Below are 44,385 nucleotides of genomic sequence, written 5' to 3'. Positions count from 1 at the left end.
CAGGGGGCCACCATCTCAGCCTCCGACGGAGCAAGTTGGTGCAAGAGCATTGCTCCCGACGGGAGCAATGCTCTTGCGTCTCCCGCCCCGAGAGCGGCGGGCCCGGAAGCGACCGAGGACGGATCGCAAACCGGCGGGGAAGAGCTACACGCGAACCACAGCATCGACTGCGCGCGCACCTCTCCGTCGCAGCCCCGCATACAGCAGCGCGAACGCCTGCGCGACGAGAACAAGCGCCTGCACCAGCCCAGCTGCCGCATGAACGACGCCGAGTACCAACTGCTCGCCCGAGCAGCCGCCACGTGCCACATGAGCATCGCCGGCTTCCTCGCCCGCTCCGCTCTCGACGCCGCCCACGACCTCGGCCGTACCGCCGCGGACATCGCAGGCGAGCGAGAGATGCTGCACGAGCTGTTCGCGCTGCGGCGCCACCTCGGGCAACTCGGCAACAACCTCAACCAGGTCGCCAAGGCGCTGAACTCCGGCGCCGACGCATCGCAGGCAGAGGCGGTCCTCGCCACCGTCCAGCGCGCCGCCAAGCGCGTCGACGCCTTCACCCAGCACCACTTGGACAACAGGACAGGCGGGTGATCCCCCGCGTCCACGCAAGCGGCAGGCGCACCATCGGCCTGCTCCACTACTTGTACGGGCCCGGCACGCACGAAGAGCACACAGACTCGCACCTGGTGGCCGCCTGGGACAGCCTCGCCCCTGATCCCGGGCGCGACTCCGATGCCACGTACGGCGATCTCCAGCGGCTGCTCGACCAGCCGGTCAACGCCCTGCCGAAGAACCGCCGGCCCGCCGAGCACGTATGGCATCTGTCGGTACGCGCTGCTCCTGAGGACCCGGTCCTGTCGGATGAGCAGTGGGGCGAGATTGCGCGCCGAATGGTCGCCGCCACCGGCATCGCTCCCGACGGTGACGACGCCGCCTGCCGCTGGGCAGCGATTCGGCACGCCGACGACCACATTCACATCATCGCCACCGTCGTACGAGAGGACGGCCGCCAAGCCCGTATCCGCCAGGACGGTAAGCGTTCCCAAGCGGAAGCCCGCGTGATCGAGATCGACTACGGGTTGCGCCGCCTCGCCACCGGCGATGGCACCGCAGCCCGTCGTCCGACCAGCGCCGAACGGCACAAGGCCCAGCGGGAAGGCCGGGAGCGCACAGCGCGGGAGGAACTTCGTGAGTCCGTGCGCCGGGCAGTGGCCGGTGCTGCCTCGACGGACGAGTTTTTCGACCGCCTGGCCGCCGCCGGTTTGCTGATCCGCAAGCGTCTCGCGCCCTCCGGCGATCTCCTCGGGTACAAGGTCGCCCTCCCTGATGACCGGAACAAGGACGGCGAGCCGGTCTTCTACTCAGGCTCCAAGCTGGCGCCCGACCTGTCCCTGCCCCGTGTCCGCGAACGCTGGAGCCGGCCCTCGGAGACGCCCACCGCCATCGACGGTTCATGGCCGGATCAGCCTGCACTGCCGCCCGTGACAGGCCCCGCGTTCGCGCGGCGGCGGGCCGCGGCTGCCACGTGGCAGGCCCTGCTGGTGATCGACCACGGCGACGACGGCACCGCAGCAGCCCAGATCGCCGCGACCGGAGAGGTCCTGGACGCGCTGGCCAAGACCTCCGCCGCCCACACCCGGGCCGAACTGCGCGAGGCAGCCTCCGCGTTCGAGCGCGCGAGCCGCTCCCACGTGAAGGCGGTACGCGGGCACGACCGGGGCCTGCGACAAGCCGCCCGTGATCTCGTCCACAGCGGGCCGGTCCTGGGCCGGGGCGAAGACGGCGCCTGCACGGCCATGCTCATCGACATGGCCGTCTTCGTCGTGACCGCCGCGGCAAAGTGGCACGCCAGGAAGCATCACACCCAGCAGGCCACAGCAGCCCAGCAAGCCGCCGAGCACCTCCGCGCCGCCTACCAGGCCGCCTCAGTCCAGCCCATGACCGCACTGAGCCAGCGAGGCCGGCGGCTGACTCAACGTGTTCGGCAACAGCAGGCGAACCTGCTCCACCAAGTGCTGCCGGAGCTGGCCGACCAGATCCAAGCCGAGTCCGGTTGGCCCGCCTTGGCCGCCACACTGGACGACGCCCGGAGGGCCGGCCATGACCCGGCCGCCCTGCTGACCGAAGCCACGGCACGGCGCGAACTACGCTCCGCCGGATCCATGAGCGACGTCCTCGTCTGGCGCCTGCGCCGCAGCGCTCACCTGCCCGCACTACCCGACGACCGCAACGCCACGGCCCTCCGAGCCAACCGGCACACCTCGCACTCGGCGCCCACCACGCAGTCGGTGCCCGGCCCGACAGGGAATGATCCCCGCCGTGGGCGCTGACGACCGCGTCCTGATCACCTGTACCGGGCCACGGTGTACGCGGTAGGCCCGTGCAAGGTGCCTGCTCCGATCCCGTCGGTGATCTGGAGGACGTCGAAGCCGGCGAGCGTCGCGTACAGCTCCAGCTCACGCGGCCCGAGAACACGCCGACGGATCACGTCCCGTGTTTCTTCACCAGAGTTGAACACCCACTGCCGACGCATGGTGTTCATCTGGGTCCGCAGGTCCCACTCATAGCTGATGGTCACGTGGGCCGTGCCCGATCCGGTCTCGACCTCTGCTTCCTGCGGCTCATCACGCTCGATCGGCGCTACGGAACAGCAGAGTACAAGGAGCGTCCCGGGACGGGCGTGCGCTGCGAAGGTCCGGAAGACCGCCTGGATGTCCTGGTTGTCGTGCACGTAGGAGAGGGAGTTTCCCAGGCAGGTCAGCACGTCAGCGGTATGGTCGAGTCGGATGGTGCGCATGTCGCCGAGGCGGATGTCGAGGCCGGGCCGTGTGCGGCGGGCGTAGTCGACCAGGCCGGGCTGGAACTCGACACCGATGCAGTCGAAGTGGCGGGCCAGCAGCTCCAGGTCTCTCCCGGTTCCGCAGCCCAGATCCAGCAGAGTGCGGGCGTCCGGGCGGTGCCGATGGACGAGCGCCCGACAGCTGCTCGCGCTGGTGCTGTCAGACTGCACTCTGTCGTACAGGGCGGGGTCTCGGTAGAAGAGGTTGGAGGCTGCCAGGTGTCTGGATTCGGCGATGTCCAGGCCGCTCATGCGAGGCTCCGCAGTCCGACTTCCAGGGCGAGTGTGTCGCACAGCAGGTCGGGCACCGCGGGAGTCCGCTCGGCGTGGTCGCGGGCCCGGCTGAGGGCGTCGGCATCAACGTAGCCGAGATCGATCAGCAGGGAATCGGTCAGCATCTCGTCCAGGAGAGGGAGCCCGTAGGTGCGCAGTCCCGACTCCATGACCGCGAGGAAGTTCTCCGGCTCGGTCGGAGCCGCGACGGACTCGGGCAGACCCGTCCGCCGAAGTCGGTCGCGGAACATCCTCTTGTCGCGTTTGTACTCGTACGGCAGCTGTTCCATGAAGCGGATCATCCGGGGGTGGACGAGCGGGGCCACCGGCCAGATACCGAGTCTCACGTACGCCGGATTGTGCAGGCCGAATGCCATGAGCGTCGGCACAGGCAGGACCGGGATGGGAGCGAGGTTCTCGTTCACCTGGGCCAGCGCCGCGGTGGCCTTGTCGCCGAGCCATGGCACCGGCTCCATCGGCGGGAGTCCGGCTTCCGTACGCGAGTGGTGGGCGTTGACCTCGTCCCCGCCGCCACCTGTGAAGATCAGCTCGCAGCCGTGTGCGGCCACGTGCCCGCGCACGACGTCGAACGCTTCCTGGTAGAAGGCGCCTGCCGGATCGTGCGGCCGTCTGCGTTCCCTCACGCCACCAGGCACGAAGGGCGGGTGCTGCATCGCCGGCACGGCGGTGTCCCGCAACCCCAGGTGATCCACCAGTGAGCGGCGCCGGTCTCGCTGGAGCTGGCCGATCCGGCCGCCCATGAGCAGCCCCATGGTGTGCACGGAGCCGAATCCGGCCGCGACGGCGGACAGTGCCACGTTGGCCGAGTCCGCTCCGCCTGACACCTCGACGCCGACGCGGCCGGCCGTCGATCGCCACTCGGCCACGGCCTCGGTGAGCAGTGCGTCGAACACGGTCACGGGGTCCACTCCGCTACGGAGGCTGCGGGGTTCCAGGACGTGTTGGGCGGGCTCGGGGTAGAGGATGGAGAGCCCTGCCGGCGTGAAGACCGCGGTAGCGCGTTCGGTGAGTCGGTACACGCCGTCGAAGAGGGTGTCGGTGCTGTAGCGGTGTTGGCGGCTCAAGGTGCGGGCGACCGCTCGTGGATTGAGCTGGTCAGGTCGCAGGTGCGGCCGGAGGTCGACGATGTCCCAGGACCCGAAGATCTCGTCGCCGACAGCTGTGAGGTACAGCGGGACGGTACCCAGCATTCCCGCCGAGACCTGGATCTCGTCGGGCCGGACGAGCAGCGACGTGTAGTCGGCTTCACCGTCTCTGTCTTCCCGCACCAGCACACAGACGCTCGATCCGTCGCCCGGTATGAGGTCCGCGACCAGGACGGTTGCGTGAGCGGGTCGGATCCAGCTCTCCCCCTTGACCCAGCGGTCTGTGTCCCATCGCCAGCCGGCGTCCCGGGTGTCTGCCAGTCGCACACGAAACGAGAGCACTCCGCTCCCCTCCTCTACGGAGCGGCGGAGCAGGACGCCAGGCCCTGCTCCGCCGCGTTCACCGGCCGGTCAGCTGCAGTGGTCGCCGTTGTTGTCGCCGCCGCCGGGCATCTTGTCGAGCAGCGCCGCGTCCATGCTGGGGACGCCGGTGACCAGGTCTCCCGTGAAGAGTTCGTCGATGATCATGGCTGTTCCTTCCTCCTGCGGAGTGGGTGGACGGGCCCCGCGAGCTGCGGAGCCCGGACCCGTCCCTGCCGCCGGCGTTCACGGCGAACTGGACGGGAGCTCGTTGGGTGGGGGCCCGCTCTGGCCGAGGGGAGAGAGCGGCTGAGCCCTTCCCCGGTGGGGACCGGGTCTTCCCGAGGGCTCGCTCGGCCAGAGCGGGAGTCGGTAGGTCCGGAGTGGACCGGTGGTCTCTCTCAGTCGGGGGCGAGGTGCCACAGAGCCCAGGCGACCGGGGTAGTAGAGACGATGATCAGGGCCGACGGCAGCCACTGCCGCCAGCCATAGGGGCGACCTCGCCTGCTGCGCCGCCGGCTCACCATCCCCGGGACACCGCCACCACGATCGATCCCCCGAGCACCATGACGCACGCGATGTACATGACCTGAGCCGTGACCTGGCCTTTCACCGCGCGCCCTGGTCCTTGCCACACTGTTGCCCCACGGTCGGCGCGAGGCCAGGTCGGCCGACGAAGACGCGTCGTGCTCGTTCCTGGTCGGGCAGGGTGGCGCCGATCCGGCACACCGGCGGCTCGGCCGGGGTTTGGTCAGCCATCGTTCTGGTCCTTCTTCCGGGTCGCGCGGTAGACGTCGGCGAAGCGTCTGGTCAGCGCGCCGACGTCGCGCATGTACTGGTAGGCGATGAAGTGGGGGGACTGCTCCGTCGGCCGACGCGTCAGGTCGAGGACCCGGTAGCCCTCCCGGAACAGCGCCTGGACGGCCGGGTCCTCGTCAAAGCCGAGTTCCTCGGCCATCAGCACTCTCAGGTGGCTGACCAGGTCTCGGGTCGTGGCGTCGATCACCGGGCGCTCGGGCATCGACAGCCGGATGGCCAGCGCTGTCTCCACGGCCTCGTCGACCGCCTCCAGGACAATCGACGCTCCAGCCACCTCGGACGACGTGACGCTTCCTGCTGCCATGTCCGCACCCCTTCTCCGGCCTCCACCGTTGTCGTTTCTGACAACGTCCAGAAAAGCGGCTCGCGTTGGCGCAGACCACGGCATCCACGGGCCAGTCCTGGGACAGCCCGGTGCCGTCGGGTTAGACGCGGGTTGATGCGTGGAAAGGGGGCGGCATGGGGCTTGCGGAGAGGCGCAGGGCGCTGGGCTACAGTCAGGAAGAGCTCGCGCACGCCCTCGGCGTGGACCGACGAACCGTCGGCCGCTGGGAAGGCCGCACCACCACGCCGCAGCCGCCGCTGAGACCACGGCTGGCCGAGCTGCTCCACCTCGACCTTGACGAACTCGACGCGTTGGTGGGACAGCCACAAGCAGTCCGACCGGAGTCGGCAGGGCCGCCGCCTCGCGACCACCATGGCTCAGGGGACCTCGACGACATGATCCGACGCCAGTTCCTGCGCGCCATCACCGTCACCAGTGCCCTGGTGGCCCTGCCCCCCGATGAGGGCGCAGCCCTCGCGGAGGGCGCGCTGCGCGGGATGTCCGATGACTTCCTGCGCATGAACGGACACCTGTGGCAGGTCTACCAACTCGCCCGCGCCAAGCGTTCCGTCTACCCGGTCGTCCGCGACCAGCTCACCGCCCTGAACGAGACCCTCGGCGGACGGCCCGAGGTCGAAGCACAGGCCCTGTGCGGCGCGGCCGGTGACCTCTTCCAGCTCGCCGGAGAACTGGCCTTCGACGGCAACCGCTACACCGACGCCGCCGCCTCCTACACGCTCGCCGCCTCTGCCAGCCAGGAGGCGAAGTCCTACGACCTGTGGGCGTGTGCCCTCGTCCGCCACGCCTACGTCGATCTGTACGAACGCCGGTACGCCGACGCGGTCGGCGCGCTGTCGGCCGCAGAGAAGGTGGCAAGGCGCGGGGACGGTTCCCTGTCCACCCGCTACTGGGTCGCTGCCGTCCAGGCCGAGGCGTACGCCGGCCTCGGCGACCTCTCCGCCTGCGAACGCGCCTTGGACGAGGCGGAGAAGGTGACCGGCCTGAGCGGGGCGGCCCACAACGGTGGCTGGCTGCGTTTCGACGGCTCCCGCCTCGCAGAAGAGCGTGGCGCGCGCTACCTCCAGCTCGGTCGCCTCGACCTCGCCGAGAAGGCACTCAGCAGCGCGCTCAGCCAGGACATCCTCGCTTCCGGCCAGTCCTTCCGCCGACGCGGTGCGGTCCTGACCGACCTCGCGGCCGTCGGCGCCCGGCGCCAGGACCCCGACCAAGTAATCGCCTACAGCGGGGAGGCGCTGCGACTCGCCCGCACGACCTCCTCGGGTTACGTCGCCCGTAAGCTTCTGGGGTTACGAACCGGCCTCGGCCCGCTCACCCGCGACGCTCGTGTGGCGGAGCTGGGCGCCGAGATCGACGCACTGTGCACGACGTGACGAGAGGGGAAGGCATGTCGCAGTCCGAGGGCGCCCGACTGTTCCGCGAGGCTTGGATCACCGGAGTGCGCAAGCACTTCCCCGGCGAGCCCAAGCCCGGTTACGTCACCCCCTGGGAAGAGACACCCGAGTGGGAGCGCCAGGCCGCCGGCGCCGTCCACGACCAGGTGCGCCAGTTCCTCGACCTCAGCGACCGCCACGCCTCCCGCCTCACCCGCGAGCAGAAGAGCCGCTTTGTCGCCACCTGCTGGACCGCGCAGATGTACAAGCACTTCGAGAACCCGAAGCCGGGCTATGTCGCCGACTGGGCTGCCCTGCCCGACTGGCAGAAGGAGACCGACGCGGACATCTTCGAGGCGATCGAGGACGCTCTGAAGTAGTCGCACGGGACTGCCATTCAAGTCGGCCTGCGCAACCGCCGGGCTTCCTACGGCGTCGATCGGCCCTCCCTTCGCGGCTCGTTTCCGACCGCCGCGTCACGGTTCAGCTCCTGTGGGACCGGCGCGGCGAGGGGGCCGGACAGCGGGCGGATCCTGCTGAGCATGCGCGCGGCTCCGAACTGTTCTGCGGGGTTTCTGGTTGTCCCTTTTCGGGACGGGCGTCATGTCCCGACTCGGGACAAACCTCTTGTCCCGACTCGGGACGGGCTTCCTCCCCCACGACCGCCGAGGCTTTGACTGTCACCATCGTGGCCAGCCCGTCAGCCGCTGCAACACCGTCGTAGCCGTAAACAGTGTGCTCGCCGTCCTGACGGTCGGCGACGACGCCTTCATCGAGCAGCATCCCGGGGATCCCGCCACCTGCTGGCCTCGCCGTCCTCGTCACGGTCCTGGCCGCGTCCGTGGTCCTGAGCATCCGACGCCCGTGCCCGGGCGGAGCTGCGCTCCTCGCGGACCGGGGCGAGGACGGCGCTGAGTACGGCTCGCCGGAGACGAGCCGACCAACCGCCCGGGAGACACTGCGTCTGGACAGACAGCGGGATGACGACTGCCCCTGGTCCGGACATACCTGGCTGGCCCGTGGGCCGTGCCCGCGCGGTGTGCGCCGACTGCCCCGGTGCCGTGCGAGCAGGGCCGCGTCGGAGCACCATCGACGGGAAGGCAGCCACTGGAGGGTCCGTGCGCGATGCGGTGGGTGATGACGTGGGGCCGTGGCCGGCGGACGAACCGGGTTTCTGGCGGCAGGTCGTCGAGCGGCTGGGCACGGCGGTGCTGGTGCTGGACACAGCCGGACGGGTGATCGCCGCGAACCCGGCGGCCGAGCGGCTGCTGGGCCGCACCGCCGCCGCGATGCGGGGCGCCGACGCACACGATCTGCTGCACCGGGACGCGGACGGCAACAAGGTGCCGCGAGACCGGTGCCCACTGCTCCACGCGCTGGCCGAGGGGCAGGGGGCGCGAGGGGAGGGCGGCACGTATCTGCGCGGTGACGGTCGTCTGCTGGCTGTCTCCTGGTCCGCGTCCCCCTTGACGGAGGACGGCTCCGTGCAAGGCATGGCATTGCTGTTCACGGACGCCACGGGGGACCGCCGCGTCCATCGGGAGCGAACGGCGCGCACGCGCGCCTTGGAGGACCTCAACGAGCGGCTGTCCCTGGTCGCGGAGATCACGGACGTCCTGGGGCAGACTCTGGAGACCGACGAGGCGCTGGCCCGCCTGGTGCGGCTGCTCGTGCCCCGTCTGGCCGACTGGGCCGCAGTGGACCTGCGGACCGGTTCCGGCGAGGTCCACCGGGTGACGGTGACCGGTCCGGAGGGACGGGACGCCGGATTCCAGGGCCGGAGCGTACCCGCCGCGGAAGGGGCCGGTGAGGGGGAGGACTCGCCACTGGGCCGTGCGCTGACCGGGGGCGAATCCGTGCTCCAGGAGCGGGTGGCTGCCGTCACCCCGGCCGCCGGACACCCTCCTCTGGCCGCTCTCCACCATGGCTTTCTGACGGCGGTGGGCGCCAGCTCCGCCGTTACGGTGCCGCTCGGCGCCCGGGACCGGATCACCGGGGCGCTGACGGTGGTGCGCACCGACCCGGCGCATCCCTTCGACGAGGACGACCTGGCGGCTGTGAGTGACGTCGGCCGCCGGGTCGGCGTGGTCGTCGACAACACCCGCCGCTACGGCCGTCAGCGCGCCGTCGCCGAGGCGATGCAGCGCAACCTGCTCGCCCCGCTGCCGCAGCACGGCCATCTCCGGCTGGCCGCCCGCTACCAGCCCGCACCTGCGGGCTCGCAGGTCGGTGGGGACTGGTACGACGCCTTCATTCTGAAGGACGGCGCGCTCGCCCTGGTCATCGGTGACGTCGTGGGCCACGACCTGACCGCGGCGGCCGGTATGGCCCAACTGCACGGCATTCTGCGTTCGCTGGCCTGGGACCACACGGGACCGCCCGGCGCCGTCGTCGACCGCCTCGACGCCGCCATGCCGGTCATCACCACCGTCCCGCTGGCCACCCTGATCCTCGCCCGCGTCGAGGGCGACCCGGACACGGGACCGTGGACGCTCCGCTGGGCCAGCGCGGGGCACCCGCCCCCGCTGCTCCTCTCCCCGGACGGCACCGCATGCTTTCTTGAAGCCGGCCAGGGGCTGCTCCTCGGCACCGGATCCGTCGGCGACGCGGACCGACCGGACGCCACGCATCCCCTGGAGCCCGGCTCCACCCTGCTGCTGTATACGGACGGGCTCGTCGAGACACCGGGCAGCGACCTCGACACGGGCCTGGACCGGCTGCGCCGGCACGCCCTCCCTCTCGTCGACGAACCGCTGGACAGGCTGTGCGGAAAGGTGCTCGCCCACCTGCCGCCCGGCAGCACCGACGACGTGGCTCTGCTCGCCCTGCGTGTACCGCCGCCATGAGACGTGGTGGCCGTCGGACCGGGCCGGTGCCGCGGAGGCGCCCACCATCTGCCACGCCACTGATGACCTGCTGTCACGCCGCCTTTACGCGCCGAGGAGTAGTCTGAGGAGACCGAGGGCATCAGGCACGCCGGTGGCGGACCGGCTCCACCCCGGTATCCACCGGCGTTCGTCACGCGGAAGGGTCTCCCCCTTCACCCCGCATACGCCCGCCGACTCCCTTCCCGCGAACTCGCGGCGGTCGTCGGCGTTTTCCTCCGGCAAGAGCGGCCAGGCACGACCTCCAGCACCCGGATCCACCGGCCACGTCCGGCGTTGCCCGACAGGGCCCGCGGGCCGTCGGCCGCCGTGCCCTGCCGAACCGGCCGGCAACCACCTCGTCAGAAAGAACCCACGTGATCACCACAGTCCCCACCGCACCGTCCACCCCGCCTCCGCCCCCGCCCCTGCCCCTCGTCCGCCTGCGTCTCGCGCCACACGGCGCGCTGCCGCGCCGGATCGACGGGGTGTGGTGGCCGTACTCCCGCGATCTTCTGACACAGCTCCCGAAGATGCTCGCCGCGCTGCCGAGAGCGTGGGGCGACATCACCGGCGTCACCGTGGACGCCGCGGCCTGGTCGGCGGCACCGGGGCGCATGTTCGTCGCCAACCAGGTCGTCCGCCTGCACAAGGCCCCCGCCTCTCCGCACGCTCCGGACCGGGTCGTCCTGCTCTCCCCCGGGCTCGGCCGTTGGGATCTGCAGGTGATCCCGCCGGACGCGACGGAGGAAGCAGCCGCTCTCCTCACGGCCGCCGCCCTGGACGACCGGCGGCCCGGCGCCGACGGAGAAGCCCGGCCCCCGGCCCCGACGGCGGCGGCAGGTCCCCACGGCCGTGTGGGGCCCACCGGGCGGGGCACCCGGGCCCCTCGGTGGTAGGAGCCGCCGCGGGCACGTCCATGTACGCACCCGCTCCCCGCGCCCAACTCGCCCTGGGGCCGCCCCGAGTCATCCGCCCGCTTCTGAGAGAGACGTCCTCATGACCATGGCCACCACCACCGCCACGCGCTCCGACACTCCCGGCAGCGACTTCGCCCGGCTGTCGAAGAAGATCGCGGACGCCGGACTGCTGGGGCGCCGCCCCGGCTACTACACGTTACGCATCACCGCCGTGACCGGGCTCTACGCCGCCGGATGGGCCGCGTTCGTCCTCGTCGGCGCCTCCTGGTGGACACTGGCGATCGCCGCGTTCCTGGCCGTGATGTACGGGCAAGTCGCCCTGGTCGCCCATGACATGGCCCACCGGCAGGTGTTCCGCCGCCGCCGGGCCAGCGAGTTGTCCGGACGGATCGCCGGCGCGTCGATCGGCATGAGCTACGGCTGGTGGCAGGACAAGCACACCCGTCACCACGCCAACCCCAACACCGAGAACCTCGACCCCGACATCGGACCCGACCTGCTCGTCTGGTCCCCGGACCAGGCCCGCGCCGCCACCGGACTGCCCCGCCTGCTCGGCCGCTGGCAGGCGTTCCTCTTCTTTCCCCTGCTCACGCTGGAGGGCTTCAACCTGCACGTGGCGAGCTGCAGGGCCATGGCCAACCGCCGGCTCAAACGCCGGGCGGTCGACGGCGCTCTGCTCCTGGGGCACTGCGCCGTCTACCTGGCCGCCCTGTTCTGGGTCCTGCCGCCCGGGATGGCGATCGCCTTCCTCGCCGTCCACCAGTGCCTGTTCGGCGTCTACCTCGGTTCGGCCTTCGCACCCAACCACAAGGGGATGCCGATCCTGACGGCCGACGACCGCCCCGACTTCCTCCGCCGCCAGGTGCTGACCTCACGCAACGTCAACGGCGGCCGGTTCACCGACCTGGCGCTCGGCGGCCTGAACCACCAGATCGAGCACCACCTGTTCCCGAGCATGCCCAGCCCCAACCTGCGCAAGGCCCGCGCCATCGTCCGGCGGTACTGCCGGGACCTGGGCGTCGACTACGCGGAAACGGGCCTGGTCGCCTCCTACCGGTTGGCACTCACCAGCCTCCACGACGCCGGCGCCCCGCTCCGACGGACCCGCGTCCCCACCTAGCGGGGCGAGACGCCGCCGTGGGTACGGCGGCGTCCAGGACGCAGCCGTCCGCGTCCGCCGTACCAGGAGCCCCGGCGCTCGCCGCCGTCGTTGGCAACCGGGGACCGTCGGCGTACCGCCGGCCCTTCGTCGGTCTTCCGGTCTGGTGCGACGACACCGCTGCGGCCGTAGTGGAAGGCGGCGCTTCTGTCCCCGTGCTGAGAGTTCAGCCGGTGGATGAGGAACGCGCCTGCCGCGATCACCGCCAGCAGCACGAACACCGTCACCAGGATGTCCATGGCCCTCACACCCTTTCCGGCCGGTCCTCCGGTGTGGCGACGGCGACTCGAAGCCATGGAGAAGTGACGGAAGCACCGGCTCCATGTCCTCCTTCGGACTCCCACACCGCTTCCCTGGTGCGGTCGGCCTCGGCGGTCACCGTCAGACGCGCGGCATCCGCCAGCAGGCTGCTCGCGGTCGCTATCCGGCGCGGGTCGCTCGCAGCGGCCATCAGCCAGGCGGCCGCGGCCGGAGGCGTCTGCGGGGGAACGACCAGCAGGTTCCAGCGGCCCACGTGGTAGGAGAGCAGCAGCAACTCGTGCTCGTCCTGCTCGAAGCGGAACCAGCCCACCTTCACCACGTGCCCGGCGACAGGCACCTTGCGCGGGACGACCGGCCACTGGGCGGGGTTCACCGTGACCCGGGTGACCCGCCCCCACAGCGGATCGAGAACGGACGCCAGGGCAGGCAGTTCGGCGGCGAGATCACGCGAGCGTGGCCACCAGGCGCCGTCCAGCAGAAGCGGTGCCGAACCGGCGGGAGCGAGCGAGAGGCGTACGGGGGACATGGGACGCCGGTCTTCGGACGTCGTCGGAGGGGAGACGGTCGCAGTCATGACGCGAACCCTGCCCCGGGCGGGCCTGAGCCGACCCGGCGTATTCGATCACCGAAAACGGCACAGACGCGAAATGTCCGTGCGCGGAGTGTTCCCGGTACCTCCAGCCTACTCTTCGCGGCGCCCGAGCAGGCCGTACGCCGGGAGCAGCCCACCCGATGAGGCCGAAGCCTCTCGTCGGGGCTCGTCGAGGAGTAGCCTGAGGACTTCGAGGGCTTTCGTGCACCGGCGCCGCCGGTCCCGTCCTCGGTCACCCAACCACCGGGCGCTCCGTCAGCCAGCGCAGGCCCGCAGTCAGGCTTCTTCCTCATGATCATGAACTCCACTCAGCTGCGTCCGCACGCGGCACCGTTCCGCTCACGTGCCGCGCGCCTCGTCCTCGGATCCGCCAGCCGTTTCGGCCGTCCGGACGGCGCTTGGTGGCCACGGACCCGCGACCTGGCACGAGAACTCGGCGAACTGGCCGACGTGATCGATCCGCTGTGGGGCCGGCTCACCCACGTGGCCGTCAATCCCCGCCACTGGCAGCCTCTCCCGCACGGCCTGGTCGTCGTCAACGGCTACGAGGTGGCGGTCGACCGATTCACCGAGGTGCTCAACCCGCACAGGATCCTGCTGCAGTCCTACACCGCGGGCTGCTGGGATCTCCTCGTGGTGCCGCCCCCGACGAGCGCGTCGTCAGCGGCCCGGCTCATGGCGGCCGTGGCGTAGCGCAGCGGTGGGTGCGTGCCCCGGACCCACACGCTCCGTGCCGGTGTCGATGAGGATCTGTTCCGCCGACGTCTGACTGCCGGCGCGCACGGCCGCGGCCATGGCCGCGCGGGCCGCGTCGGCCGCGGTGTGCGGCGGAACCACCAGCAGCGAAAAGAGATCATTGCTGCCCCGGGTGATGAGAACGGTGTCGTCTCCGACCGGGAAGGAGTCGATGCGGACGACACGACCGTCGATCGTCAGCCGCGTCGGCAGCTCGTCCCAGGCGTCGGTGTCCAGACCGACACGTGTGATCGGCCCGAGGTACTCGGACAGCGCGGAGACGAGGCCGGGCAGTTCACCGGCGATGTCGCGGGAGCGGGGCCACCACGCCCCGTCGAGCGCACCCTTCCGGTCATGCGTCGTCTCAAGCCGCACCACCGCGGTTCCAGGTCGCGAAACCGCCTGATGCACAGCGTCGGGCAGGAGCCTGCTCACCCGCGGGGGGTCGGGGTCGGACATCGCACTCGCCTGCCTACCGGGGACGGCAAACCGAAAGTCTCCTGGTTTCACGGTACTCCTCGGCCGACGACGGCCGGGATTCCACGATCACCGGGGCACTCACCGTCACCGCCGCATACGCGTAGAAGAACAAGGTCGAGCTGTGCTTCCTCCCCCACCCACCACCACCGCAGCCGCCCCGCGACAAACCCAGGCACTGCACCGCTACCTGCGTCGGCGCAATACCAACGCCCGCCACCACGACGTACTCCCCCCACCGCAAGGAACGCGCTGACCAACCGCGGACCGCAGCCCCGCGCCGAAGGCGGCAACCGCGCGTGCCGCGCAGACCCAGGGGTGGCAAGTGCGAGAGGGCAGGCCGGTAACCGGTGCACCAAATTACGGCGTCGGCGGGCGCGCGCGTGCCGTCGGCCCAGGCGACGCCGTCACGGTCGATGCGGGCGAACATGGGCGACGCTTTGAGCCGCCCGGCCTCCCGGGCCTCGCGCACCGGCGGTACGGCGACGATGTCCCCCAGCGAGGCGACGCCTCCCGTGTCGGTGCGGCCCTCGCCGAGGGCACGGCGTCGGGCGGTGGCCGCGTCGAACAGGGCGCGGCCGTCGATGTCGTCGGCAAGGTACCGGGGCGGACGCTGGGTCACCCAGGTCAGTTCGGTGTCGTGGGCGAGGTCGGAGCGCGATCTTCGTCGTCGACCGTCACACCGGTACCGTCCACCACGCGAAGACGGGGCCGCTCAGACCGACCATGGCATCACGCTGATCGTCTACCTGAGCCTACGCAAGCGCCTCGGAGCCTCTGCGACGCCGGAACACCGATAGCGGGCAGCGCAGCATCCACCCCCTCGGCCCGCCTTGCTGCCGATACTCGACAAAACCTCGGTCCACGCACACACCAAGTCACCGATGTCCAGCAACAGCCCCCGGACCTGCCGGAGCAGAACGCGCAGGACCACAACACCCGCGACGCTTCCGAGCCCCATCCCGATCCACCACATCGGCCGCCTCCTCGCCCAGAACCCCAGGCTGCCTGCGGCGAAGATCGAAGTCTGTACCCAAAGAGACGCTTTTTGTGATCTTGGCATCCTCGGTTAGGAGTGTGCACACGCAAGTCACCGTGGCAGCAGTGCTCCCCCGCCAGGCATTCCTCATCGCCAAGTGCCCAGCGGCCCTCCGCGAAGCAGCGCCGACCAGCCTCGTGCCCACAGCGTGCCCATACGACCGGACAACAACGGTAAACAGCGGCGCGGAACAGGTAGCCGAAAGCCCGCTCCAGAATACGTAGCCGCAGGTGAGAGGTGGTCTCACCCGTGAAGCGCCCTCGCTTCCCAAGCTGAGAGCGCGAGTTCGATTCTCGTCACCCGCTCTGCGAAGAAGGCCCGGGTCAGAGACCTGGGCTTTTCTGCTGTCGCCGTGATCATCACGGGAGGCCGGGCTCGAGTCGAGCCGGCCAGGTGTCGGCCACCACGAAGGAGGCGGCCGTTCCCGGCGAAGGGGCTCGGCCCGGAGTGCCAGGAGGCGGCCACGGCATCGACCATGAACGGTTCCCGACCGTGCGAGCTGTGATACCCCTGGGCATCTGGAGACCCACCGTCCTGGTGTAGCGCTCGCCCAGGGCTGTGGCCTTGTCGATCAGCGCGTCCTGCGCCGGCGTGACAGACACCAACTTGATCGCCATCGCTCCCCCGCCGGTCCGTCCGGTCGCGGCCGGTCACGGCCGGTCAACTCCCCCGCGTTGCGCATGCAGGAGAGGCTGAGCTCATTCAGAGAGCCCCCCTCAGGGGGCACAGGGGGCGCGCAGCACCCGGGAGACCGTTCCAGCCGTCGTGCAGCGAGGCGCATCACGTGGACGATGCCTTCGATCCGCGGATGAGGAGAGGAAGGGCGTCGTTGCCGCAAGAGGGTTGATGCCGGGTGGGAGGTGGGCACGGATGCGGAAGCCACTTCGATCAGATGTCGATCGGTTTCGAGACAGATTGTCGGCCCTTTCCCGTCAGATCTTCATGGTCGGAGGCCGTGGGAATCATGATGTGGCAGTGACGTCCCTACGGGTGCGCCGTCCTTCCCCGCGGGGGACGCTCGTCCAGATGAAGGAGGGGGCCTGACGTGGCCGAAGACATCGGTATCGCCGAGGCTGTGGAGCACCTGCGGGCGGAGTTGCTGGCTGCTGCGGCTTCAGACGGCAACGGCCCGAGCTTCAAGGTCGGGCCGGTGGAGCTTGAGTTCTCCGTGGAGATGCGCAGGGAGGGCAAGGGCGGGACCGGAGTGAAGGCCTGGGTGGTGTCGGCCGACGCAGAGGCCTCTGCGTCGAAGGCTTCGGTGCACCGGGTGAAGCTCGTGCTCACGCCGGAGACCCCGCACGGCGACCCCTATCACGTGAACGCCACCCGCCCCGACTCGACGGGCGACTTCCTGGGGTCGCGATTCGGCGAGTAGCCAGCCCGTACCCACGGCCGGCCGCGTCACCCACCTGGCCGGACAGCACACCTAGGGGTGGTGAAGCAGGATGGACATTGCACGAGTGGCCGTGGTGCGGGCCGGGGGGTCTGTCCGGGGGTCGGGTTACGTACTCGGCCGGCGGCTGGTGCTCACGGCCGCTCATGTTTTCGGCAGCCGCGAGCAGGTCTCGGTTCAGGTTCCGGGTCCTGCCGGGCGGGTGACGTGCGAGGTGGCGTGGTGGCGGTTCGATGAGGGACCGCGGGGGTGGGACGCTGCGCTGCTGGTGGCGCAGGAGGATCTGTCGGACGGGCCCTTGCCGCCTGTTCGGTGGGGGCGACTGGTCACCCTGGAGGCGTGCCCCGCGAAGGCCGTGGGCTATCCGGTGGTGGGACAGGCGGGCACCGACACGGTGTCGATCACGACCTCGAGTGGACAAGTGCTGCCGGAGAGCGGGCGGGACAGGGATCGATATGTCCTGGTCGGCTCGTCGGCAGAGCCCCACGGCGACGCCTCACCGTGGGACGGCATGTCCGGGGCCGCCTTGTGGTGTGGCAGCAAGCCCGGGACGGTGCCCCTGCTGACCGGGGTGGTTGTGGGAGATCCGCCAGGCTGGAACCACGCTCGGCTGGAGGCCCTGCCCGCCTACGTGCTGGCGTCGGAGCCGGACGTCCGAGAGCTGGTCCGGGAGCACACCGGACGGCCGATGCTGCTGGAGCCCGCAGATCTGCAGCATCTCGCCGACCGCGCCCACGTCCCCCGGACGCCGCGTTCGCCGGCGGATCTGCTGCGCCCGGAGCAGGCAACCGTGTCCTTCATGGGGCGCGAGGACATGCTGGAGCAACTGACCCGCTGGTGCGAACCCCCGACGGCCCGAACGCCGCCGGACCCCGGCAGCGGGCCGGTCGGTCAGTGGGCCTGGGAGCACAGCCCGGTGCAGGCTCATCTGCTCACCGGGGCGGGTGGTGCGGGCAAGACCCGGCTCGCGTCCGAACTCGCGGTGCGAATGGCGACACGTGGCTGGACCACGGTCAGGCTGACCCCGGACACGACGGTCCCGCTGGACGCCCTGTCGAACGTACGCAAACCACTACTGATCGTTGTCGACTACGCCGAGACCCGCGTTCCGCAGTTGCATGCTCTGCTGGAAGCAGTCGACCACGACCAGGTCACCAGTCCCGTACGCGTACTGGCTCTCGCCCGCGCCGCAGGCGACTGGTGGGTCAGGGCCACCGAGTATCCGCACAGCCAGGCACTGGCCACCGCCGGCGTCACGCCCGTCCCCGCTCTTCACCACACCCGCGAGGACCGTGTCCATGCCTACCGCCAGGCACTCCGCGACTTCAGTATCGGACTGCGCCTGATCTCCCCTGCCACCGACTGGGCCACCCTGCTGCCCTCTCTCACCGCTGCGGAAGCCATTCCCTCCCTGACCGACGAGGACTTCGACACACCGCTGTCGGTCCAGATGGCTGCCCTGCTCGCCCTCCTCGATGCCACCGGCCGCCCCAGGGCTCCCAGCGCATCTGCCACGCTCGAGGGCCGACTGCTGGGGCATGAGCGCAAGTACTGGGACGCGACGGCCGACAGTCCCGAACGGGGCCTGCGCGGGGGGCGGAGCGGAACCGAGATCCGTGCGCTCGCCGTCGCTCTGGCCTGTCTGGTTCCGGTCGCCGACCGCGATCAGGCCAGAGCACAACTGGCCCAGCTCCCGGGTCTGGCCGACGAGAGTGCGGCCGCCGTACGCGGGGCACTGGCCACCTGGCTGGCAGACCTCTACCCGGCTCCGGCAGGCTCCGGCTGGGGCAGCCTGCAACCCGACCGGGTTGCCGAGTACCACATCGGTACACAGGTCAGCCGTGAACGAGCTCTCTTCACCCGCATCCTGACGACACTCGACGACAACCAAGCCGCGCAGGCCCTGACGATTCTGGCCCGCGCGGGTCAACACCCGCCGCACCGTGAGGTGATCGGCGACGTCCTGCGCGACGCGGTCAGCAGTGCCCCCGCCGAGCTGGCGACGGCTGCCCTCACCACCGCGACACGCACCCCCCACCCCGAACTTCTGATCAACGCCCTGGCCCATCTCAGCCGCACCACTGAGGACGTCGTGCTGCTGCACCACCTCAGCAACCAATTGCCGGCCAATACCCTGGCCCTCAGCGAATGGGCTGCTGACCTGACCACCAGACTGGTCGAACATCACGACATGAGCGAGCCGGATCTGCCGCTGCTTGCCGCCTCGTTGAACAACCAGGCCGCCTGTCTGGCAGCCCTGGGACGCCACGAAGAAGCCCTGGTCGCCGGCAGTCGCGCAGTCCGGATTCGCGTAGATCTGGCTGAGCAACAGCCCGCTCTCCTGCCCGATCTCGCTTCCTCCCTGATCAACCAGTCGAACTGTCTCGCTGAACTGGGACGCACGGAGGAAGCGCTCAGCGCTGTCACCCGCGCCATCGACATCTACCAGGTCCTGGCCGAGCGGAGTCCCGTCGCTTTCCTTCACCCGCTCGCCAACGCGTTGAACAACCGCGCCAGCTGCCTCGCGGAACTGGGGCGCAAGGAAGAAGCCCTCAGCGCCATTACCCGCGCCATCGAGATCCGGGAAGAGCTGGCTGAACAGCGACCGCACGCTTTCCTGCCGCGTCTCGCCCAGTCCTTGACCAATCAGTCCGCACATCTGGCAGATCTGGGACGGTACGAAGAGGCTCTGGTGGCCAGCAGCCGCGCCGTCGGCATCTATCGAACCCTCGCCGACAAACGGCCCGATGCCTTCCTGCCCGACCTCGCCTCGTCACTGAACAACCAGTCGAACTGCCTGGCACAACTGGGACGCGGAGACGAAGCACTCGACGCCGTCACCCACGCCGTACACATCCGCGAGCGCCTGGCCGAACAGCAGCCTCGGACCTTCCTGCCCGACCTGGCTTCTTCGCTGCACAACCAGGCCGTGTGTCTGGCAGACCTGCGCCATCACGAGGAAGCCCTCAGCGCGATCGACCGCGCCGTACACATCCGCGAGAAGCTGGCCGGACAACGGCCCCAGGTCTTCCTGCCCGACCTCGCCCTCTCGCTCGTCACCCAGTGCGCATGTCTCACGGCCTCGGGGCGGGCGGAGGACGCCCTCACGGCGATCACTCGCGCTGTCGGCATCCTTCAGACCGTGGCGGAACAACGACCCGAATCGTTCCTGCCCCACCTCGCCGACTCGCTCATCAGCCAGTCCGCGCGCCTGGTAGCCCTGGGACGTAAAGAAGACGCCCTCACCGCTGTGACTCGAGCCGTTCACATTCGCGAGGATCTCGCCGCACGGCAGCCCGACGAGTTCCTGCCCGATCTTGCAGCTTCGCTGTTGAACCAGTTCGGCTGCCTGGGAATTCTGGGACGCAGAGAAGAAGCCCTCAGCGTCAGCACGCGCGCCGTCAGCCTCTACGAACGACTGGTCGAACAACGGGGTGATGCCTTCCTGCCGCAATTCGCCAAGTCGCTGGACAACCTGTTCGCCTGCTACTCAGAACTAGGACCCCGGGAAAAGGCTCTCACAACCGTCACACGCGCCGTCGAGACGTACCGGGTGCTGGCCGAACAGCAGCCTGATACTTACCTTCCGAGCCTGGCCAGTTCACTGAACCGCCAGTCCCGGTATCTGCAGCTGACCCGGCGCGTGAGTGAATCGCTCACCGCCTCTGCCGAAGCCGCCGACATCTTCCGAACCCTGTCCGAACGACACCCCGAGACCTACCTTACCGCTCTGGTCGATTCACTACTCGGTCACATATCAGGCCAGATGATGTCGGGCCGGAAGGAGGAGGCAGTCGCCGCCCTCACACGCGCAATCGACGCCTGCCGGGAACTCTCCGAACTACGCCCTGACGCATCCGGCGCCATCCGGTACCGGATTCTGGTTCTCGAACGCATACGGAGAGACGTGCAGAACTACTACCCGCCGGCTTGGTGACCCGGCGTACCGCCGGTCACGCAGCGTGTAATGCATGGCCGGGGTTGCCTGGACGGCTCGCCTCCCGTCATGATGTGCGCCTTGCTGAATGACTGCCTGTGCCATGGGATTTCCGACCGTTGGCGGCAGTCGAACAGGGGGGAAATGAGCACCTCAGGGGGAGATTCCGCAGACGGCGGCGACGCCACGGGAGAGCCCGGCACCAGTGACCGCATCGCGGGAAATCCCCGTACCGGCAGATACACGACAAGCGCAGCGCGGGACTTCTTAGCCGAAACGCTGGACCCGGACGCCGCGCAGAACAGGCAGAGCCTTCGGAGGATTTCAGCCAAGAAGCTGATCGTGGCCCTCACTGTCTTCTTCGCAGGTCTCGCTTCAACCTACCTCTCTACGCACATACTGGCCGACGATGCGGCCGAAGTAGCCGACAAAGCGGCCGACAAGCTGGACGAGTCCAAGCCCGCGGTCGACGCACATCTGTCCTACATCCCGGCCGGCGACATGCGTGCCGCCGAAGATGACTACTGGGAGTTCGACCGATACCTCACACAGCGCGCGGGGTTGATCACGATCCAGCGCATCTACGCAAAAACGATCGAGTGCGGGGAATCCACCGCCAGAGCCGCTCTCGTCCCCGCGCCCACCGGAGGCGTCTCGAACAGGGACGGACTGATCTTCGACTTCACCCGGGCCAGGAACCCGGGAGACACGGTGGAGGCCGCGGACGATGCCACCGGGGAGCCATACCTGCGGGTGAAGGCTGTCTCGCTGCGCGGCGACCTCGAGCCCGCGTTCCTGAACATCTCTGTCGCCTCGGAGCGGGGATGCAAGTGGTCCCTCCCCTGACGTATCACGTGGCTGCGGACGGAGAGACGGGCGAGATCACCGTCAAGGTGAACGGCAAGAATCCTGAGTTCAGGTTCGCGCCGTCCGGGGGCCCGTCTCAGCTCATCGCCCGAGCAGCCGACGGAACATACTCGATCATCCCGTGACCGTGGACCTTCACCGGCGTCGGCTCTGAAGCGCGGCGGCCCCGCACCGCCGGAGGAGATGCGGGGCCCCACGCGACAGGATGTGACGATCCGTCACGCCGGTTCGTGCTGCTCCGCAGGGCGGTGGGCGGGCTCCGGCGCGGGTGGCTGCGGGCGGCGGGACAGGGGGCCCGGCCACCAGAAGTGGCGGCCGAGGTCCAGGGCCAGGGCCGGGACCAGGACCGTGCGGACCAGGAAGGTGTCCAGGAGGACGCCGATGCCGACGAGCACGCCCATCTGGGCCATGGTGACCAGCGGCAGGCCCGCGAAGACCGCGAAGGTGGCGGCGAGGACGATGCCGGCGGAGGTGATGACGCCGCCGGTGCTGGTCAGGCCCTCCTGGACGCCCCGGACGTGGCCGAGGCGAGCCGTCTCCTCCTTCACGCGGTGCATGAGGAAGATGTTGTAGTCGATGCCCAGGGCGACCAGGAAGACGAAGCCCATGAGCGGGATCGACCAGTCGACGCCGGCGTGGTCCAGGACGTTCTCGAAGATCAGGTTCGAGGCGCCGAGGGCGGCGACGTAGGACAGGACCACGGTGGCCAGCAGCAGGAGCGGGGCGACCAGGGCGCGCAGCAGCCAGATCAGGACGGCCAGGACGACCAGCAGCATGATCGGGATGACCGTGGTCAGGTCGCGGTCGGCGGCCCGCTGGGTGTCGAGGCTCTCGGCGGTGGTGCCGCCGACCAGGGCGTCCGCGCCGTCCACCCGGTCGACTGCCTTGCGCAGGTCGTCGACGGTGTCCTTCGCCGCCTGGCTGTCGGGGGCGTCCGACAGGACGACGGAGAGCATGGTGAGCTCACCGTCGGGGGTGCGGTCCGCCTGCTCCTCGACCCGGGCCACGCCGTCGACGGCCGCAGCCGCCTCGCGGACCTCGTCGGCGCGGTCGGTGGTGGTGATGATCTGGGCCGGGTCGGAGGCGCCGGACGGGTAGTGGGCGGAGATGCGCTCCTGGGCGACGACCGACTCGGGCTTGTCCTGGAACAGCTCCGCCTGGGTCAGTCCCATGGAGATGCCCGCGGTGCTCAGGGCCAGGACGCCGGTGACGGCGACGGTCGACAGCCAGGACCAGCGGGGCTGGCGGGCCACGGCCGTGGCGATGCGGGACCAGACGGTGCGCTCCTTGCGGGCCGGGGTGCCGGCGCGCGGCACGAACGGCCAGAACACCCAGCGGCCGGTGATGCTGAGCAGCGCCGGAAGCGCGGTGATCATCGCCAGGTAGCCGCAGACGACGCCGATCGCGCCGACCAGGCCCAGCGAGCGCGAGGAGTTGATGTCGGCGAAGGCCAGGCAGGCCAGGCCGACGGCGATGGTGGAGGCGGAGGCGAGGATCGCCGGGCCGGAGCGGGACACCGCGATCCGCATGGCCTCGTGCCGGTTCTCGTGGCGGTGCAGCTCCTCGCGGTAGCGGGCGATGAGCAGCAGCGCGTAGTCGGTGCCGACGCCGAAGACCAGCACCATCAGCACGCCGGCGCTCTGCGGGTCGACCGGCAGGCCGGTGTGCTTGGCGAGCAGGTAGGTGGCGGCCTGGGTGAGGACGGCGGCGAAGCCGACCGACAGCAGGGGCAGCAGCCACAGGAACGGGCTGCGGTAGGTGATCAGCAGCAGCACGGTCACCACCGCGGCGGTGGCCAGCAGCAGTGTGGCGTCGAGGCCGTCGAAGACGGCGACGGAGTCGGTGAGGGAGCCGGCCGGACCGCCGACGGCGACCTCCACGCCCGGCGGGGCGTTGGCGCCCGCGATGTCGCGCAGCTCGTCGATGGTGTCGGTGACCTCGTCCTCGGTGTCCAGCGGCACCACGGTCATCAGGGCCTTGCCGTCGTCGGACGGCATCGGCGGCGAGACCTGCTCGCCGTCCGCCACGTAGGGGGCGAAGGCGCGCCGGTCGGCGGCGGCCTTCTGCTCGGCGCCCTCGCCGGTGTAGACGACCACGGCGGGCATGACCGTGTCCGTGCGGAACTTCTCCAGCTCGGTGTTGACCTGCGCGGACTCGGCGCCGCGCGGCAGGAAGGCGTTGGCGCTGGTGTCCTCGACCTCGCCGAGCTTTCCGGCGAGCGGTCCGAGGGCGACGGCCGCGATCAGCCAGGCCAGCAGGACGATCCTGCCCAGCATGGGGTTCGCCCAGCCGCGCCGCCCGCCGGGTGTGCGGGCGGCGCGTTTCAGCAGCGCTTGCATGAGTAGTCTCCTTCGTGGGAAGCGCGCCGCCGCTGCCGGCCGCCGAGGCGGCCGGTGCAGGGCGCACGGGACCGGCACCACGGCGCTTGAGGTGTGACGACCTGCCGTGGCGTCCGGGATGGATGTGTCCTCGGGTGTGCTCTCCGGTACGGCCGGGAGTGGGCGCTCCCGGCCGTACACCCGCGCAGGGGCGGAATGCCCTGCGCCCGCGCACGGGGCGGAATTCCCTGCGCCCGCGCAGGGGCGGAATTCCGGTGGCACGGGCGGCTATTCGATCTCGCGCATCATCTTCTCCATCGAGCCGACGGCCCGCCGGGTCTGCGTCAGCTCGTCCAGGGTCTGCCGCTGCTCCTCGACGGCCCGGCGCTGCAGCTCCACGGTGTCCTCGAGGAGCCGGGCGTACTTGGTGGCCAGTTCCTTGTACTGCTCCTCGCGCGCGGCCAGCATCCGGGCCCGCCAGGTGGCGGCGACCTGCCAGACGATCACGATCAGCAGGGTGAAGAACCCGGCCGCGCCGACGGCGCCGACCAGGACCCCCCACTCGTCCGCTCCGGCGGCGAGCGTCACCAGTTCTCCGTTCACTTCGCTTCCTCTTTCGCGGTCCGGTCAGCGGTCTCGGTGATCGTCGCTGCCGCTCGGGCGATGACGTGCGGTGACAACTCGTAGAAGAAGGGTGCGACGTCGAAGTACTTCATCGCCTTGCCGTCCTCCGCGAGTTCCAGCGTGCCGACGACCAGTCCGGCGGCCTCCAGCCGCTGGAGGTGCATGTGCAGCAGCGGCCGGCCCATGCCGATCTGGCGGGCCAGGGCACTGACGTAGGTTCTGCCCTCCATCAGCGCCGCGACGATCCGCATGCGGTGCGGGTTGCCGAGCGCGGAGAGCACCTTCAGCAGCTCGTCGCCCGTCGGTGCCGGCGGCGGTACGCCGTTGTCGTCGGCGACCTCGGGCATTGCGGCCCCTTTCCGTCGTACCTGTCAGAAGAGGCTGACAGCCCCCTCGGAGACCTGTCAAAGATTCCTGACACATCTCCGGGTGACATCGGGGATGTCTCAGGGTCGGGTCGGGGAGGGGTGTGGGGGCGTGTCAGGGACACCGGGACTGCGGCATCAGGGCCGGGGGCAGGCCAAGGGCCCGGGTCGCGGTGGGAGGTGCGACCCGGGCCCCGGGGAGCCGGAAGCGGTGCGGTGAGGACTCCGGCGGCGTCCGGTCAGGCCGCCGACTCCGACGCGGCCGGCGAGGTGGAGGACGCCGGCCGGCGGGCCGGGTCGTGGGCGTCCGTGTGGACGACGTGCCGGCGGCGTGCCGGGGTGCCCAGCGTCGGGTTGGCGACACCCCAGGCCGCACCCTTGCAGATCAGCTCCTTGTAGCGGGCGGCGAAGCGGCCGGTGAAGGCGTTGCCGGTGGCGCGGTCGTCCGCGGTGACGAACTGGATCAGGCCGTCCTTGCGGCCGAGCGAGATGCACTGGTTGAAGTAGCGCATCGGGATCTTCGGGATCTTGCGGCCGGTGAGGCGGGCCGCGATGGCGTCGGCGGCCTGCCAGGCGGTGGGGACGCCGGTGGCGCACGACATGCGCAGCGGCTTGTCGCCGGGGCCCATGGCGTGGGCCGCGTCGCCGACGGCGTAGACGTCGGGGTGGGAGACCGAGCGCATGGTGCGGTCCACGACGATCTGGCCCCGCTCGGTGACCTCCAGCGTGGTCGCCCGGGCGACCGGGTGGACGGCGAAGCCCGCGGTCCACACGGTGACCTCGGCCGGCACGGTGCGGCCGTCGGCGGTGGTGACCCGGTCGGCCCCGACGGCGGTGACGGCGGCGTGCTCGTGCACGGTGATGCCGAGCCGGCCGAACACCTTCCGCAGGTGGCCGCGACCCTTCTCGGAGAGCCAGTCGCCGAGGCCGCCCTGTGTCACCAGGGAGACGTCGAGGTCCGGGCGGGACTCCGCGATCTCGGTCGCCGCCTCCAGCCCGGTGAGGCCGCCGCCGACCACGGTGACCGCGGATCCGGCGGCCAGCTCGGCCAGACGGCTGCGCAGCCGGAGGGAACCGGAGTGGCTGGCGACCTCGTGGGCGTGCTCGGCGACACCGGGGACGCCGTGGTCGTCGGAGGCGCTGCCGAGGGCGTAGACGAGGGTGTCGTAGGCCAGCTCCTCCGTGCCCTGCCGCTCGGTGCCCTGCTGCTCCGTGCCCTTCCGGGCGGCACCCTCGTCGCGGCTGATCGTGACCGTCCTGCGGTCGGCGTCCACCGCGGTGACCCGGGCGAGCCGGAAGTCGACACCGGTGCCGGCGAACATCTCGCTCAGCGGGCGGGGCTTGAGGTCCTGGCCGGTGGCGAGCTGGTGGTTGCGGACGCGCTCGACGAAGTCGGGCTCGGCGTTGACCAGCGTGATGTCCACGTCGTCGGGGTGCAGCCGCTTCGCGAGGCGTCCGGCGGCACTGGCTCCGGCATAGCCGGCTCCCAGGACGATGATGCGGTGCTGCGTCTGCATGGTGGAGCTCCTGTCTGGACGGTTCCGGACGGTTCACGGTGGGATTCGCCCCTTGAACCGGGCAGCGCCGTGTTTCCTGACAGAAGATGAATGTGATGCGCGTCACATGAGCCTCGGGGCGGTGCGGGCCGGGGCTCAGAAGACGGTGACGACCGGTTCGCCGTGGTCCGTCGCAGCCCACAGGCGGGCGGCGCGATCCAGCTTGTCGGGGTTGACCTGGCTGCGGACCGCCGCGATGCCCTCCTCGGTGACCTCCAGGCACATGATGCCGATGACCGAGCCGTCGACGACCACCACGACCGCGGGCTCGCCGTTGGCGTAGGTGGCGTAGAGGTCGGCCGGGCCGCCGAGCAGCTTGCGCTTGGCCGGGCCGGGCTTGAACAGGCCGCGCAGGAACTTCGCCACCGCGAGGGCGCCCTCGTAGGCCTTGGCACGGGCCGGGACCTTGCCGCCGCCGTCGCCGACCGCAAGGGCGTCCTCGGTGAGCAGCTTGATCAGCGGCTCCGTCCGGCCGCTGGTGGCGGCCGCCAGGAACTCGTCGATGATCCGCCGGGCGGCCGATTCGTCGATCTCACGGCGGGCCTTGCCGGCCGCGACGTGTTTCTTCGCGCGGTGGTGGAGCTGCTGGCTGGCGGCCTCGGAGATGTCGAGGATCTCGGCGATCTCCCGGTGCGGGTAGTCGAAGGCCTCGCGCAGCACGTAGACCGCGCGCTCCTTCGGGGAGAGCCGTTCCAGCAGGACCAGGACCGCGTACGACACCGACTCGCGCTGTTCGGCGGTGTCGGCGGGGCCGAGCATCGGGTCGCCGGCGAGCACCGGCTCCGGCAGCCACTGACCGACGTAGGTCTCCCGCCGGGCGCGGGCCGAGGTGAGCTGGTTCAGGCACAGGTTGGTGAGCACCTTGGTCAGCCAGGCCACCGGGACCTCGATGCGCTCGGTGTCGGCGGCCTGCCAGCGCAGGAACGTCTCCTGCACGGCGTCCTCGGCCTCGCTCGCCGAGCCGAGCAGCCGGTAGGCGATCGCCTCCAGCCTCGGCCTCGCTGCCTCGAACCGGTCCACGTCGTGCACGGTCAGTGCCATGCATCGATCGTAGACCGGCGCCCTGGAGACGTCCGGACGGGCCGGGCGTCCGGACGGGCACGGGGACGCCTGACGGGCGGGGGCCTGACGGGCGGGGGCCGGTCTCCGTCCGTCTGACGGACGTCGGCCGTCCACCTGCCAGGTGTCCGTCAGTCCGCCTGACGTAAGGGAGCGAGGACAGGCGCACCCCATGGGTGGCATCCTCGCCGGCACATGCGGCTGGACCGATCCGGCGCTCGTCAGGAGCGGGTGGCATCCGGCCGGGCGGCGGGACGCCGAGGGGCGGTTGCGGATCCGTGACGGTGCATCAGATTCCCTACAGTCCCCGCCCTTTCCCACCACTCACGTAGGGGTCAGCTCCGCCGCGCCGAAGGAGACGTCGAAGCGGTCGCACCAGATGGTGAGGCTGCGGAAGCTCGCCGGATCGACGTCTTCCGGCACGGTGTAGTTCTGGCTGCCCTTGTTGCCCTTGAGCTTGCCGAGGCTGACGTACCGGCCGTCGTCGAAGACGTGCCAGCCGGCGCGGCCCTCCTTCACCGGTGCGTCCGTCAGCCAGACGCGCAGGTCGGGGCCGTTGCTGGTGTCGAGCCGCGCTAGGCGTACGACATGGCTGCCGTCGCCGAGACGCAGCAGCTTCACGGTGCCGGAGGTGGCGTGCTCGTGGCTGATCAGCTCACCGCGGGCGACGATCGCCGGGGAGGCCGGCGCGGACGAACCGGGGGTGTCCGGGTCGGGGGCGGCCGGGGCCGGTGCGCTCGGCGCGGGCAGCGCCTCCTGCACCGTCTCGTCCTGCCACAACGTCCACGGCTGGAACCAGTACAGCCCGAACCCCGCCCCGGCGACCGCCACCGCCGGCAGCCCGGCCGCCCACGGCCTGACCAGTGCCCTGCGCAATCGCCCCATGCCGTCCGCCTCCTCGCGCGTCCCTCGCCCGCTCCCCGCTTCCCCCTCCATTCAACGGGCGGGACGACAGTCAGGGGCCGGGCAGCGGATGACGAAACCCTTACGTCCGCCGGCTCCGTGTCCTGAGCCGGGATCGCACCTTCGTCATTGTCCGAGGGATGCTCACGCAGTTGTCCGGGGGATGCTCAGCGCAGAGCGCGCCCTTCGCCCTGTCCGCGTCCCGGCGGCGTTCGCCGGAGGAACTGACGGAGGATCTGGTGTCCACCGGGGACACCCGGTCCGGCGCCGGCGGACGGGGTCGGTGCTGATCGTCCTGGCCGCGGTCGTGCGGGTCGAGGGGCTCGGGGCGCTGTTCTCCCGGGAGGCCCGCCGAGCACGACCTGCTGTCCGGCAGTCAGGTCTCCTCCCGTACCTCACCGGACCTCATGGATCTGGTGGCGGCCCTGGCGACCGGTCTCGCCGGGGCCGTCGCGCCGGCGCGGCGGGACGTCGCCGCCGTGCTCCCCGGTGTCGCGATCGCCATCTCCCCGGTGCCGCCCCTGGTGGTGACCGGCGTCTGTCGGGGACGGCCGTCGGGCTGGCCGGCACTGGGCGTACTGGTGCCGTTCGTGTCCAACCTGTTCGCGCTGGTCTTCGGAGGCATGGTGATGTTCGCCGCCCTCGGCTGCCGCGAGGGGCGCCACCGGGGCCACGGCGGCCCGGCCGCAGCGCGTATGTGGCCCGGCCCGGCCCGGGGATGGGTCCGCCGCGGCAGAGGGCAGCGCACCGGAGAGGGGCGCGAGGACTCCGGGACGCGGTGCGAGGACTCCAGCGCGAGGTGCGAAGACCCCGGCGCGAGGTGCGAAGACCCCGGCGCAAGGTGCGAAGACTCCAGCGCGACGTGCGAGGGCTTCCGTGCGAGGCGTGAGGACGCGGCACGAGGTGCGAGCGCTTCCGCGCGGTGCTGCAATGGGACGAAATGTCACAGAAGGGCGCACCTCGATCACCGGGAGTGACATCGTGAGCGACGCACACGACGCACACGGCGCGAGCGCGGATCCGGGCCAGGGCGGCCCCGAGGCCGGGGGCCGGAAGCGATGAGCACCCGAGACCGGCGAGCAGCACGCCGTACGGGGACGCGTCCGCGGAACGGGCCGCACGGCCGAGGGCACCGGAAGCGCGAGCGCCGGACCGAGCCGTGCGGCACGGCGGCAGCGGGGCCGCTGGGCGACCAGGACACGCGGCCCGTGACCGCGTCGGCGGGCGCCCGGTGCCGGACCGCCGGCCGCGTCAGGCGCGCCGGGAGGGTGCGTTGACGTCGCCGTGGTTCAGGGTGACGTCGGATACTCTCTGAGCATGTCGCACCCTGATGGTCTGCTCGTGAACATCGCCGCGATGGTGGAGGCCGAGCAGGACAGCCAGATGTCGCTCACCGTGGTGGTCCCCGGGGCCGTCATCACCGGGCGGCTGGCACCCGAGGCCATGTGGAGAGAGCGTGTCGCGGAGGTGCTGGGGGACTCGGCCTCGCTGCGCCGCTTCGCCTCCGCCTTCTCCGTGACGGGCGAACCGGGCGCCCGCCCCACCCACCTGCACTTCCATCTCGCCCGCATCCTCCAGGGCAGCTACGGCATCCCCGACACCGGCGGCATGTACCGGGTGGCGATCGCCGAGGTGAGCGCCTGGAGCGTGGGGGCGATCGGCTACTCCGACGAGTAGGCCCGCGGCAGCACCCACGCGGAACCGGCGCACTGCCGCGCGGAAGCACGGCAAGGCAGAAGCACGGAAGCACTGATGCGCCGCCGCACAGGCGAACGGGGCGAGTGCGGCCCTTCCGCCTGAGCGGTGACCCGCGAAAGTTGAGGGGTGTTCAGGATTCCGAGAATGTGCGCAGGAGCGGCACAAGGACTGCACACCCAGGTTCATCGCTGTCGTTACCGTGGCGTCCCGCCGGCGACCACTCGCGCCCGCGTCGGCACGCCGACTCAGGAAGACACCGATGGACTACTGCACCACCTGCCGCAGGCATCTGAACGGCGCCCTGGTGTGCCCGGGCTGCGGTGCCTACGCCCCCGACATAGCGCCGAAGGTGTCGGCGGCCCTCTCGGCCACGTCCTCCGACGCGTCCGACTCGTTCAACGCGTTCGAGCCCGCCCCGAAGGCGCGGCCGGCCCGGGAGTCCGCGCAGTCGGAGGAGGCGCCGGCTTCCGGCACCGGTGCCGCGATGTCCACGCCGACCGGGCGGGCCGCGCGGCGGCGGCAGCGGGTCCGGTGGAAGAAGGCGCAGCGGCGCGCCCTGGTCGCCACGGCCGTCGCGCTGGTCGGCGGCGGGCTGACCGTCGCCTCCATGGAGCGGGGCACGGGTGACCGTGCCCAGGCCGCGACGGCGCCCGAGCACTCCGGCATGGGCGGCGACGAGGGGCCCACCGCCCCCTTCGGCCGCGACTCGATGCCCACGCCCCCGGCCGGCACCGACCGCGCGTCCAAGTCGCCGTCCGACGGCAGCGGCAGCGGCAGCGAGCGGCGTGCCACGGCCGGCGCCCCGTCCGCCGCGCCCGCCACGCCGTCCGGCACCCGCACCGCGGACGCGGCCACCTCACGCACGCCGGTCGCCGCGCAGCCGGCCACTCCGCCTGCCTCCGCCTCCCGCGAAGCCGCGGGCTCGGCGGCGGGATCCGGCAAGGCCTCGTCCGGCTCGGGCACCGCGACGGCACCCCCGTCGGCGTCGGGCGACGGCAGCCCGGGCGGGTCGAACGGATCCGGCGGCGGCAGCGGGACCGGCGGCTCGGACCAGTCCGGCACCTCCCCGTCGTCGCCGTCATCCCCGTCGTCGCCCTCGTCGCCCTCGTCGCCCACCGACCCCGCGAACGACCCGACCTCGCCGGGCCGGCTCTGCCTGCTGGTCCTCTGCGTCGGCTGACCCGCCGGCGGCCACCGGCCCGACGCACCGTCAGTTGTCCTGTCCGCGGCGGGATATGATCCGCGCCTCATCCGGAACGGGCGGCTCCAGCCCCTCCTCTTGCACGGCGACACAACCGCCCCCCACCTGAGGAGGGATGCGCCGTGCGGACCCGTACGGGCATGCGCGCCGCGCACCGGCGGGCGGGGCTGAAGGTGTCGTACGTCGACGACTGGCACACCTGCCACCTCCACCTCGGCATGGGTGAGGTGCACTGCGGCACCAGCACCCTGCGAGAGGCCGGCGCGGCCTGGTGGCGAAGGCGTCAGCGGAGCAGGCCGGCACAGGCTCCGCGGGTGGCGGGGCGGGGGTTCCCGGCCACCGGGTTCAGGACTCGGGGACGGCGGACAGCAGGCTGTGCAGCACCGGCCCGGCCGAGCCGCTGCCCGTGACGCCCTCCTCGACCACACAGGCGACGGCGACATCGCCCCGGTGGGCGACCATCCAGCCGTTGTTGTCCTGGGCGTCGGAGACCTCCGCGGTGCCGGTCTTGCCGCCGATCTCGCCGGGCAGGTCGGCCAGGATGCTCGCGGTGCCGTCGGTGACGGTGGCCCGCAGCAGCGTGCGCAGCTGGGAGACCACCGAGCGCGGCAGCGCGGTGGTGGCGGTCGTGTCCTTCGTCCCGGGTACCAGCGAGGGCTGGTGGAAGGTGCCGGACACGGCCGTCGCCGTGACCGAGGCCATGATCAGCGGGTTGGCCTGGATGCGCCCCTGCCCGATCATCGAGGCGGCCTTCTCGGTCTCGTCGCGCGGGGCGGGTACGGAGCCGTCGTAGGACGGCACGCCCACGTGCCAGGTCTGACCGACCCCGAAGTACTTCTTCGCCACGTTCCCGAGTTCGCCGTCGCCGAGCTTGCCGCGCAGGCTGATGAAGGCGGTGTTGCAGGACTCGGTGAAGTCCTTGCGGAAGGTGGCGCCGGGGTGCTCGGAGGTCTCCACGTTCTGCCACTTCTTGCCCACGGTCAGGTACTTGGGGCAGTCCACCACCTCGTCCGGGGCGACCGCGCCCTTCAGCAGCAGGGCGCTGCTGGTGACGATCTTCCAGGTGGAGCCGGGGGCGTAGGTGCCGGAGACGGCGCGGTTGAAGCCGGCGGCGGGGGAGTTGGCCACGGCGAGGATCTCGCCGTTGTCGATGCGCAGCGCGACCAGTGCGGCGTTCTTGCCGCCGGCCTCGGCCAGCGCGCGCTCGGCGGCGGACTGCCAGCGGGCGTCCAGGGTGGTGCGCAGGGGACGTTCGGACGTGACGGCGGGCTTCTTGCCGAAGGCGGCCTCGGTGCGCACGGTGTCGCCGGTGGTGCGGTCGACGAGCAGCACCGCGCCGCGGGGGCCGCCGCCCGAGCGTGCGGCGAGCTGGGCGAGGACCGGCCCGAGGGAGGGGTGGGTCTCGCCGGAGAGGGTCTCGCCGTCGCGGTCGGTGGCCTCGACGGGCTCGCTCTCCTCGCGTTCCAGGCGGAACTTCTCGGTGTCGCTGAGCCTCGGGTGCACCAGCGACAGCCTCCAGTCCACCTTCCAGTCGCCGTCCTTCTGCTCGCGCAGCGGCAGCGCCGAGGTGTAGGTCCAGGTGCCGAGTCCGGTGATCGGCATGCGGGCGGTGAAGGGGACGGTGACGGTGCCGTCGTCGTTCTCCTTCGGCGCCTTCGCGGTGAACCCCGGCTTCTCGATGTCGAGGCCGGAGGTGAAGCTGCCCAGGACCTGCCGGGCGCGGCCGGGGCTGGTGGTGCGGGCGGCGGCGTCCGGCAGCCGGCCCGCCGACCAGTCGGCGAGGAACGCGCGCGCCTGGGCCTCGGCCTTCGGGTCGGGCCCGTCGTCCGCGAAGGGTCCGATGCCGGCCGCGTAGGTGCCGCCCACCCCGAGGGCGGCGACCACCGCGACGGCGGTGAACGCCATCACCACCCGGCGCGGGCGGCGGCGGCCGGGAGAGGTCCGGATGAAGTCGACTTGGGTGTCCATGCGCCGAGAACAGCAGGACGAACGACCACCCGTCCAAGACACATATGAATCATGGATCGATAAACACTCGATATGATGACTGGTCGTGGACCTGGTGCGGCACCTGGAGTGCTTCGTGGCTGTTGCAGAAGAGTCACACTTCGGCCGTGCCGCCGCCCGCCTCGGCATGGCCCAGCCGCCGCTGTCCCAGCGCATCCAGCGGCTGGAGAGAGAGCTGGGTGTGCGGCTGTTCGAGCGGACCAGCCGGCAGGTCACCATCACCGCGGCGGGACGCCTGCTGCTCGCCGAGGCACGCGAACTCCTCGCCCGCTCCGAGTCCTTCCTGGCCGCGGCCCGCCGGGTCCGGGACGGCGAGAAGGGACTGCTGCGGGCCGCGCTGCCCCCCGATCTGCCCGGCGAGACCGTCGCCGCCCTGCTCGACGGCTTCCGGCGCCGCCACGCTGACCTCGAACTGGAGCTGCACGAGCTGTCCACGACCGAGCAGCTCACCCGGCTCGCCGCGCACGAACTGGACATCGGCGTCGTCCACCACCCCTGCGACGTCACCGGCCTGGAGCTGGGCCCGGTGCTGCGCCGCGAACTCGGCGTACTGCTGCCGGCCGACGCTCCCCAGGCCCGCCTCGACGCGGTGCCGCTGCGCTCCCTCAGCGGCTACGACCTGATCCTCTTCCCGCGTGAGTCCGCCCCCGCCCTCTACGACGACCTGCTGACCGCCTGCGCCCGCGGCGGCTACACCCCGGCCTCCGTCCGCCACGGCCAGGGCACCAGCTTCGTACGGGGCCTGGTGCTCTCCGCCCGCGCGGTCGCCCTGGCCCCGCGCGACACCGCCCGCCGGGACCCCCCGGACGCTCCCCGGTCCGCCCGCCCGGACGCCGCCGAGTCCGGGCGCCCCGGCCCCGGGCGGCACCCCGGCTCCGCGGACGTCGTCTGGCGGCCGGTCGCCGGTGACCCGCCGGCCTGGCGGCACTCCGCGGCCTGGCCCGAGGGGCGCGGGGACGCGGCCGTGCAGGCGTTCGCGGACGCCGCGGCGCACGCGCTGCGCACCACCGCCGGTGCCGTGCCCGACGTCCCGGCCCGCCCGCTGCATCTGCGCCCGGCCTCGGAGTTCTGGCTGTGACCGACGCCCTCACCCGCATCCGGGCCGCCTTCGCCGACGCCGGCGTCACCGGCCGGCTGCACGCGCTCGACATCGACACCGGTGCCCAGCTGGACGAGGGAGCCGACCAGCCGGTGTGCACGGCGAGCGTGCACAAGCTGTGCCTCCTCGTCGCCCTGCACCGGGAGGCGGCCGCCGGGCGCCTGGACCTCACCGAGCGGGTCGACTGCCCCCCGGACGCCCGCACCAAGGGCCCCACGGGTCTCGCCGTCATGCTCGACTCCGCCCGGCTGTCCCTGCGCGACCTGGCCTATCTGATGATCGCCGTCAGCGACAACGCCGCCGCCGACCTGCTGCTCGGCCGGGTCGGGCTGGACACCGTCAACGCCGCCACGGACCGGCTGGGCCTGACCCGGACACGGGCCGTGCACACCTTCGGCGAGATGCTCGCCACCCTCAAGGAGGACGCCGGACCCGGCGGCGCGGGCGCGCTCACCGACCCGCATGTCATCGCCCGGCTCCGCGCCCTCGACCCGGCCCGCACCAATCGCAGCACCCCGCGCGAGATGACCCGCCTGCTCGCCGCCGTGTGGCGGGACGAGGCCGGCACCGCCGAGCACTGCGCGGCGATGCGGCGCCTGCTCGCCCTCCAGGTCTGGCCGCACCGGCTGGCCTCCGGCTTCCCCTTCGACGACGTCCACGTGGCGGGCAAGACCGGCACCCTGCCGACCGTGCGCAACGAGGTGGGCGTCGTCGAGTACCCGGACGGCGGCCGCTACGCGGTGGCGGTCTTCACCCGCACCGCCAACCCCGCCGCGGCCCTCCCGGCGGCGGACGCGGTCATCGGCACCGCGGCCCGGCTCGCGGTGGACGGCCTGCGGGCGCGGCAGGCAACGGGCTGAGACGCGAAACGCGGGAAGGCCGGGGCCGGGCCCCGAGCTGCACACGTGGGGACGCGACGGCCCGTCCCGGCCTTCCCTCTGGCCGCAATCTGTCACTCCGTGGGCCGCGGCGCGCGCCGGACGCATCCGAACGGGGGCGGGCCGGCCGATCGAGCCGCGATCAAGCCCCCACCTCGGACGACGCACTTCGCCCGATTCATCCCGGACATTCCGGGCGCTTTCGTGCATGTTCTCGGCGATAATGAAGACATGAGCACGGCAACGTATGACGTACTGGCGATAACCCAGCATCAGCTGAACGTGTTCGCCGCCTTCCTCGGCGGGCTGGTCGTGGCCCTCGCGCTGATCTGGGCCGTCCGGGTCGGCATGCGGGTCATGGACAAGGACGTGCACCACCCCTCCCCCGAGGAACAGCCCAAGATGCCGGAGGGCGGCCCGGTCCGCGAGGAACTCGAGGTCCGCGAACCGGACGAGGTGGTCGCCGAGGACGGGCGGCGACTGATGCCCTACGAGATCCATCAGGCCGGCACCAGGACCGGCAAGGACCAGAGCCGCAAGCGCTGGGCGCCCGGCTCCAGCGGCGGCTTCGGCAGCGGAGGCCCGGGACACGTGTGACCACAGCGCCTGTGCACAAGCCCCTACGGCCGGGCCGTGTGCGAGGACGCCTGATCCCGGCCCACTGATCCCGGGGCCCCGGGCCGTCGCCTGCCCGGATCCGCGTAGGCCCGGCAGCCCGCCCAGGAGCCGGCCCGTTGAAAACCCCTGCTCGCCCCGCACGAGCGAGCCGTGCTCAACCCCTCAGCGGCCGGGCCCGGCCGTTCAGCGGCCCAGCCAGGCCGTGGTGTCCGGGCCCAGGCGGCCGTCCTCCAGGGGCGCGCTGGTCAGCAGAACCTCCCCGGCCGGGAGGCTGACGGGCTCGCCGGACAGGTTGGCCACACAGCGCCAGCCGTCGCCCCGGTCGAACTGCAGCACACCCGGCGGCGTCTCCTCCGCCCAGCACAGCGTCTCGTCCTGCAGCAGCTTGCGGCGCAGCCGCAGGGCCGTGCGGTAGAGCTCCAGGGTGGAGCCCTCCACACCGTCCTGCGCCTCCACGGAGTACCCGGCGAAGGACGGCGGCTGCGGCAGCCAGGCCCCGGACGGGCCGAAGCCGTACGACGGGCCCGTGGTGGTCCACGGCAGCGGCACCCGGCAGCCGTCGCGGCCCTTGCGGACCCGGCCGGTCTGCTCCCAGATCGGGTCCTGCAGCACCTCGGTGGGCAGATCGGCGACCTCGGGCAGGCCCAGCTCCTCGCCCTGGTAGACGTACGACGAACCGGGCAGGGCCAGCATCAGCAAGGTGGCCGCACGGGCGCGGCGCAGCCCGGCGTCCGGGTCGACGGCGGGGGCGTGACCGCCGGACAGCAGCCAGGCGTTCTCGTCGGTGCCCGGCGGCAGCATCAGCCGGGAGGTGTGCCGCACCACGTCGTGGTTGGACAGCACCCAGGTCGCCGAGGCCCCGACCGCGTTCGCCGTCTCGAGCGACTCGGTGATCACCCGGCGCAGCGCCTGCGCGTCCCACGGCGTCTGGAGGTACTCGAAGTTGAAGGCCTGGCCCAGCTCGTCCGGGCGGGCGTACAGGGCGCGGCGGGCGCCCGGCACCCAGGCCTCGGCGACCGCCATGCGGGGCGGGGAGTACGCGTCGAGGATCTTGCGCCAGTCGCGGTAGATCTCGTGCACCTCGTCCCGGTCGTAGAAGGGGTGGGTGCCGGGCGGGAACTCGGCGAGGGCGGTCTCGCTGCTCAGCTCGGGGCTCCCGAGGTCGCGCAGCGGCTCGTCGAGATCCTTGGCGAGGGCGTGGGCGACATCGATGCGGAAACCGTCCACCCCGCGGTCGGCCCAGAAGCGCAGGGTGGTGCGGAAGTCGGCGCGCACCTCCGGGTTGGCCCAGTTGAGGTCGGGCTGCTCGGCGGCGAACAGATGCAGGTACCACTGCCCGTCGGGCACCCGCTGCCAGGCGCTGCCACCGAAGACCGACTGCCAGTCGGTGGGCGGCAGCTCGCCGTGCGCGCCGCGGCCGTCGCGGAAGACATAGCGGTCGCGGGCCGGGGAGCCGGGCCCTGAGCGCAGCGCCTCCTGGAACCAGACGTGCTGGTGGGAGGTGTGATTGGGGACGATGTCGACGATCACCTTCAGGCCGAGGCGGTGCGCCTCGCGGACCAGGGCGTCGAAGTCGTCCAGGGTGCCGAGGCGGGGGTCCACCTCGCGCGGGTCGATGACGTCGTAGCCGCCGTCGGCCAGCTCGGACGGGTAGAACGGGCTGAGCCACAGGGCGTCCACGCCCAGCGCCGCGAGATGCGTCAGACGCCGGGTGATGCCGCGCAGGTCGCCCAGGCCGTCGCCGTCGGCGTCGGCGAAGCTGCGGGGGTAGACCTGGTAGATCACGGCCTGCCGCCACCAGTTCGGGTCACGGGAGGAGAGGTCGGGCGTGGCGTCTGGTGCGGGGTGGTGCGGCCGGGGGCCGGAAGTGACGGTGCGATCGGTCACGCGGTCTCCTCTGGGTGCGTGCGGGTGACAGCCGGAAATCTGTCCACACCGCAGTAAAGGTGAACACACCGCCCGAGCATCCCCATTCCCGCCCGGTGTCGGATACGTCCGCATACGGGGATGTCGCTTCCGGTATGCGTGACGGGGCGGGCCTGACGTCCCCCGACGCGCGGGCTCGCGACGGCCCGGCAGACACCGGCCGCGCACGTCTGCGCCCCCTGCCCGACACCGGGTGCATCCGCCTGCGCCCTCCGGCCGTCGCTCGGCCCGTCTGCACGCGCCCCTGACCGTCGGCCGGCGCGCTTGCCGCCGCCGGTGACCCCCGGCGGCCGGACCCCACCCCCGCCGCACTCGTCCAGCGTGCGGAGCTTCCAGCGTGCGGAGCGGCACCTCGGCCGGTCTCCCGGCGCAGGAGCCGTACCTCCGCCGGTCTCCCGGCGCACGGACACGCAGAGACACACCACCACCGACCACCCGACACGCCAGACCGCACCCCTGCCGGTCACCAGCCACCCCGGACCCACCCCCGCAACCCGGTCACCCCGCGTACGGGGCCGCTCGCCCCCTGCGGTCCGGTCACCCGGCGTGCGGGACCGCCCCCTGCGGCCCGGTCACCCGGTGCGGGAGGCCGCTCCCGTGCCTTCCACCGCCCCCAGGTAGAGCTTCACGTACCGCTCCACATCGACGTCCAGCGCCACGTCCACCAGCGGCTGCTCCCGCCTGCCCTCGTGCAGTTCGGCCTCGCCGATGCGGGCCCTGCGGTCGACGACGGTCTGGCCGCGGGTGGGGCCGGGCGCCAGGGACACCTCGACCGGCAGCCGGTGCGTCACCAGCCCCTCCGGGTCGACCACGGCGCACACCGCGCCCGCGTCGCCGAGGCCGCCGGCGTCCTCCTCGGGGTCGTCCGGGCGGCTGCCCGGTGCCGCCGGGCGGTGGGCGAGCAGCTCGCCGGCCAGCCGGGCGCCCGGTTCCTCGGCGGCGCGCAGCCGGCGCACATCGGCCCCCGGCACGACGACCCGGGTGAACACGTCCAGGCCGTACATGGTGATCGGCACACCGGCGGTGAGCAGGATCGCCGCCGCCTCCGGGTCGTGCCAGACGTTGAACTCCGCCACCGGCGAGGCGTTCCCGGCGCCCGCCGCACCGCCCATGAACACGATCCGCTCGATGTTGCGGGTGACCTCCGGGTGGGTGCGCAGCAGCAGCGCGATGTTGGTGAGCGGGGCGGTCGGCACCAGGGTGACCGGGCGGGGTGAGGCGAGGATCTCCCGGCGCAGCAGCGTCACCGCGTCCACACCGGCCGGGGTGCGCCGCGGGGCGGGCAGCCCGAGATCACCCATGCCGTCGTGACCGTGTACGTGCCGGGCGGAGCGCGGTGGCTCGATCAGCGGCCGTTCGGCGCCGCGGGCGACCGGGATCTCGGGCGCGCCGGCCTGCTCCAGCACGGTGAGCGTGTTGCGGACGACGCCGTCCACGTCGGTGTTCCCGGCCACGCAGGTCACCGCGCGCAGGTCGATCGCCGGGTGCCGCACGGCGAACAGCAGGGCCAGGGCGTCGTCGACGCCGGTGTCGCAGTCGATGATGACCGGGATGGGCTGACCGTGCGTCACCTCGGGCTCCCTCGCGCTGCCGTGGGCCACTGACTGCGTCGACCTTACGCGCCGTCCCCGCCGTCCCCGCTGGCACCGCGGGCATCCGGCCTGTCCGCCGCCCTCGAGGTGAACACCGTGCGCCGGTCCCCGCCTCACCCACTCGGACCGCCGCGCTGGTGGGACGCCCGTACCGGTGGTGCCGTGGGAGCAAACACCTGATCGTGAGCCCCAGGAGGCACCGCGATGACCCCTGCCCCGGCCGCTGCCCGCGCCCTCGCCGCCTCCGCGCTGTCGCTCACCACGCTGCTGACCATCGCCGCCTGCACCGCCGAGACCCACAGGGCAGGACTCCCGGCCGGCGTGCCGGACGAGACGACGGCCACCGCCTCCCGCTCCGCCGCCCCCGCGGGCAAGCAGCCCTCCGCCGCGCCGCCCGCCGGTCTGAACGAGGCGCAGGCGCGGGCGGCGCTGATCACCGAGCTGGACCTGGGGGAGCCGTGGGTGCCGACGCGGGGCGTGGCGACCTGGCGGGACGGGCTGCTCAGGGCACAGGTCGAGGAGGACGCCGCGCATTGCCAGAAGCTGATGGACGTGCTCTACACCGAGGAGCTGTTCGGCGCCCCGGCAGGTACGAGCGCGGTGACCACCCTCGACGACGCCTACAACGGCAGCCAGCTGCGCTACCAGGTGGCCGCCTTCCGTCCCGGGGACGTGGACCGCACGCTGCAGTGGCTGCGCACCATGCCGGAGGCGTGCGGGGAGTTCGCCGCGCGCACGGCACGGGCCGGGACGCAGGGCGTCGAGGTCGAGGAGCTGGAGCTGCCGGAGGCCGGGGACGCGCGGGCGGCGGTCCGGGTCACCATGACCGGTGAGACGGCCGACGGGGAACCCACGTACCTCACCGTGGACCTCGCCGCCCTGCGGGTCGGCGAGGACACCGTCACCCTCACCAACGGCGGCTACGGCGAGGTCGCGCCCGAGGTCACGCGGGGAGTGGTGGAACTCGGCGCGGACCGCCTGGCCGAGATCCGCCGCCAGGGCCGCCTGGAGGTCTGACCGCCGCGCCTTCCGCCGCTGTCCCTCAGCCCTGCCGCTCCAGCTCCTCCACGGCCTCCTTCGCCTCGACGAGTCCCGCCCCGGTGGCCTCCCGGTACACCTTGATCGCCTGCACCTTCTTGCCCTCCCGCAGCAGTCCGGCGATCTCCTCCCGCCTCGGCGTCTCCTGCCGCACACCGAGGTGGCCGAGCAGGAGATCCAACTTCCGCTCCAGCCGGGCGACCCGGCGCTCGGCGCGGGTGAGACCGCTCTGCACGGACAGGACGGCGAAGAGCAGGACGAGGGCGATGGCGAGCGCTGCTATATCCATGATCGACAACCTACCGCCGCCGAACGCGGAATACGCGTCCCCGCCGACTGCTCGGCTCCGCTGCCGACGGCAGCACATGCACCGCCCGCCCGTCAGTGGTGCCCTGCCGGCCGCCACCCCGCCCGTTCACACCGGCGGCTGGGCGGGGGCCGGACCCAGGGTGGTGGTGCCCGGGGTGGTGCGGTGGCCGAGGCCGGTGCGGTAGGCGTCGAGGGCCGCTTCGGTGCGGCCGGTGCGGCGCAGCAGGTCGCCGAGGAGGCGGCACAGGTCGGCCAGGTCGCCGGCCGCGCCGGCGCGTTCCAGGAGGCTCATGGCGCGGACGTAGTGCTCCTCGGCGCCCTCGGTGTCGCGGGCGTCCTCGGCGATGATGCCGAGCAGGCGGTGCGCGGCGGCGGCGTGGACCGCGCCCCGCTCGGGGGAGAGCTTGCCGAGGACGTCGCGCAGCAGTTCCGCCGCCTCCGCCGAGGCGCCGCGCCGGTGCAGCACGTCCGCGAGTTCCACGGTGACCTGGCTGCTGTAGAGGGCGGCGCGGCGTGCGGAGAGCATGGTCAGCGCCTCGCGCAGCTCCGCCTCGGCGCGCTCGAGTTCGCCGTTCTGGGCGTGGACGTAGCCGCGCATCCAGTGGCAGTTGGCGAGTTCGGTGCGCAGGTGCAGGCCCCGGTACAGCTCGGCCGCCTTCGCCAGGGAGGCGTCCGCCTCGGCGAGGCGTCCCTCGGCGAGCAGGGTGCGCGCCACCGACCGGTGCATGCGGGCCACCAGCGCCGGGTCGCCGGACTGCGGGGCGAGCGCCAGGGCGTACTCCGCCGCCTGGGCGGCGCGGGCGTGCGCGCCCATGTCCATGTAGGGCCCGATGACGCTCGCGTAGAGCAGGAGCAGCGCGTCCGGGTCGTGCAGTCCGCCGCGGTTGAGCTCGTCGAGGGCGGACTCCAGCAGGTAGACGGCGTAGCGGAGTTCACCGGCGAGGTAGTGGGCCACCGCCCGGCCGCGCAGGGCGGGGACCCGTGCGGGCAGCGGCGCGTCGGCGAGGTGCCGCTCGGCCCGCTCGAAGTACTCGCGGCCGGCGCGGAGTTCTCCGGTCTCCAGGGCGCATTCGCCCAGGCCGAGCAGTGCCGCCGCCTGCTCCTCGGCCAGCCCGTGCGTCTCCGCCTCCGCCAGCAGCGCCGTGTACTGCTCCACCGCCGCCTCCGCCTCACCGGCGGCGAGGGCGCGCTGCGCCTCGGTCAGCCGCAGCCGCAGCTCGGTGACGAGCCGGGCGGGGCGTCCGGTGGCCAGTTCGTCGAAGGCGACCCCGAGCCGCACGGCCAGATGGCGCAGCGCCTCGTCGGAGGGCCGCACCCGGCCGGCCTCCAGCGTGGAGATGTAGGCGGGCGTGTACTCGGGCTCCGCCAGCTGTCTCTGGGTCAGGCCGCGCTCCACCCGCAGCTGCTGCACCCTGCGTCCGATGGTCTCCGGATCGTCACGTTCTCCCACCGCCAGCCCCCCTTGTGCCTCTTGCCGTCCGAGTCCCGAGGCCCCTACGTTAAACGGCTAATTAAACGTGCTTAACCCATCGCTGTTGCGAGGTCGCCGTGCTGGACCGCATACGCATCGCCGAGCGCTACACCCGCAGCGCTGCCGCGGCCGTGACCGCGGTCGCCGCGCTGGTCCTGGCCGCCTACGCGGGCCCCGCCGAGACCCGCACCGACAGCCGCCCGGACGTGCAGCGTCAGGCCACCGCCCCGGCGGCGGACGCGGTGAGAACGGCGGCACGGTAGCGGCTGCGGCGGCGATCACCGTGACCATCAGCGGGGCAGCGCCTTGCCCAGGGCCGCGTGCAGGCGCCTGGCCAGGGCCTCGTCGGTGGGCCTGCCGCTGCCGAACAGCGGCCCCAGCTCGGCCATGAAGGTCTGGGTGAACGCCCCGTAGAGCGGGGTCCTCGGACGGTGCACGGCCCGCTCCAGGGCGGGCAGCAGGATGTTCCGCCGGTAGTGGTCGCGCTCCTTCTGGCTGAGCCGCCCCTGGTCGTCGTCGCCCTCGCTGGTGGGGGAGGCGGACGGCCTCCCGCGGTCCGTGACGCACCGCACCTGTTTCTCGTACACCGAGGTGCGCGTCGCCGCGAACCCCGCGTCGAGCAGGCACCTCTCACTCTCCCTGCTGGTGAGGAACTCGATCAGCTCGGTCGCCTTCCGCGCCCGCTGCGAGCCCTGGGTCACCGCCAGGTTCTGCCCGCCGAGCACCGCCCGCCCGGGCAGCGGGGCCACCCTGAGCTGCCCGTCGTCGAAGGTGCGCAGCAGCGTCGGGTACACGTACGGCCAGTGCCGCAGGAAGGCGGTGCGGCCCTCGACGAAGTCGCCCAGCGAGGCCGCCTCGTCGGACTCGTAGGCGTCCTTGAGGGTGTACGGCCGGTCGGTGCGCCGGCGCAGCTCCGCGATCCCCTCGGTCAGACCGTCCACGGTGCCCGTGTAGCTGCCGTCCTCGTCGACGAGGGCGAGGTCGGGAACGGCCGTGGCGAACGCCTCCATCGCGTTGACCGTGCGGCCCTCGTAGGCGTCGAGCTGCGTCGTCCAGCCCTTCTCGTAGCCGGTCTTCTTCGCGTTCTTGCCGCCGCCCTTCCCGTTCTGGCCGTTCAGGCCGTCCTTGGCGTCCCCGGCGTCCTTCTCGCCCTTCCCGCCGTTCTCGTCGCCCTCGTCGTTCTCGTCGTCGAGCCGGCTGTCCAGGGTGTCGATGATGTCCCGCAGGTCCTGCCAGGTGGTGTTCTCGCCCAGCTCGGCGGGGCGGACGCGGGCCTTCTTGAGGTAGTCGTGCCGGTAGTAGAGCAGGCCGACGTCGCTGTTGAACGGCGCCGCGTACACCGTGCCGTCCCACCACGCCGTCTGGGCCACGGACGGGATGACGTCGTCGTCGACCAGCTTCTCGGGCAGCGGCCGGATCAGCCCGGCGGCGGCGAACTCCGGCACCCAGGTCACGTCCAGGTTGACCACGTCGTAGGCGGCGCTGCCGGACTGCAGGGCGCCCAGCAGCTGGCTGCGCTGCTCGTCGGCGCTGCCGGGCAGCTCCACCAGGCGGGCGCTGAAACCGCTCTGCCGGTGCCGGGCGTTCCACTCGTCGATGAGCTGCTGGCGGACGCCGTTCTTGCCGGTGACGTCCCGCCCGCTGGCGACGATGATGACGCCCTGCTCGTCCTTGGCGGAGGTCGCCGCAGGACCCGCCCGCCCGTCGTCCGCGCCGCCGGTGCAGGCGGCGAGCAGCAGCAGCGCCAGCACTCCGGCCGACCGCCTGATCATCGCTCCTCCCCCGCTGCGGTCCTTCACTCCTCCCCCGTTCCGGTCCTGGCGACCTCGTCGTACAGGGCCGCCCCCAGGTCGTCGCGGTTGTCCAGGCAGCGCCCGCCGCTGGCGTCGGCGATCACCCGGTCCGGGCGGTCCTCGTCGCAGGCGCCGCTCGCCAGCGACACCACGGTCACCGGCACCCCGCTCGCGCGCGCCGCGTCCCGCACCTGCTCCAGCCGTTTGCCGGTCAGCCGGTTGTTGTCCTCGCCGTCGGTGATGTGCACGATCAGCCGCGGCCTGCCGTCGTCCCCGCGCCGCTTCATCTCGTCGAACGCGTCGAGCAGCGCGGCGCCCGGGTCCGCCTCGGCGTCCTTGACCCGGGCCTGGGTGCGGATGGTGTGCTCGGCGTCGGCCCGCCGGTGCGAGGTGAACGGCAGCAGCGTCTCGTGGTTGCGTTCGCCGAGGCCGGCCACCGACCACACGCCGTACTCGTCCGCGCCGCCGAGCCCGCCCAGCGACTGCCGCAGCAGCCCGGGCCCGCCGCTCGGCCCGTCCCACGGACCGGCCATCGACCAGGAGCTGTCCAGCAGGAACAGCACCCTGCCGGGT

General features: G+C 71.9%; 40 protein-coding genes and 1 pseudogene. 20 read left to right on the top strand and 21 right to left on the bottom strand.

The annotated features are described in order from the left end of the window. The first annotated feature begins 162 nt into the window (after positions 1–162). Both HCJ93_RS27405 and HCJ93_RS27400 read left to right on the top strand, forming a co-directional pair. Positions 163–591 (top strand): plasmid mobilization protein, encoded by a 429-nt coding sequence (locus tag HCJ93_RS27405; RefSeq protein ID WP_373563619.1) that lies wholly within the window; start codon positions 163–165, stop codon positions 589–591. After that, positions 588–2,330, top strand: a complete 1,743-nt coding sequence (locus HCJ93_RS27400; protein WP_167998513.1) for a relaxase/mobilization nuclease domain-containing protein — start codon at positions 588–590, stop codon at positions 2,328–2,330. Before HCJ93_RS27405 ends, HCJ93_RS27400 begins: the two co-directional genes overlap by 4 nt. A gap of 14 nt (positions 2,331–2,344) precedes the next feature. Here the strand turns inward: HCJ93_RS27400 and HCJ93_RS27395 are convergent, their stop codons facing one another. The 4 genes from HCJ93_RS27395 to HCJ93_RS27380 all read right to left on the bottom strand — a co-directional run bounded on the left by HCJ93_RS27395 (position 2,345) and on the right by HCJ93_RS27380 (position 5,701). Further along, positions 2,345–3,091 (bottom strand): class I SAM-dependent methyltransferase, encoded by a 747-nt coding sequence (locus tag HCJ93_RS27395; protein ID WP_033276647.1) that lies wholly within the window; start codon positions 3,089–3,091, stop codon positions 2,345–2,347. Beyond that, complete coding sequence (locus tag HCJ93_RS27390; RefSeq protein ID WP_203550459.1) at positions 3,088–4,401, bottom strand: asparagine synthetase B family protein; 1,314 nt, start codon at positions 4,399–4,401, stop codon at positions 3,088–3,090. The genes HCJ93_RS27395 and HCJ93_RS27390 overlap by 4 nt, the downstream gene beginning before the upstream one ends. Positions 4,402–5,187: 786 nt before the next feature. Further along, on the bottom strand, positions 5,188–5,337 hold the full coding sequence (locus HCJ93_RS27385; RefSeq protein ID WP_158002360.1) for a hypothetical protein: 150 nt from the start codon (positions 5,335–5,337) through the stop codon (positions 5,188–5,190). Beyond that, positions 5,330–5,701, bottom strand: a complete 372-nt coding sequence (locus HCJ93_RS27380) for a hypothetical protein (protein ID WP_007453357.1) — start codon at positions 5,699–5,701, stop codon at positions 5,330–5,332. The genes HCJ93_RS27385 and HCJ93_RS27380 overlap by 8 nt, the downstream gene beginning before the upstream one ends. A 155-nt stretch (positions 5,702–5,856) precedes the next feature. Between HCJ93_RS27380 and HCJ93_RS27375 the strand changes: the two genes are divergently transcribed. The 5 genes from HCJ93_RS27375 to HCJ93_RS27350 all read left to right on the top strand — a co-directional run bounded on the left by HCJ93_RS27375 (position 5,857) and on the right by HCJ93_RS27350 (position 12,017). After that, entirely contained in the window at positions 5,857–7,113 is a 1,257-nt protein-coding gene (locus HCJ93_RS27375; protein ID WP_167998512.1) for a helix-turn-helix transcriptional regulator, read from the top strand. Positions 7,114–7,127: 14 nt separating this feature from the next. Beyond that, positions 7,128–7,493, top strand: coding sequence for a hypothetical protein (locus HCJ93_RS27370; RefSeq protein ID WP_007453337.1), 366 nt, complete (start codon positions 7,128–7,130; stop codon positions 7,491–7,493). Positions 7,494–8,231: 738 nt separating this feature from the next. Continuing rightward, positions 8,232–9,959 (top strand): SpoIIE family protein phosphatase, encoded by a 1,728-nt coding sequence (locus HCJ93_RS27360; RefSeq protein ID WP_167998511.1) that lies wholly within the window; start codon positions 8,232–8,234, stop codon positions 9,957–9,959. Positions 9,960–10,354: 395 nt separating this feature from the next. Next, positions 10,355–10,876 carry a DUF5994 family protein gene (locus HCJ93_RS27355; RefSeq protein WP_167998510.1) on the top strand — a complete coding sequence of 174 codons (522 nt, stop codon included), beginning with the start codon at positions 10,355–10,357 and terminating at the stop codon, positions 10,874–10,876. A gap of 100 nt (positions 10,877–10,976) precedes the next feature. Then, the gene (locus HCJ93_RS27350) at positions 10,977–12,017 is read left to right on the top strand and encodes a fatty acid desaturase family protein (RefSeq protein WP_164442163.1); all 1,041 of its coding nucleotides are present in this window, start codon (positions 10,977–10,979) and stop codon (positions 12,015–12,017) included. Here the strand turns inward: HCJ93_RS27350 and HCJ93_RS27345 are convergent. Together HCJ93_RS27345 and HCJ93_RS27340 are read right to left on the bottom strand one after the other, a co-directional pair. Further along, entirely contained in the window at positions 12,014–12,295 is a 282-nt protein-coding gene (locus HCJ93_RS27345; protein WP_033276642.1) for a hypothetical protein, read from the bottom strand. The genes HCJ93_RS27350 and HCJ93_RS27345 overlap by 4 nt on opposite strands. Positions 12,296–12,300: 5 nt before the next feature. Then, complete coding sequence (locus HCJ93_RS27340; protein ID WP_033276641.1) at positions 12,301–12,891, bottom strand: DUF5994 family protein; 591 nt, start codon at positions 12,889–12,891, stop codon at positions 12,301–12,303. A gap of 315 nt (positions 12,892–13,206) precedes the next feature. On the opposite strand from HCJ93_RS27340, the gene HCJ93_RS27335 reads away from it, so the two are divergent. Then, complete coding sequence (locus tag HCJ93_RS27335) at positions 13,207–13,602, top strand: DUF5994 family protein (RefSeq protein ID WP_240967921.1); 396 nt, start codon at positions 13,207–13,209, stop codon at positions 13,600–13,602. On the opposite strand, the gene HCJ93_RS27330 is transcribed toward HCJ93_RS27335, so the two are convergent. Next, positions 13,570–14,103, bottom strand: coding sequence for a DUF5994 family protein (locus HCJ93_RS27330; protein WP_125505185.1), 534 nt, complete (start codon positions 14,101–14,103; stop codon positions 13,570–13,572). The genes HCJ93_RS27335 and HCJ93_RS27330 overlap by 33 nt on opposite strands. A gap of 310 nt (positions 14,104–14,413) precedes the next feature. Then, a pseudogene (locus tag HCJ93_RS27325) lies at positions 14,414–14,776 on the bottom strand (pyridine nucleotide-disulfide oxidoreductase); the annotation flags it as partial. Between the two features lie 1,429 nt (positions 14,777–16,205). Here HCJ93_RS27325 and HCJ93_RS27320 point away from each other — a divergent pair. The 3 genes from HCJ93_RS27320 to HCJ93_RS27310 all read left to right on the top strand — a co-directional run bounded on the left by HCJ93_RS27320 (position 16,206) and on the right by HCJ93_RS27310 (position 21,336). After that, complete coding sequence (locus HCJ93_RS27320; RefSeq protein ID WP_167998508.1) at positions 16,206–16,535, top strand: trypco2 family protein; 330 nt, start codon at positions 16,206–16,208, stop codon at positions 16,533–16,535. Between the two features lie 70 nt (positions 16,536–16,605). Then, the gene (locus tag HCJ93_RS27315; RefSeq protein WP_167998507.1) at positions 16,606–20,490 is read left to right on the top strand and encodes a trypsin-like peptidase domain-containing protein; all 3,885 of its coding nucleotides are present in this window, start codon (positions 16,606–16,608) and stop codon (positions 20,488–20,490) included. Positions 20,491–20,634: 144 nt separating this feature from the next. Beyond that, positions 20,635–21,336: a hypothetical protein gene (locus HCJ93_RS27310; RefSeq protein ID WP_167998506.1), complete on the top strand. Its 702-nt coding sequence runs from the start codon at positions 20,635–20,637 to the stop codon at positions 21,334–21,336. Positions 21,337–21,575: 239 nt separating this feature from the next. Here HCJ93_RS27310 and HCJ93_RS27305 read toward each other — a convergent pair whose 3' ends face one another. The 6 genes from HCJ93_RS27305 to HCJ93_RS27280 all read right to left on the bottom strand — a co-directional run bounded on the left by HCJ93_RS27305 (position 21,576) and on the right by HCJ93_RS27280 (position 28,164). Beyond that, positions 21,576–23,696: an MMPL family transporter gene (locus HCJ93_RS27305; RefSeq protein ID WP_167998505.1), complete on the bottom strand. Its 2,121-nt coding sequence runs from the start codon at positions 23,694–23,696 to the stop codon at positions 21,576–21,578. A 267-nt stretch (positions 23,697–23,963) separates the two neighbouring features. Continuing rightward, a complete protein-coding gene (locus HCJ93_RS27300; RefSeq protein ID WP_167998504.1) occupies positions 23,964–24,278 on the bottom strand; it encodes a hypothetical protein in 315 nt (104 codons plus the stop codon). Next, positions 24,275–24,646: an ArsR/SmtB family transcription factor gene (locus HCJ93_RS27295; RefSeq protein WP_167998503.1), complete on the bottom strand. Its 372-nt coding sequence runs from the start codon at positions 24,644–24,646 to the stop codon at positions 24,275–24,277. Before HCJ93_RS27295 ends, HCJ93_RS27300 begins: the two co-directional genes overlap by 4 nt. A 257-nt stretch (positions 24,647–24,903) precedes the next feature. Further along, positions 24,904–26,181, bottom strand: coding sequence for an NAD(P)/FAD-dependent oxidoreductase (locus tag HCJ93_RS27290; RefSeq protein ID WP_167998502.1), 1,278 nt, complete (start codon positions 26,179–26,181; stop codon positions 24,904–24,906). A 135-nt stretch (positions 26,182–26,316) separates the two neighbouring features. Then, the gene (locus HCJ93_RS27285; RefSeq protein ID WP_167998501.1) at positions 26,317–27,261 is read right to left on the bottom strand and encodes an RNA polymerase sigma-70 factor; all 945 of its coding nucleotides are present in this window, start codon (positions 27,259–27,261) and stop codon (positions 26,317–26,319) included. A 342-nt stretch (positions 27,262–27,603) separates the two neighbouring features. Continuing rightward, a complete protein-coding gene (locus HCJ93_RS27280; protein WP_167998500.1) occupies positions 27,604–28,164 on the bottom strand; it encodes a DM13 domain-containing protein in 561 nt (186 codons plus the stop codon). 425 nt (positions 28,165–28,589) lie between these two features. On the opposite strand from HCJ93_RS27280, the gene HCJ93_RS29760 reads away from it, so the two are divergent. From HCJ93_RS29760 to HCJ93_RS30280, 4 genes are all read left to right on the top strand, one after another. Beyond that, a complete protein-coding gene (locus HCJ93_RS29760; RefSeq protein ID WP_240967915.1) occupies positions 28,590–29,159 on the top strand; it encodes a DUF389 domain-containing protein in 570 nt (189 codons plus the stop codon). Between the two features lie 340 nt (positions 29,160–29,499). Further along, positions 29,500–29,859 carry a GvpU-like protein gene (locus HCJ93_RS27270; RefSeq protein ID WP_167998499.1) on the top strand — a complete coding sequence of 120 codons (360 nt, stop codon included), beginning with the start codon at positions 29,500–29,502 and terminating at the stop codon, positions 29,857–29,859. Positions 29,860–30,139: 280 nt separating this feature from the next. Then, entirely contained in the window at positions 30,140–31,060 is a 921-nt protein-coding gene (locus HCJ93_RS27265) for an SCO2400 family protein (protein ID WP_167998498.1), read from the top strand. 161 nt (positions 31,061–31,221) lie between these two features. Beyond that, positions 31,222–31,491, top strand: coding sequence for a protein-arginine deiminase family protein (locus HCJ93_RS30280; protein ID WP_167998514.1), 270 nt, complete (start codon positions 31,222–31,224; stop codon positions 31,489–31,491). Here the strand turns inward: HCJ93_RS30280 and HCJ93_RS27255 are convergent. Further along, complete coding sequence (locus HCJ93_RS27255; RefSeq protein ID WP_167998497.1) at positions 31,427–33,049, bottom strand: penicillin-binding transpeptidase domain-containing protein; 1,623 nt, start codon at positions 33,047–33,049, stop codon at positions 31,427–31,429. The two genes, HCJ93_RS30280 and HCJ93_RS27255, sit on opposite strands and share 65 nt — an antisense overlap. A gap of 115 nt (positions 33,050–33,164) precedes the next feature. On the opposite strand from HCJ93_RS27255, the gene HCJ93_RS27250 reads away from it, so the two are divergent. The 3 genes from HCJ93_RS27250 to HCJ93_RS27240 all read left to right on the top strand — a co-directional run bounded on the left by HCJ93_RS27250 (position 33,165) and on the right by HCJ93_RS27240 (position 35,662). Beyond that, complete coding sequence (locus HCJ93_RS27250) at positions 33,165–34,166, top strand: LysR family transcriptional regulator (RefSeq protein WP_309141521.1); 1,002 nt, start codon at positions 33,165–33,167, stop codon at positions 34,164–34,166. Beyond that, positions 34,163–35,047: a serine hydrolase gene (locus HCJ93_RS27245; RefSeq protein ID WP_167998495.1), complete on the top strand. Its 885-nt coding sequence runs from the start codon at positions 34,163–34,165 to the stop codon at positions 35,045–35,047. Before HCJ93_RS27250 ends, HCJ93_RS27245 begins: the two co-directional genes overlap by 4 nt. A 249-nt stretch (positions 35,048–35,296) precedes the next feature. Then, the gene (locus HCJ93_RS27240) at positions 35,297–35,662 is read left to right on the top strand and encodes a DUF6479 family protein (protein ID WP_167998494.1); all 366 of its coding nucleotides are present in this window, start codon (positions 35,297–35,299) and stop codon (positions 35,660–35,662) included. Positions 35,663–35,866: 204 nt separating this feature from the next. Here HCJ93_RS27240 and HCJ93_RS27235 read toward each other — a convergent pair whose 3' ends face one another. Continuing rightward, positions 35,867–37,570 carry a glycoside hydrolase family 13 protein gene (locus tag HCJ93_RS27235; protein WP_309141520.1) on the bottom strand — a complete coding sequence of 568 codons (1,704 nt, stop codon included), beginning with the start codon at positions 37,568–37,570 and terminating at the stop codon, positions 35,867–35,869. A gap of 611 nt (positions 37,571–38,181) precedes the next feature. Continuing rightward, on the bottom strand, positions 38,182–39,180 hold the full coding sequence (locus HCJ93_RS27230; protein ID WP_167998492.1) for a nucleoside hydrolase: 999 nt from the start codon (positions 39,178–39,180) through the stop codon (positions 38,182–38,184). A gap of 225 nt (positions 39,181–39,405) precedes the next feature. On the opposite strand from HCJ93_RS27230, the gene HCJ93_RS27225 reads away from it, so the two are divergent. After that, positions 39,406–40,218, top strand: a complete 813-nt coding sequence (locus HCJ93_RS27225) for a hypothetical protein (protein WP_167998491.1) — start codon at positions 39,406–39,408, stop codon at positions 40,216–40,218. A 25-nt stretch (positions 40,219–40,243) separates the two neighbouring features. Here HCJ93_RS27225 and HCJ93_RS27220 read toward each other — a convergent pair whose 3' ends face one another. Together HCJ93_RS27220 and HCJ93_RS27215 are read right to left on the bottom strand one after the other, a co-directional pair. Further along, complete coding sequence (locus tag HCJ93_RS27220; protein ID WP_167998490.1) at positions 40,244–40,528, bottom strand: ribosomal protein L7/L12; 285 nt, start codon at positions 40,526–40,528, stop codon at positions 40,244–40,246. Positions 40,529–40,654: 126 nt separating this feature from the next. Next, positions 40,655–41,998 (bottom strand): helix-turn-helix domain-containing protein, encoded by a 1,344-nt coding sequence (locus HCJ93_RS27215; RefSeq protein ID WP_167998489.1) that lies wholly within the window; start codon positions 41,996–41,998, stop codon positions 40,655–40,657. Positions 41,999–42,096: 98 nt separating this feature from the next. Between HCJ93_RS27215 and HCJ93_RS27210 the strand changes: the two genes are divergently transcribed. After that, positions 42,097–42,282: a hypothetical protein gene (locus HCJ93_RS27210; RefSeq protein ID WP_167998486.1), complete on the top strand. Its 186-nt coding sequence runs from the start codon at positions 42,097–42,099 to the stop codon at positions 42,280–42,282. 27 nt (positions 42,283–42,309) lie between these two features. Here the strand turns inward: HCJ93_RS27210 and HCJ93_RS27205 are convergent, their stop codons facing one another. Together HCJ93_RS27205 and HCJ93_RS27200 are read right to left on the bottom strand one after the other, a co-directional pair. Continuing rightward, positions 42,310–43,791: an extracellular solute-binding protein gene (locus HCJ93_RS27205; RefSeq protein ID WP_167998488.1), complete on the bottom strand. Its 1,482-nt coding sequence runs from the start codon at positions 43,789–43,791 to the stop codon at positions 42,310–42,312. Between the two features lie 23 nt (positions 43,792–43,814). Next, on the bottom strand, positions 43,815–44,385 hold a 571-nt coding region (locus HCJ93_RS27200; protein ID WP_167998487.1), incomplete at its 5' end, for a vWA domain-containing protein.

It is taken from the genome of Streptomyces composti, assembly GCF_012034205.1.
Taxonomy (GTDB): Bacteria; Actinomycetota; Actinomycetes; order Streptomycetales; family Streptomycetaceae; genus Streptomyces; species Streptomyces composti.
This window is presented reverse-complemented; position numbering and strand designations above follow the sequence as displayed.

Coding starts and splice junctions, on each gene's coding strand:
- HCJ93_RS27395 (WP_033276647.1), bottom strand. CDS start 3,091: ATGAGCGGCCTGGACATCGCCGAATCCAGACACCTGGCAGCCTCCAAC.
- HCJ93_RS27385 (WP_158002360.1), bottom strand. CDS start 5,337: ATGGCTGACCAAACCCCGGCCGAGCCGCCGGTGTGCCGGATCGGCGCC.
- HCJ93_RS27380 (WP_007453357.1), bottom strand. CDS start 5,701: ATGGCAGCAGGAAGCGTCACGTCGTCCGAGGTGGCTGGAGCGTCGATT.
- HCJ93_RS27375 (WP_167998512.1), top strand. CDS start 5,857: ATGGGGCTTGCGGAGAGGCGCAGGGCGCTGGGCTACAGTCAGGAAGAG.
- HCJ93_RS27370 (WP_007453337.1), top strand. CDS start 7,128: ATGTCGCAGTCCGAGGGCGCCCGACTGTTCCGCGAGGCTTGGATCACC.
- HCJ93_RS27350 (WP_164442163.1), top strand. CDS start 10,977: ATGACCATGGCCACCACCACCGCCACGCGCTCCGACACTCCCGGCAGC.
- HCJ93_RS27345 (WP_033276642.1), bottom strand. CDS start 12,295: ATGGACATCCTGGTGACGGTGTTCGTGCTGCTGGCGGTGATCGCGGCA.
- HCJ93_RS27340 (WP_033276641.1), bottom strand. CDS start 12,891: ATGACTGCGACCGTCTCCCCTCCGACGACGTCCGAAGACCGGCGTCCC.
- HCJ93_RS27335 (WP_240967921.1), top strand. CDS start 13,207: ATGAACTCCACTCAGCTGCGTCCGCACGCGGCACCGTTCCGCTCACGT.
- HCJ93_RS27330 (WP_125505185.1), bottom strand. CDS start 14,103: ATGTCCGACCCCGACCCCCCGCGGGTGAGCAGGCTCCTGCCCGACGCT.
- HCJ93_RS27315 (WP_167998507.1), top strand. CDS start 16,606: ATGGACATTGCACGAGTGGCCGTGGTGCGGGCCGGGGGGTCTGTCCGG.
- HCJ93_RS27310 (WP_167998506.1), top strand. CDS start 20,635: ATGAGCACCTCAGGGGGAGATTCCGCAGACGGCGGCGACGCCACGGGA.
- HCJ93_RS27305 (WP_167998505.1), bottom strand. CDS start 23,696: ATGCAAGCGCTGCTGAAACGCGCCGCCCGCACACCCGGCGGGCGGCGC.
- HCJ93_RS27295 (WP_167998503.1), bottom strand. CDS start 24,646: ATGCCCGAGGTCGCCGACGACAACGGCGTACCGCCGCCGGCACCGACG.
- HCJ93_RS27290 (WP_167998502.1), bottom strand. CDS start 26,181: ATGCAGACGCAGCACCGCATCATCGTCCTGGGAGCCGGCTATGCCGGA.
- HCJ93_RS27285 (WP_167998501.1), bottom strand. CDS start 27,261: ATGGCACTGACCGTGCACGACGTGGACCGGTTCGAGGCAGCGAGGCCG.
- HCJ93_RS27280 (WP_167998500.1), bottom strand. CDS start 28,164: ATGGGGCGATTGCGCAGGGCACTGGTCAGGCCGTGGGCGGCCGGGCTG.
- HCJ93_RS29760 (WP_240967915.1), top strand. CDS start 28,590: ATGGATCTGGTGGCGGCCCTGGCGACCGGTCTCGCCGGGGCCGTCGCG.
- HCJ93_RS27270 (WP_167998499.1), top strand. CDS start 29,500: ATGTCGCACCCTGATGGTCTGCTCGTGAACATCGCCGCGATGGTGGAG.
- HCJ93_RS27265 (WP_167998498.1), top strand. CDS start 30,140: ATGGACTACTGCACCACCTGCCGCAGGCATCTGAACGGCGCCCTGGTG.
- HCJ93_RS30280 (WP_167998514.1), top strand. CDS start 31,222: ATGCGCGCCGCGCACCGGCGGGCGGGGCTGAAGGTGTCGTACGTCGAC.
- HCJ93_RS27255 (WP_167998497.1), bottom strand. CDS start 33,049: ATGGACACCCAAGTCGACTTCATCCGGACCTCTCCCGGCCGCCGCCGC.
- HCJ93_RS27240 (WP_167998494.1), top strand. CDS start 35,297: ATGAGCACGGCAACGTATGACGTACTGGCGATAACCCAGCATCAGCTG.
- HCJ93_RS27225 (WP_167998491.1), top strand. CDS start 39,406: ATGACCCCTGCCCCGGCCGCTGCCCGCGCCCTCGCCGCCTCCGCGCTG.
- HCJ93_RS27220 (WP_167998490.1), bottom strand. CDS start 40,528: ATGGATATAGCAGCGCTCGCCATCGCCCTCGTCCTGCTCTTCGCCGTC.
- HCJ93_RS27205 (WP_167998488.1), bottom strand. CDS start 43,791: ATGATCAGGCGGTCGGCCGGAGTGCTGGCGCTGCTGCTGCTCGCCGCC.